Raw genomic sequence first — 56,638 nt, forward strand, 5'->3', positions numbered from 1 at the left:
CTGCCGCGATCGCCCGAAGCGACAACCCGGCGGCCAGACCACGCGAGATCTCTTCGCGCTCTTCGAGGCTCAATCGACCGACTGCTCGATGTCGTGGATCAGGTCTGATCCCACCGCACCGAATCAGGTAGGTCCGCACCGTGCTGGTCGGCAGACCCAGAGCCCGAGCAGTCGGCTTGACCGAGTGCCCGGACCGCAACCGCCTCCAGATCTCGTCGATGTCTGCAGGCGACAACCGCTGATAGCTCTGACGCGCCATCGCGACCTCCTTCAATCAGGAAGTGTTGCGATGACTCATTGAGAGCGCCCCGTCAACCGCACGTTGCCGGTTCCGTGACGTTGGTGAAGGCCCCCAGTCAGCTCGGCAGTGTCGCCGCGGGGGTGCGGGCCACCATGGCCGCGATCATGATGAGGTCGCGCCCGGGGGCGAACTGGTTGCGGCGGGGAAGGTCGTGGCGGTGCTCGTCGTAGAGGTCGACCAGGCGGAGCACCGACGCGGCCACCGGCTGGTCGGGGTCGTCGGCGGGCAGGTCACACGCGTGCCGGGCGACCTGGATCGGGGTGCCCGGGTCCTCGCCGCGCTGCATCGGCTCGAGGGCCGCGACCAGGCTCTCGACCAGCACCTCGAGCGCGGGTGTGATCGGGCGTGCCTCAACGGCAGGCGCCGGGCCGAGATCCAGCGGCTCCTCACCGTTGGCCAGCCGGGCCACCTGTCCGCCCGCCACCGAGCGCAGCTGCGCAGCGTCGAGCCCAGCCTGAAGGCCACACCGCACCGCCGCGATCGCTGCGGCCAGAGGGGTGCTGTACGGCAGATCGGAGGCCGCCAGGATGCGCCCGGGTGGCACCAGCCGCATCAGGGCCATCAGGTGAGCTGGGGACCACCACGACGTGTCGTAGAAGATCGACGGCGCCGAAGCAGCCTCGCGCCACAGCCAGGCGAGGTCGACCAGGGCGCAGTGCGCCAGGATCATCCGCACCTGCGGATAGCGCTCGCTCACGTCGAGAACCGTGCGCCCGATGGTCTCGAGCTCGGGGCCCGCGTGCACCACTACCGGCAGCCGCTGAGCGTCGGCGATCTCGAACACACCCTCCAGTCGAGGGTCACCCAGCTCGAACTGGTCACTGGACGGATGCAGCTTGATCCCACGGGCGCCGGCATCGAGTGCGTCGCTGAGCAGCCGTACCGGATCTCCACCCGGGGTGAGGCGTGCCAGCGCGGTGAGCCGACCGCGGCTGGCTGCTGCCTGCTCGATGCAGCGCCGGTTCGGCTCGCGGTAGCCATCGGGCTCGGTGAGGGGGAAGACGAGCGCCCGGCCGTCGCACAGGTCCAGCGAGTCGGTCAGCTCGGCGACCGTGGCCGAGAACCCGCTCGGGTCCTGCGCTCCGACATGGGTGTGGGCGTCGTAGACCTCGAGTGCGCCCACGTCCGCGCGCAGGGCTTCGAACCAGGGAACGAGCAGCTCGTCGGCGTACATGCGGTTCTCCGGGGTCGATCTGGTGGCCGGTAGGACCCACACTGACACGACGGCCGACGACGAGCACGGCCTGCCGCTCGAAAGGAAGGCGATGAGCCCACGCCGGTTCGGCATCGAGGAGGAGCTGCTCCTCGTCGACGACTGCGGCGCGCCCGCGGGGCGAGCACGCGACCTGCTTGCCCGCTGCGCCGCTGCCGACGACCTGCTCCCCGGCACCGTGCTGGTGCATGAGTTCTTCCAGGCGCAGGTGGAGACCGTGACCCCTCCGCTCCACAAGCTCGCCGACGCGGAAGATCATCTTCGCGCGGCACGGGCGTCGCTGGCCCGCAGCGGGGCAGTACTGGGCGTCAGCCCCCTGGCCGTCGCCGTCCCCGTCCTCGCCAAGCCACCGGGTCCGTATGTCGAGCACGAACGATTCGCTCGCATCACCCAGCACTACGCCGGGCTGGCGGCCGAGTCCCTCATGTGTGCGCTGCACGTGCACGTCGAGGTGGCGAGCCGGGAAGAGGGGGTCGCGGTGCTGGACGGCGTCCGCCCGTGGCTGCCGTTGCTGACAGCCGTGAGCGCGAACTCCCCGTTCTGGCACGGCCGTGACACAGGGTTTGCGAGCTGGCGCTCTCAGCTGTGGCAGCTGTGGCCGAGCAGCGGTCCGCACGAGGTCTTCGGCGACCTGGCCGCCTACGACGCCCTCATCGATCGACTGCTGCGCGACCAGACGATCCTCGACGTGGGGTTGCTCAATCTCCAGGTCAGGCTGTCGGCCCGATACCCCACGGTGGAGTTCCGGATTGCCGATGTGTGCACCTCGCTCGACGACACCCTGCTCGTAGCGGCCCTGGCTCGCGGACTGACCGAGACAGCTGCCCGCGAGGCCGGCCAGGGCATCGGCCCGGCACCGTGGCGCGTGGACAGTCTCCGCAGCGCCGGATGGCGCGCAGGTCGCTTCGGTGTCAACGACTCACTCGTCGACCCCCGAAGCGGCGCGCTGGTGCCGGCTGCGACCGCTCTCGAGACCTTGGTCGACCACGTGCGAGATGCGCTCGACGACGCAGGCGACCTCGAGCGGGTCACCGCGAGCTTGCCGCGAATAGCCCGCGAAGGCTGCGGCGCCGATCACCAACGCCGCGCCGCCGCCGGCGGTGACCTGATGGCAGTGATCGACGACCTACGGGTCCGCACCGTCGCGGGCTGATCAAGCACAGACTCGCGCTATGTACCTTGACGGTTACATACCCGACTCGGTACCTTCGGTTCATGGACGTCGTGCTGCACGCGCTGGCGGACGAGAGCCGCCGTACGGTTCTCGAGATCCTCCGCGACCACGCAGCGACCTCGGGAGAGCTGGCAGAGGCCCTTCCGATCGCTCGCCCGGGCGTGTCCCGGCACCTCCGCGTGCTGCGGGAGGCCGGGCTGGTCGACGTCCGCCAGGACGCGCAGCGTCGGATCTACACACTCCGCCCGGAGGCGCTCGTCGAGGTCGACGAGTGGCTAGGCAAGTACCGCCAGCTCTGGGAGAACCGGCTCGGCGCCCTCCACACCGAGATCGCACGAGGAAAGAAGGCACGACAGTGACCACGATCGCGACGATGCGAACACTCGACGAGACCCGCGGAGCAGTCCGCGTGGAGGACGTCTACGACACGGACATCGGCGACGTCTGGCAGGCGTGTACGACGCCTGAGCGGCTGGCCCGCTGGATCGCCCGGGTCGACGGCGACCTGCGGGTCGGCGGTACGGTCCTGTGCGTCTTCACGAGCAGCTGGACCGGCGCGGCACGCGTCGAGGTGTGCGAGGCGCCCCACCACCTGCTGCTGACGACGGAGCCGGGTACGGACGACGAGGGACAGATCGAGGCGTGGCTGACCGAGGAGGGCTCCAGGACCCGCTTGGTCGTGGAGGAGCGTGGCCTGCCGATCACGCACCTCCCGTTCCACGCCTCCGGTTGGCGGGTCCACCTCGAGGATCTCGGTCGGTCGCTGGAGATCGACGGGCCGGTCCATCCGGAGGGCTGGAGCTCCGAGGCCGGGGCGCCCGGCTGGAAGGACCGCTGGGAAGAGCTCACGCCAACGTACCAGCTGATGGAGATCGGCTGATGTCGACCTGATCGGCGGGGTCAGCCCTCCGTCCGCGACCATGAGAACGGACCGAAGGAGGTACCGGTCGTGGGCTGGTGGCCGCCGGGGGTGACCACGAGCCTCAGGTACTCCAGCGGCACCGTGCTCCCATGGACGACGATGCGGTGGAAGTTGGGCACGGCGTACGACGGGTGGCTTCGCCAGGCGTCGTAGGAACACACGTCCCCGTCGCCGGCGCAGGGTGCGCTCTGCTGGAGCGGGTTGTCCGAGCGGTAGACGTGCGAGTCACCCTCGAGGGCGAGCACCGGCCGGCCGAACGCCAGGGTGTGGTCGGCCAGGCTCTTCACGAGCGGCTCGTACTGGCTCAGGTGGGTCTGCGGCTTCCCGTCGAGGTCCCACATGTCCGCCTGCTGGACCACGACGAGACCCTGCGCGTCTCGGGCCGACGCGATCGCGAAGGCGCGGTCCAGCCAGCACAGGTCGGCGGCGGTGCGCTGCCGGGTCGCGGTGCCCTGCTCGTCGCTCATCGCCGGCGCGCCGTACCAGGGGTCGGTGTCGTTGTTCGAGCCGCCGGGGATGTCGAGCGTGACGAACACGAAGCCCTTGCGCTGCCAGATCACGTTCTCGACGTACTGGGCGTCGTCCGGGTGCGCCGGGTCGTACGCCGCGGCTTGCGAGATCGTCCGGAGCGCGCCGGGCCGAGCAGATCGGCTACCAGCCGTCGCGTGGTCGCCAGTCGATGAGCTGGTCGCCATCGCCAACTTCGAGGAAATGATCCATCTTCGCCGACCAGTGACTGCTTGCCGCGCCCATCGTGGACCCGGAAGCCAGGGCGCCATCATGCGGAGGAACGCCACGTGAGGAAGACAAAGTCGACGGTCGTCGCCCTGACGGCAGGGGCCGTGACCGGAGCGGTCTTCGTCGCCCCGATGTTGATCGGCTTGATACCCGACAGCACGCTCGACCCGCGGACGGAAGGACGGGTCTCCACGGCCGATCGACATCAGGCAGCCAATGTCGTGAGCGCATGGCGGCGCAACGGCGAGTACAGCGAGTGCATGGAGAGGCGTGGCTACGACGTGCCGTGGCAGGAAACCATCGCCCTCGCCCCGGAACTCGACGACGATCCAGCGTTGGTCAAGTTGTACAAGGAGACCCACATCACGGAGGGAGACGAAGAGGCGGTGTGGAGCACCCGAGGGTTCCTCCATGCGGCCCGTGACTGCCGCGTTCTGGGGCCTGAGAGACCGGGGATCTCCGACTACAACAGGGTCAAGGATTGGAAGCGCGTCCTGGCGGAAGCGAGACAGCACGGCTGGTCACCAGACGACCCGTTCGCCTTGGACTGACGGCTCGGCGAAGGGCGCACATCTACTCGCATTCCCGCGCGGTTCGCGGCGTTGGGTGCTCGCAGGCGGGACCGCGCCCGTCGGCCGGTCTGTGGTGGTGCTTCGTCGGGCAGGTCGGCCTAGGTTCGTCGGTGGAACCTGGTGTGGTGTTTCGGGCAGAGGAGCCGGCCGTGCTCGACGTCGGTGGGTCCGCCGCGGCTCCACGGGATGTCGTGATGGACGTGACACATCGCCGGCGGCCAATCGCAGCCCGGCTCGGTGCAGCCCTTGTCGCGGATCCCGATCGCGATGCGCTGGGCCTTGGTGTGGAACCGGCGGGTGCGGCCCAGGTCGAGGACCTCAGATCGTCCGCCGAGCACCGCGGGGATCAGGCCGGCCTCGCAGGCCAGCCGGCGGGCCGTCGAAGCTGAGATCCGCTCCCCGGTGTCCAGGAGTGCGGCCTGCTCGAGCTTCCCGAGCAGGCTGTCGAGGGTCATGGTCACCACGATGGTGGCCGAGACCCCGCCGGTCTGCGGGAGCTGGTCGGCCGGGTAGCGCTCGATGAGCTCGCAGAACGCCCGACCCCGGCGTTCGGGTCCGGGGCGCAGCGGGACGCCGAGTTCCTGCGGGTCCTGCCGTTTGGGGGCGGCGATCGCGAGCAGCATCTTCTTCAGCGCCGCGCCGTGGAAGGACGGGACCGTGAACCGGCCGTGGCACTTGCCGTGCCCGTCGTCGACCATCGTGAACGTGGTGGCCAACATGGCGTCGGCCTCTTCGCGGGCGAGCTGCTTCGCTTCGTAGGCGTCCGCCAGGTCGGGGGCGACCACGTCCATCAGCCGCTTGCCCAGGACCCGCAGGGTCGGGGCGGTGTGCTCGCGCCCGGCGGCGACCAGGTGCCGCTCGGCCCGGTCCACCAGGGCGGTGTCGAGGTCCCCGGGCAACTGGTCGAGCGCGGTGACGATGACCCGGGCCTGCTCGACCACCAGGTCACCGGCCGCGAGCGCGTCCCGGACATGGCCCCGGGTGACCAGGGCCTGGCCGAGCTTCACCTGGCCCAGCACCGCGGGCTTGGTCTGCCGGGTCCGGTGCGCCCACGCGTCCACGGCCTCGTCGTCGGCGTGCTCGGCGACCCGGGCCTCGAGCTCGGCGACCTGCGCCTTCAGCCGGGTCAGCTGGATCAGGGTCGCGGTGGTCTCGGTGTGGTCCATGGACCACACCGACGCGTCCGCGACCGCATCGATCTCCGCGTGCGCGTGCGCGACCGCCACCGAGACCCGGTGTCGGGGTGTGGCCATCGCTGTCATGGCTCCACTCAAGCACCGGCCACCGACACCGAGAGGCCCAGAACCCCTTGCTCCACAGGGCCCTGGGTCACGAACAGGTCACGATTCCCCGCCCCTTTCCACAGGCCCGGTAGCACGGCGGACCCGCAAGCCGGGAGGCGGCGACGACCACCCACCCACCGTCCCCGTAGCTGCCTTTCGGTCGCCACCACCCAGGGCCGGAAACCCACGGCCATCAACCCGCGAGCCCGGCGACAGCAGACCCCCACCCACCGGTCCGTAGCCGCCAGTCCACCCATCTGCCCGCAGTGTTCGTCCGCCAGACGCCTGGGTACCTCGGCGGAATGAAGCCGCTCGAAGTCGGCCTCGTCGCTGACCAGCCAAGCCCACCCAGATCGCCCGCCGGTTCGGCGGCTGCCGTTCGTCGGATGGTGAGAATCGGCGCGATTGGGACGTCGAAGTGGTCAGCGAGCCCTTCACCGTCGCCTGTGAGGACGTGGGTACGGTGCTGTCACGGCTCACGGATCGAGGCCAGGAGCGTCACTGGGACGTGGTCGTCGGGCTCACGGAGCTTCCCCTCCGGGACGGCGATGGCCGCTACCTGCTCGTCGAGACCGACCCGCAGCACCGGACAGCGGTGCTGTCCCTGCCCGCGCTCGGCGGCCTTCGCATGCAGAGACGCAGCCGTCACGCGTTGCGCGAACTGATCAGCGGCATGGCAGATCCCGGCGCGGACAGCGGCCTGAACCTGGTGTGGGCGATGTTCGTTCTCGACCCCGCCGTGATGGGCGGATACCTCGGCATGACGCTGAGCTACCGCGACCTGTTCGTCCTGAGCTGGTTCGTCGCATCGGCAGCCACCGTCGGCGGCGCGCTGGGCAGCGGACTGGAGTCGGACGAAGCGATCCGTGCAGCCGCGTACTCCAAGCGAGAGCAGGACCGCCGCAACCGGCTCGCGCGTGACGAGAAGCCGAACACGGAGACATCGACCCGGTCGTGAGCCCTCCTGTCAGGCGGCGACCGACGACGGGGAATGCGGGCTCGTCAGAGATCGCCGCCGAGGTACGCCGCTCGCACCGACTCGTCGCCCGCGAGCTGCGCGCCGGTGCCCGAGCGCACGATCTCGCCGGTCTCCAGCACGTACGCCTCGTCGGCGGCCTTGAGCGCCTGCGCGGCGTTCTGCTCCACGAGCAGCACGGTCGTGCCCTGAGCGTTGATCTCCTTGATGATCGAGAAGATCTGCTGGATCAGCTTGGGCGCCAGGCCCATCGACGGCTCGTCGAGCAGGACCACCCGCGGGCGCGCCATCAGCGCGCGCCCGATCGCCAGCATCTGCTGCTCACCGCCCGAGAGGGTGCCCGCGACCTGGGCGATCCGCTCCTGCAGTCGCGGGAAGAGCCCGAGCGCCCGGTCCAGGTCGGCGGCGACGCCGGCCTTGTCCTTGCGGGCGTAGGCGCCCATGTCGAGGTTCTCGCGCACCGTCATGCCGGGGAAGATCCCGCGGCCCTCGGGCGACTGGCTCAGCCCGAGCTTCACCCGCTCGTACGGCGGGAGGTGCGTGATGTCGTTGCCGTCGAAGACGACCCGGCCGGCACGCACCCGGCGCAGGCCGGACAGCGTCTTCATCGTGGTCGTCTTGCCGGCGCCGTTCGCCCCGATCAGCGTGACGACCGACCCCTCCTCGACCGTGAAGCTGATGTCGCGGATCGCCTCGATGTGGCCGTAGTTGACGCACAGGCCCTCTACCTCAAGAAGCATCTTCTTCGTCCACTCCCAGGTAGGCGGCGATGACGGCCGGGTTGTCGCGGATCTCGGCGGGCGAGCCCTCGGCGATCTTGCGACCGAACTCGAGGACGACGATCCGGTCGGTCACGCCCATCACGAGCCGCATGTCGTGCTCGATCAGCAGCACCGTGATGCCCTGGTCGCGCACCTTGCGGATCAGCTCCATCAGGCGCTGCTTCTCCGCAGGGTTGAAGCCCGCGGCCGGCTCGTCGAGGCACAGCAGCTTCGGGTGCGTCGCCATGGCGCGCGCGATCTCGAGGCGGCGCTGGTCGCCGTACGACAGGTTCTCGGCCAGCTCGTCGGCGCGCCCGCGCACCCCGACGAAGTCGAGGAGCTCGAGCGCCTCCTCGCGGGCCGCCGCCTCGGTGCGCCGGTGCAGCGGGGTGCGGAACAGCGCGTTCAGCAGCCCCACCTTGCTGCGGGCATCGGCGCCGACCATCACGTTCTCCACGGCCGTCATGGCCTTGAAGAGGCGGATGTTCTGGAAGGTGCGCGCGATCCCGAGCTTGGTGATCGCGTACCGCTTCATCTTGGCCAGCCGGGTCCCGTCGAAGCGGATCTGGCCGCTGGTCGCCTGGTAGACGCCGGTCATGACGTTGAAGCAGGTCGTCTTGCCGGCGCCGTTGGGGCCGATCAGGCCGAGGATCTCGCCCTCGCGGATGTCGAAGGACACCTGGTCGAGCGCGGTCACGCCGCCGAACCGGATGGTGACGTCGTCGACCTCGAGCAGGGCGCGACCGGGGTTCTCAGAGGACATCGACCGGCTCTCCTTCCAGTTCCTCGATCTTCTCCTGGGCAGCGAGCGCCCGCCTGGTCCGGCGTGGCGGCAGCAGCCCCTGTGGTCGCCAGATCGCCAGCAGCATCAGCGCCAGGCCGAAGAACAGCAGACGGTAGTCGGCGAAGTCCCGGAACCGCTCGGGCAGGTACGCCACGATCGCGCCGCCGAGGATCGCACCCCAGCGGTTGCCGGCCCCGCCGACGATCACCGCGGCCACGAAGAGCATGGACAGCAGCAGCGGGAAGCTCTGCGGGTTGATGTAGCCGCTCTGGCTGCTGGCGTAGAACGAGCCCGAGAGGCCGCCGATGGCCGCGCCCATCGCGAACGCGAGCAGCTTGTAGCGGAACGTCGGGACGCCCATGAGCTCGGCGGCCTCCTCGTCCTCGCGGGTCGCCTCCCACGCTCGTCCGACCCGGCTCGACAGCATCAGCTTGTCGGCGATGAAGACGAGGATCAGGACGGTGAGCACGAGCCAGTAGTACGGCACCGCGTCGAGCGCACCGAACACCAGCACGTGGGTCTCGTGCACCCGGTCGAGCGACGGCACGAAGCCGTCCCACTGCACGCGCGGGATCGCGAACCAGCCGCCCGGGTCGAACGGCGGCGTCGGCTCCGGCCCGAGGTTGTTCGGGTGCGGGATGTCCTTGATGCCGGCCGCCGCGCCGACCCACTCGACGTTGGTCACCGTGATCCGGATGATCTCTCCGAACCCGAGCGTGACGATCGCGAGGTAGTCACCCCGCACGCGCAGTGTCGGCGCACCCAGGAGCACACCGGTCAGCATCGTGACGCCGATCGCGACCGGGAGCGCCAGGAAGAACGGCCAGCTGAAGTGGTACACGGTCAGGACGGCCGTCGTGTAGGCGCCGACGCAGTAGAAGCCGACGTACCCGAGGTCGAGCAGGCCCGCGTAGCCGATGACGATGTTGAGCCCCAGCGCCACGAGCGCGAACGCGATGACGCGGAACATCACGCCGCCGAAGTCGATGCTGTTGGTCGTCAGGATCGGCGGCCGCAGCAGCGGCAGCGCGTAGGCGAACACCAGCAGCAGCGTGACGAAGAGGATCCTGAAGATCTTGGGCTGGGCGTTGTAGCGGTCGACCACGCGGTCCCAGCGCCTGGCGATTCCGAGCCCGGCCATCACGCACGCGCCTTTCCGAGGGACTCACCGAGGATGCCGGACGGACGGACCAGCAGGATCAGCACCAGGAGGACGAAGGAGACGACGTCGCGCCACTCGTTGCCGAAGACGGCCGCGCCCCAGTTCTCCATGACACCGAGCGTCAGACCGCCCAGGAGGGCTCCTCGCAGGTTGCCGATGCCGCCCATGACGGCGGCGGTGAACGCCTTGACACCGAGGAGGAAGCCGGCGCTCTGCTTCGTCGCGCCGATCTTCATCATGTACAGGGTCGCGGCGACACCCGCCGCGAGGCCACCGATGAGGAACGTGATCTGCACGACCCGGGTCGCGTTCACCCCCATCAGCGCCGCCGACTCCGGGTCCTGGGCCACCGACCGGATGCCGCGGCCGAACCGCGTCCGGCGCACGAGCTGGTCGAGGACGATCATCATGGCCAGGGCCGCGACGATGATCGTCAGGTCCACGTCGGTGACCGTGTAGCCGCCGATGTCGAACAGGCCGTGCGGCTCGATCGTGACCGGGTTCGTGTAGACGTCACGGGCCTTGGCCGGGGTGACGTAGTTGGCCAGCTTGTTGTCCACCCCGAACCAGCCGGCGAAGCGGTCCCGCAGGCCCATGGCCTCGGACAGGGCGAACGACGCGCCGATCGCCGAGATCAGGATGATCAGCTTCGGCGCGTTCTTCTTGATCAGGGGCCGGTACGCCACGCGCTCGAGCAGCAGCGCGATGGCCGCCGACATCGCCATGGCGGCCACGAGGGCCACCAGGAGTGTCGGTGCGGCCTGCTTGAGGTCCCACGTCGCCGAGCCGGTGCCGTGCAGGAACACGAACACCCAGGCCACCGCGAAGGTCCCGTACATGAAGACCTCGGAGTGGGCGAAGTTGATGAGCTGCAACACGCCGTACACCATGGTGTAGCCGAGTGCGATCAGCGCGTAGATCGCGCCGAAGACCAGCCCCCCGATGGTGAAGCTGAGGAAGCTGTCGAAGCTGCCGAAGAGCGCGCCCAAATCCAAGTGAAGACTCCTCAGTCGTTCTGATCAGCTGCGGCCGGAGGGGATCCCCCTCCGGCCGCAGCCTATGTCAGTTGTGTCAGTCGACCTGGATCAGGAGATCGCCTGCGGGTTGTCGACGTCGAGCTTGCCATCCTTGACGAAGTACGCGTAGATCTTCGACTCCTTGATGTCGCCGTTCTCGTCGAAGGCGATCGGGCCGCTGACGCCGTCACCGGTGTAGCTGCCGATGAAGGTGTTGATCTCCTCCGGCGTGGACGCACCGTCATCGAGCGCGGCGAGGAAGATGTTCGTCGCGTCGTAGGACTGGGTGGCGTACAGGCCGCTGGCACCGAAGTCGGCCGGCGGCGGGCCGGCGGGAGCCGAGAGGACGGCGCCTTCGGCGGCGTCCGCACCGGCGACCTTCACGAAGTTCGGGTCCTCCGAGCCGTCGCCCGACATGAACAGGCCGGTGAAGCCGCCCTGGCGCAGCGCCTTGGCCAGCAGGCCCGCCTCGGTGTAGTAGCCACCGTAGAAGACGGCGTCAGCACCGGAGGCCTTGACCTTGGTGACCGCAGCCGACATGTCGGTCTGGCCGACCGAGATCTGGTCGGAGTCGGCGAGGGCGTCGCCCAGCGCGTCCTTGACCGTGCCGGCGAGGCCCTTGCTGTAGTCCTGGCCGTCGTCGATGACGAAGACCTTGGTCGCGCCGCCGTCACCGGTCAGGTACGCCGCGTCGGCCTTGCCCTGGGCGTCGTCGTTGCCGATGACGCGGTGCCAGGTGGTCCAGCCCTGCTGGGTGATCGTGACGTTGGTCGCCGACGGGGAGATCGACGGCAGGCCGGCCTCGAAGAAGGTCTTGCCGGTCGCCAGCGACTCACCGGAGAAGCCGGGGCCGATCAGGCCGAAGATGGAGTCGTCGTTGACGATCTGGGTCGCGAGGCCCGGCGCGGTGTCGGGGCTGCCCTGGGAGTCGAACTTCTTCAGGTTGACCTGGCAGTCGGGGTTCTTGTCGTTGTACTGCTGGAGCGCCAGCTCGATACCACCGACCATGTTCTGGCCGAGCGCGCCGGCGTCGCCGGTCAGGGCGCCCATGAACGCGAGGTTCTTGCCGCAGAGGGCGCTGCTGGCGCTGCCGTCGGACGAGCCGCCGTCGCTGCCGCTACCGCCGCCGCTGTCGCTGCTGCCGCAAGCGCTGAGCATCAGACCGGTCGCGGCCACGGCGGCCAGGACCCGGGCTGACTTGGTGAAGCGAATCATGGAAGTCCTCCATCGAACTCTCGGACTCCGGGCAGGTGGGCACGGAGCATCTCTCGATGGCGGACAACCTAGCGTCACTCGACACCCGCGCAGGGGGTTTGGGGCATCGCGTCTTCGACGGTTGCTGAATCGTGACCAACCCGAGAGCACCGCACGGGGCGTCCGATATCCGGTCATCATGCTGCAGCGGAGTCTGAGGATCGGCCAGAGCCGGTCAGCCGGCGATGCCGGGGCCGTGCTCGATGACGCCGTCCGCGACCTGGCGCATCGACAGCCGCAGGTCCATGGCGGTCTTCTGGATCCAGCGGAAGGCCTCGGGCTCGGACAGGCTGAGCTGCTGCTGGAGCACGTTCTTGGCGCGCTCGACCGACTTGCGGGTCTCCAGCCGCTCGGTGAGGTCCGCGACCTCGGACTCGAGCACCGTGAGCTCGGCGAACCGGCTCACCGCCATCTCGATCGCCGGCACCAGGTCGGTCTGCGAGAACGGCTTCACGAGGTACGCCATCGCCCCGGCGTCCCGGGCCCGCTCGACCAGGTCGCGCTGGGAGAACGCGGTGAGGATGACCACCGGCGCGATCCGCTGGCCGGCGATCCGCTCGGCGGCGGCGATGCCGTCCAGGACGGGCATCTTCACGTCCAGGATGACGAGGTCCGGTCGCAGCTCCTCGGCCAGCTGGACGGCGGTGCCGCCGTCCCCGGCCTGGCCGACGACCTCGTAGCCCTCCTCGCCGAGCATCTCGGCGAGATCCATCCGGATCAGCACCTCGTCCTCGGCGATCACCACACGACGGGGCGCGGTGTCGGGGCTGGGCTCCGGGCCGGGCTGCTCGCTCACGGGCAGAAGGCTAACCGGCCCCCACGCGCCGTACCGTCTCGGACCGGAGCTCGAGCTCGTGCCCGGCCAGGAAGATCTCCACGTCCTCGCGCTCGACCCGCCGCCGGCTCAGCTCGGTCGCACCGTCCCGGGCGTTGGCGAGCGCCACGGCCTGGCTGACGCCGGCCCACTCCCACGGCTTCCACATGGCGACCTCCACGGCTCCGAGACTCGGTCGGTCGAAACTGTAGTAGATCACTCGACATCAGCCAAGGGGCGTTCGGTTAAGGTTTCTGGCGCCCGGCGGCCCCGGTATCCCAACGGCAGAGGAAGCGGTCTCAAACACCGTCCAGTGTGGGTTCGAATCCCACCCGGGGCACCCTCAGCGCGCGGAGCTGCGCCGGTACGCCGGGGCGACCTCGTTGATGGCGTCGCCCATCCGGTGGATGCGTAGCGCGTTGGTCGAGCCGGGGATGCCCGGCGGGCTGCCGGCGATGATGACGACCAGCTCCCCCTCCGAGACGCGGCCGATCTGGAGCAGCTGCTCGTCGACCTGCCGGACCATCTCGTCGGTGTGCTCGACCGACTGGGTCTTGAACGTCTCGACGCCCCACGTCAGGGCGAGCTGCGAGCGCACCTGGGCCAGCGGGGTGAAGGCGAGGATCGGGATCGGGCCGCGCAGGCGCGACATCCGCTTCGCGGAGTCACCGCTCTGCGTGAACGCGACGACGTACTTGGCCCCGACCCGCTCGGCCACCTCGGCGGCCGCCTTGGCGATCACGCCGCCGCGGGTGTGGGGGTCCCACTCGATCGCGGCCACGCGCGACCGGGAGTCCGCCTCCTCGAGCGCGTTCTGCTCGGTGGCGGTGATGATCCGCGCCATCGTCTCGACCGTGTGGACGGGGTACTCCCCCACGCTCGTCTCGCCCGACAGCATGACCGCGTCGGCCCCATCGAGGACGGCGTTGGCGACGTCGGAGGCCTCGGCACGCGTCGGCGCCGGGTTGCTGATCATCGACTCGAGCATCTGGGTCGCGACGATGACGGGCTTCGCGTTGAGGCGGGCCTTCTCGACGATCCGCTTCTGGAGGAACGGGACGTCCTCGAGCGGGCACTCCACGCCCAGGTCGCCGCGCGCGACCATGAACCCGTCGAACGCCGCGATGATCTCGTCGAGGTTCTCGATCGCCTGCGGCTTCTCGATCTTCGCGATGACCGGCACGTGCACGCCCATGTCGTCCATGACGCGCCGGACGTCATCGACGTCCTTGGCGTCGCGGACGAAGCTCAGCGCGATGAAGTCCACCGCGAGGCCCAGCGCGAACCGCAGGTCGCGCTCGTCCTTGTCCGACAGCGCCGGCACGGAGACCGCGACGCCGGGGAGGTTGATGCCCTTGTGGTTGCTGACCTTGCCGCCGACCAGCACCTCGGTCACCACGTCGGTGTCGTCGACCGACGTCACCCGCAGCCGGATCTTGCCGTCGTCGATGAGCAGCGGGTCGCCGGGCTTCACGTCGCCCGGGAGCCCCTTGTACGTCGTGCCGCACACCTGGTCGTCGCCCGGCACGTCGCGGGTGGTGATCGTCCACTCCTGGCCGCGGCGCAGCAGGGCGGAGCCCTCGGCGAAGGACTCGAGCCGGATCTTCGGTCCCTGGAGGTCCGCGAAGATGCCGACCCCGTGGCCGCTGGCGTCCGACGCCTCACGGACCAGGCGGTACGCCTCGGCGTGGTCCTCGTGGCTGCCGTGGCTCATGTTGAGCCGGGCGACATCCATCCCGGCGTACACCAGCTCCCGGATCCGCCGCGGGGACGAGGTAGCCGGGCCGAGGGTGCAGACGATCTTGGCTCTACGCACGTGCTTCACCCTACCGCGACTTTGATCCTTCAAAGACCTAACCCCCGACCCGATGTCGTCCGCCGGCCCGCCGCTCACACGACGAGCGGGCGCTCCGTCGGCAGGATCGGCGCCGGCAGCGTCGTCGAGCCGGTCAGGAACCGGTCCACCGCGGCCGCGGCGGCCCGCCCCTCGGCGATCGCCCACACGATCAACGACTGGCCGCGACCCGCGTCACCGGCCACGAACACGCCGTCGACCGAGGACCGGTACGACGCGTCGCGCGCGACGTTCCCGCGCTCGTCGAGGTCGACGCCGAGCTGCTCGACGAGGCCCGCCCGCTCCGGCCCGGTGAAGCCCATCGCGAACAGCACCAGCTCCGCCGGGATCTCGCGCTCGGAGCCCTCGACCTCGGCGAACGTGCCGTTCTCGAACCGCACGTCGACCAGCCGCAGTGCGCGGACGTTGCCGTCCTCGTCGCCGAGGAACTCCTTGGTCGAGACGCCGTAGACCCGGCTCCCCAGATCTGCCTCGGCCGCCTCCTCGTGCGCCGAGGAGACCCGGAAGACCATGGGGTAGGTCGGCCAGGGCTGGTTCGCCGGCCGGACCTCGGGCGGCTCGGCCATGATCTCGAGCTGCGTGATCGACGCGGCGCCCTGACGGGTCGACGTGCCGAGGCAGTCCGCGCCGGTGTCGCCGCCGCCGATGATCACGACGTTCTTGCCGGTCGCGGTGATCTGGCCCTCGACCTCCTGGCCGAGCGCGACGCGGTTCGCCTGCGGCAGGAACTCCATGGCCTGGTGGATGCCCCCGAGCTCACGACCGGGAGCCGGCAGGTCGCGGGCGGCGGTCGCGCCGATGGCGAGCACGACGGCGTCGTACCGCTCCCGGAGCTTCTCGCCGGTCAGCTGGTCCTCGCCGACCTGGACGCCGGCGCGGAAGACGGTGCCCTCGCGGCGCATCTGCTCGAGGCGCTTGTCGAGGTGCTGCTTCTCCATCTTGAACTCCGGGATGCCGTAGCGCAGCAGCCCGCCGATCTTGTCCGCGCGCTCGTAGACCGCGACCGTGTGGCCGGCGCGGGTGAGCTGCTGCGCGGCGGCGAGGCCGGCCGGGCCCGAGCCGACCACCGCGACGGTGCGGCCCGAGAGCCACTCCGGCGGCTGCGGCCGGACGAGGCCGGAGTCCCACGCCTTGTCGATGATCGTGACCTCGACGTTCTTGATCGTCACCGGGTCCTGGTTGATGCCGAGCACGCAGGCGGTCTCGCAGGGCGCCGGGCACAGGCGACCGGTGAACTCCGGGAAGTTGTTGGTCGCGTGCAGGCGCTCGATCGCGCCCTCCCAGTCGTCGCGCCAGACCAGGTCGTTCCACTCCGGGATGATGTTCCCGAGCGGGCAGCCCTGATGGCAGAACGGGATGCCGCAGTCCATGCAGCGGCCCGCCTGCTCGGTGATGATCGGGAGCAGCGCACGCCCGGCACTGCCGGGGTAGACCTCGTGCCAGTCCTGGATGCGCTCCTCCACCGGGCGCCGCTCCGCGACCTCCCGGCCGGTCTTGAGGAAGCCTCTGGGATCAGCCATGCCGAGCCACCCCCTCCATTCCTTCGCTTCGCTCATCCATGTTGACGGAGCCCTCCATCATCGAGCGGACCGCGTGGAGCGCGGACCGCGAGGTGGGAAGCAACGTCTCAGCCATGGAGTGCCTCCATCATCGCGTGGGCGGTCTCGTTCTCGTCGAGGCCGTCGGCCTCCGCCTTGGCCTTCGCCTCCAGCGACTTGCGGTAGTCGGTCGGCATGATCTCGGTGAACCTGGTCAGCGAGGTCTCCCAGTCGGCGAGCAGCTCCTCGGCGACCGTCGAGCCGGTCTCCTCGAGGTGCGTGCGCACCAGCTGCTCGAGCTCCGTGGCCGCGTCGCCGGTGACCGGGCCGAGCTCGACCAGCTCGCCGTTGACCCGCTGCGGGGCCAGGTCGAGGACCCACGCGACGCCGCCGGACATGCCGGCCGCGAAGTTGCGACCGGTCGGTCCGAGGACGACGACCCGCCCGCCGGTCATGTACTCGCAGCCGTGGTCGCCCACCCCCTCGGTCACGGCTCGGGCGCCGGAGTTGCGGACGCAGAACCGCTCGCCCACTCCACCGCGGATGAAGATCTCGCCCGCGGTCGCGCCGTACGCGATCACGTTGCCGGCGATGATCTGCTCGTTCGCGACGAAGGTCGCGGCCCGGTCCGGCCGGACCACGATCCGCCCGCCGGAGAGCCCCTTGCCGAGGTAGTCGTTCGCGTCGCCCTCGAGGCGCAGGGTCATCCCCCGGGGGACGAACGCCCCGAAGGACTGACCGGCGGACCCGGTGAACGTGAGGTCGATGGTGCCGTCGGGCAGTCCGGCGCCGCCGTACTTCTTGGTCACCTCGTGGCCGAGGATCGTCCCGACGGTGCGGTTCACGTTGCGGATCGCGACCTGGGCCCGCACCGGCTCGCCCTTCTCGAGCGCGTCGCGCGCCAGCGGCACCAGCTGCGTGACGTCGAGCGACTTCTCCAGCGCGTGGTCCTGCGACTTCGTCCGGCGCAGGTCCTGGTCGGGGAACGCCGCCCGGTCGGGCTGGTGGAGCACCGGCGACAGGTCGAGACCGGACGCCTTCCAGTGGTCCACGGCCTCCTCGACGTCCAGGCTGCCGACCTGGCCGATCGCCTCGTCGAGCGTGCGGAAGCCGAGGGCGGCCAGGTGTTCGCGCACCTCCTCCGCGATGTACTCGAAGAAGTTGACGACGAACTCCGGCTTGCCGGAGTAGCGCTCGCGCAGGACCGGGTTCTGCGTCGCGACGCCCACGGGGCAGGTGTCCAGGTGGCAGACCCGCATCATGATGCAGCCGGAGACCACCAACGGGGCCGACGCGAAGCCGAACTCCTCCGCGCCGAGCAGGGCCGCGATCACCACGTCCCGCCCGGTCTTCAGCTGGCCGTCGGTCTGCACGACGATCCGGTCCCGCAGCCCGTTGAGGAGCAGGGTCTGCTGGGTCTCGGCGAGGCCGAGCTCCCAAGGACCGCCGGCATGCTTGAGCGAGGTCAGCGGCGCCGCGCCGGTGCCGCCGTCGTGGCCCGAGATCAGCACGACGTCGGCGTGCGCCTTGGAGACGCCGGCCGCGACCGTGCCGACCCCGACCTCGGACACCAGCTTCACGTGCACGCGCGCCCGCGGGTTGGCGTTCTTGAGGTCGTGGATCAGCTGCGCCAGGTCCTCGATCGAGTAGATGTCGTGGTGCGGCGGCGGGCTGATCAGGCCCACGCCCGGCGTGGAATGCCGGGTCTTCGCGACCCAGGGGTACACCTTGTTGCCGGGCAGCTGGCCGCCCTCGCCCGGCTTCGCGCCCTGCGCCATCTTGATCTGGATGTCGTCGGAGTTCGTGAGGTACTCCGCCGTGACGCCGAAGCGGCCGGACGCGACCTGCTTGATCGAGCTGCGCCGCTCGGGGTCGTACAGCCGGTCCGGGTCCTCGCCGCCCTCACCGGTGTTGGACTTCGCGCCCAGCCGGTTCATCGCGATCGCGAGGGTCTCGTGCGCCTCCCGGGAGATCGAGCCGTACGACATCGCGCCCGTCGAGAACCGCTTGACGATCTCGGACACCGGCTCGACCTCGTCGATCGGGATCGGCTGCCGGCCGGCCTCGCCGGCGTCCCGCAGCCGGAACAGCCCGCGCAGCGTCATCAGCCGCTTCGACTGCTCGTCCACGCGGGACGTGTACTGCTTGAAGACGTCGTAGCGGCCGGACCGGGTGGCGTGCTGGAGCCGGAACACCGTCTCCGGGTCGAAGAGGTGCGGCTCGCCCTCGCGGCGCCACTGGTACTCGCCGCCGATCTCGAGCTCGCGGTGTGCGGGCAGGATGCCGCCGCGCGGGTACGCCGTGGCGTGCCGGCGCGCGACCTCCTCGGCGATCGTGTCGAGCTCGACGCCACCGAGCTTGGAGACCGTGCCGGTGAAGTAGCGGTCGACGAGCGCCTGCGAGAGGCCGACCGCCTCGAAGATCTGGGCACCGGTGTACGACGCGACCGTGGAGACGCCCATCTTCGACATCACCTTGAGCACGCCCTTGCCGAGCGCCTTGATCAGGTTCGCGACCGCCTTCTCGCCGTCGGTCTTGACGTAGTAGCCCTCACGCGCGAGGTCCTCGACGGACTCCATCGCGAGGTACGGGTTGACCGCGGCCGCGCCGTACCCGACGAGCAGCGCCACGTGGTGGACCTCGCGGACGTCGCCAGCCTCGACGAGCAGGCCGACCTGGGTGCGGGTCTTCTCGCGGACCAGGTGGTGGTGCACGGCTCCGGTCAGCAGCAGCGACGGGATCGGCGCCAGCTCCGCGGTGGAGTGCCGGTCCGAGAGCACGATGATGCGCGCGCCGTCGGCGATCGCCGCGGACACCTCCTCGCAGATCTCGTCGAGCCGCTGCGCCATCCCCGCTCCCCCGCCCTCGACCGGGTAGAGGCCGCGGGCGACGTGGGTGATGAAGCCGGGCATGTCGCCGTCGCGGTTGATGTGCCGGATCTTGGCCAGGTCGTCGTTGGAGATGACCGGGAACGGCAGCTCCACCATCCGGCAGGACGCCGGCGCCGGCTCGAGCAGGTTCGCCTCGGGGCCGATGGTGCCGGCCAGCGAGGTGACGAGCTCCTCGCGGATCGCGTCCAGCGGCGGGTTCGTGACCTGCGCGAACAGCTGGCTGAAGTAGTCGAACAACAGCCGGGGCTTCTCGCTGAGCGCCGCGATGGGGGTGTCGGTGCCCATCGAGCCGAGCGGCTCCCCGCCGGTGTTGGCCATCGGGGTGAGCAGGATGCGCAGCTCCTCCTCGGTGTAGCCGAAGACCTGCTGACGCCGGGTGACCGATGCGTGCGTGTGCACGATGTGCTCGCGTTCCGGGACGTCGCCGAGGTGGATCAGGCCCGCGTGCAGCCACTCGTCGTACGGGTGCTCGGCGGCGAGCTCGGACTTGATCTCCTCGTCCTCGATGATCCGGTGCTCGTCGGTGTCGACGAGGAACATCCGGCCCGGCTGGAGCCGGCCCTTGCGGACGACGGTCGCCGGGTCGATGTCGAGCACCCCGACCTCGGAGGCGAGGACCACGAGCCCGTCGTCGGTGACCCAGTAGCGCGAAGGGCGCAGCCCGTTGCGGTCGAGGACCGCGCCGATCTGCGAGCCGTCGGTGAACACCACGCAGGCCGGGCCGTCCCACGGCTCCATCAGCGCGGAGTGGAACTCGTAGAACGCGCGGCGCTTGGCGTCCATCTCGGCGTGGTTCTCCCACGCCTCGGGGATCATCATCAGCACCGAGTGCGGCAGTGACCGGCCGCCCATGTGCAGGAGCTCGAGCACCTCGTCGAACGACGCCGAGTCGGACGCGCCCGGGGTGCAGATCGGGTAGAGCCGGTCCAGGTCGCCCGGGATCAGGTCGGAGGCCAGCAGCGCCTCGCGGGCCCGCATCCAGTTGCGGTTGCCCATCACCGTGTTGATCTCGCCGTTGTGGGCGATGAACCGGAACGGGTGCGCCAGCGGCCAGCTCGGGAAGGTGTTCGTCGAGAAGCGCGAGTGCACGACCGCCAGCGCGGAGGCCATCCGCTCGTCGAGCAGGTCGGGGAAGAAGTGGTCGAGCTGGTCGGTCGTCAGCATGCCCTTGTAGACCAGGGTTCGCGACGACAGCGACGGGAAGTACGCATCGGTCTCGTGCTCGGCGCGCTTGCGCAGGCAGAACGCCAGCCGCTCCAGCGCCATCCCGGTCACCCGCGAGCCGGCACCGGCCACGAACAGCTGGCTGAACGCCGGCATCACGCCCCGGGCCATCCCACCGACCTCGGAGTCGTCGGTCGGGAGGTCCCGCCAGCCGAGGACCGTGAGGCCCTCCTCGGCCGCGATCTCCTCGATCCGGCTGCGGGTCTTCGCGACCTGCTCCTCGTCACCCGGCAGGAACGCCGTGCCCACGGCGTACGCGTGCTGCGGCGGCAGGTCGAACTCGACGACAGCGCGCAGGAACGCGTCGGGGACCTGGAGCAGGATCCCGGCGCCGTCGCCGGTGTTCTGCTCCGCGCCCGCGGCACCGCGGTGGTCCAGGTTCCGCAGGGCACGGATGCCCTGCTTCACGATGTCGTGGCTGGGGACGCCGGTCAGGGTCGCGACGAACGCCACGCCACAGGCGTCGTGCTCGTGGCGGGGGTCGTACAACCCTTGGGGCGGCGGGAATGCGTGCGAGTACGGCACCGGGCATTCTCCCGTCGTCTCAGCGCCGCGACGACCCCACGACGTTGTCGGGGCCGGCGCCGGCGGTTCGGCAGTGCAAGTGCTGTGCAGGGGACGACATTGGCCCTAGCGGGGAGGTGTCAGGCTATCACCAGGTCAGCCCGAGGACTCCCCGTCCGTCGCCGCGTGGACGCCGGGCTGGTCGCGCTCGACGTACACCGTCTCCTCTCGCCCGGGCCGCCTCTTGGCACTCGCCACGAACCACACCAGCCCCGCGACGAAGAGCACGATCGAGGTCCAGACGTTGAGCCGCAGCCCGAACACGTCGTGGAGCTCCACGTTGTCGATCCGCAGCATCTCGATCCAGCCGCGGCCGGCCGTGTAGACCATGATGTAGAGCGCCAGGACGCGGCCGTGCCCGAGCCGGAACCGGCGGTCCGCCCAGATCAGCACGGCGAACGCGGCGAGGCACCACAGGCTCTCGTAGAGGAACGTGGGGTGGAACGTCGTGCCGGGCGGGTAGCCGGCGTTGACGGCGGTCTCGTCGCTCACCGACAGCCCCCAGGGCAGGTCGGTGGGCTTCCCGAAGAGCTCCTGGTTGAACCAGTTCCCCCACCGGCCGAACGCCTGGGCCACGAGGACGCCGGGCGCGCACGCGTCGAGCACCGGCAGCAGCTTGATGCCCTTGCGGCGGGCGCCGAGCACCAGGCCGAGAGCGCCGAGCGCGACCGCGCCCCACACGCCGAGCCCGCCGCGCCAGATGTAGAGGGCGTCGATGGGGTGCTTGCCGGCACCGAAGTAGAGGTCGTGGTCGGTCAGCACGTGGTACAGCCGGCCACCGACGAGGCCGAACGGCACCGCCCAGATCGCCAGGTCCTGGACCTCGCCGGCCCTGCCCCCGCGGGCGATCCAGCGCCGCTCGCCGATCCAGATCGCGGCGACGATGCCGAGAATGATCGCCAGGGCGTAGCCCCGGATCGGGAGCGGGCCGAGGTACCAGACGCCCTCGGACGGGCTCGGGATCGAGAGCGCAGTCAGCATCGGCATCCCCGTCAGTCGTCGAGCAGCGTGTGGATGTCGGCGGCGAAGTCCGCCGACGAGGTCGTCTCGTTCCAGTACACCGAGCCCTCGTCGTCGGCGTCGACCCCGGTGATGGTGGTGCCGTGGGTGACGTCGTACCCGCCGGTCGGCAGCTTCTCGCCCTGGGTGATCCCGACGCCCATCGGCTTGGCGATGTCGATGATCGTGCGGAGGTCGCCGGTGAGGCCGATGAACTGCGGGTCGAAGTGCGCGAGGTACTGCTTCAGCGCGGACGCGGTGTCGCGGGCGGGGTCGGTGGTCACGAAGACCACGTCGACCCGGTCGCGGTCCTTCTCGTCGAGCCGGGTCATCGCGGAGCCGAGGTTGGACATCACCGTCTGGCAGATGTCCGGGCAGTGCGAGTAGCCGAAGAACACCAGCGTCAGGGGGCGGTCGGTGTCCTTGGTGAGCGAGTACGGCTGGCCGTCGGTGTCGGTCAGCGGCGTGGCCGAGACGTGGAACGGCGGGTCGAGGACGTGCCCGTGCAGCTCTCCGTCGCCCTGCGCGGATCCGCCGCAGGCGCTGAGCGCGAGGAGGGAGGCGATCAGCAGGGCGGCGGCGCTACGCACGCCGTACCCCCGCAGCCAGGTCCTCGGTGAGCGCGGTGAGGGCCCGCAGGCCCGCGTCCCCGTCGCCGGGGTGGTCGAGGAGCGCGCGGACGAACGCCGAGCCGACGATCACGCCGTCCGCGTACCTGGCGATCTCGGCGGCCTGGGCGCCGTTGCTGACGCCGAGGCCGACACCGACCGGGAGGTCGGTCGCGGCCTTGGTGCGGGCGACGAGCGGGCCGGCCAGGTCGCTGGTGGTGGTGCGGGCGCCGGTGACGCCCATGACCGCGGTGGCGTAGACGAAGCCGCGGCAGGCGGCCGTCGTCATCGTGATCCGCTCGTCGGTCGAGGACGGCGCCACCAGGAAGACCTTGTCCAGGTCGTGCTGGTCGGCGGCCGCGATCCACTCCGGACCGCTGTCCGGGGTCAGGTCCGGCGTGATGAGGCCGGCCCCGCCGGCGTTCGCGAGGTCCGCGGCGAAGCGCTCGACGCCGTACCTCACGACGGGGTTCCAGTAGGTCATCACGAGCGTGGGCGTGCCGGTCGCCGCGACCGCCTCGACCGTGCGGAGCACGTCGGAGGTGCGGACGCCGCCCTCGAGTGCCTGCTGCGCCGCGGCCTGGATCGTCGGACCGTCCATGACCGGGTCGCTGTACGGCAGCCCGATCTCGATCACGTCGCAGCCGGCGTCGACCATGGCCCGCAGCGCGTCGATGCCGCCCTGGACGTCGGGGAAGCCGGCGGGGAGGTAGCCCACCAGCGCGGCCCGGCCGTCGGCCGCGGCCTTCTCGAACGCGGTCCGGGCCGTCACCGCGGCGCCTCCGTCCGGTTCAGGCCGAAGTACTCCATCGCGGTCTCCATGTCCTTGTCGCCGCGGCCCGAGAGGTTGACCAGGATGGTCTGGCCCGGTCGCTCCTCCGCGAGCCTGACGGCGCCGGCGACGGCGTGCGCGGACTCGATCGCGGGGATGATCCCCTCGGTGCGCGCGAGCAGCGCCATCGCGTCCATCGCCTCGGCGTCGGTGGCGGGGAGGTACGTCGCCCGGCCGGTCGCGGCGAGGTGCGCGTGCTGGGGGCCGACCCCCGGGTAGTCGAGGCCGGCGGAGATCGAGTGCGACTCGACCGTCTGGCCGTCGTCGTCCTGGAGCACGTACGTGCGGGCACCGTGCAGCACCCCGGGGTCTCCGGCGTGGATCGTCGAGGCGTGTCGGCCGGTGTCGAAGCCCTCTCCCCCGGCCTCGAACCCGTAGATCGCCACGGCCTCGTCGTCGAGGAACGCCGTGAACAGGCCGATCGCGTTGGACCCGCCGCCCACGCAGGCCGCGATCACGTCCGGGAGTACGCCGTACTGCTCGAGGCACTGGGCGCGCGCCTCGTCGCCGATGCCGCGCGTGAAGTCGCGGACCATGCTCGGGAAGGGGTGCGGACCGGCCGCGGTGCCGAAGAGGTACGCCGTGTGGTCGACGCTGGCCACCCAGTCGCGCAGCGCCTCGTTGATCGCGTCCTTGAGCGTCGCGCTGCCGGAGTCGACCGGGACGACCGTCGCGCCGAGCAGGTTCATCCGCGCCACGTTGAGTGCCTGGCGCCTGGTGTCCACCGAGCCCATGTAGACCGTGCAGTCCAGGCCGAAGTACGCCGCCGCGGTGGCGCTCGCGACGCCGTGCTGGCCGGCGCCGGTCTCCGCGATCACGCGGGTCTTGCCCATCCGGCGGGTGAGCAGCGCCTGGCCGAGCACGTTGCGGATCTTGTGTGCGCCGGTGTGGTTGAGGTCCTCGCGCTTGAGCAGGATCCGGGCGCCGAGCCGCTGGCTGAGCCGCTCCGCGTGGTAGAGCGGGCTGGGCAGGCCGGCGTACTCGCGCAGGATCGCCTCGAACTCCGCGACGAACGCGGGATCGGCCATCGCCTCGTGCCAGGCGACGGTCAGCTCGTCCAGGGCGGCGACCAGGGCCTCCGGCATGAACCGGCCCCCGAACCCCGTGACCGGGTCGCCGAACCAGCCGCGCTCGTCGGCGTCGAAGCGGGTCGGTGCCGTGCTCATGCCACCACTCCTGTCATCGCGGCGACCGCGGCCTCCGGGTCGCCGTCCTTCACCAGCGCCTCACCGACCAGCACCGCGCGGGCGCCTTCGCCCATGAAGCGCCGCACGTCGGCAGGGCTGAAGATCCCGCTCTCCGCGACCTTGACGCGGTCATCGGGGACGAGCGGCGCGAGCCGCCCGAAGGTGTCGTCGTGGATCGTGAGGGTCCTGAGGTCGCGGGCGTTGACTCCCACCAGCTCGGCGCCGAGCGCGACCGCCCGCTCGGTCTCCGCCTCGTCGTGCACCTCCACGAGCACGGTGAGCCCCAGCTCGCTGGCCTCGTCGTGCAGGCGGCGGAGGGTGTCGTCGTCGAGGGCGGCGACGATCAGCAGCACCAGGTCGGCACCGGCCGCGCGGGCCTCGACGAGCTGGTAGCTCGTGACGATGAAGTCCTTGCGGAGGACCGGGATGTCCACGGCGGCGCGGACCGCACGCAGGTCGTCGAGGCTGCCGCCGAAGCGGCGCTGCTCGGTCAGCACGCTGATCGCGGCGGCCCCGCCCGCGGCGTACCGCTGCGCGAGCTCGGCCGGGTCGGGGATGTCGGCCAGGTCGCCCTTGCTGGGGCTGCGGCGCTTGACCTCCGCGATGACGCTGGAGCCCGGCGCGCGGAGGTGCGGCATCGGGTCACGCGGCGGGTCGGCGTCCGCGAGCGCGGCGCGGAGGTCGGCCAGGCTGGTCGCGGACTCCCGCTCGGCGAGGTCGACCCGCACGCCGGCGACGATCTCGTCGAGCACGGACATGACGCACAGTGTTTCACGCTGTCAGTGGCCCACGCGCATGGGTAGTGTCCCGCCCAACGGCCGGCAGACGGACGGCCTCGACGAAGGGTTCCACCTGTGAGCTACTCCGAACCGCCTCCCCCGCCGCCGCAGTACGGCGCACCCCAGCCGCCGTACGGTGGAGCGCCGGCGCCGAACCACCCGCGAGCCACGCTGACGCTGATCCTCGGCATCCTCAGCATCCCGTGCTGCGGCCTGTTCACCGGCATCCCGGCGATCATCCTGGGACGCGGCGCCCTCGCCGAGATCGACGCCAACCCCGGTCAGTACGGCGGTCGCGGCCAGGTCAACGCGGGTTACATCTGCGGCATCATCGGCACCGTGCTCTCGGTCGTCGGCATCATCGTCAACATCCTCGTCCGGGTCAGCTGACCCACCGACGCAGCGGGACCGGTCAGGGTGCCAGCCAGGCGCCGATCGCGAGGTTGCGGAGCACGGTGAACACCACCGCCGCGATGCCGAGCGAGACCAGGAAGGCCCGGGTCAGCCGCACGTTCGGCTCACGCACCCGGCCGGTCCACCGCTCGTAAGCCCAGCGTCCGAGCAGGAACACCAGCAGCGGCAGCAACGCCACGAACAGGATGTTGCTCGAGGCCGCGGCGCCGACCTGGCCCCGGGTCAGGTCGTTGACCGCGCGCAGGCCCCCGCATCCCGGGCAGTAGAAGCCCAGCGCCGCACTGGGGCAGTAGCCCCACGACCCGCTGTCGTGCGGGTCGCGGACGTGGAGGGCGGCGGTGAGGAGCGCGAGCCCGCCGATCGTCACCGCGGGTCCGACGACCCGGCGCCAGCGCTGTTCCGACCACGCCGCACCCACCGGGGGCGGCGGCACGGTCACGGTCATGGCTGGACCCTCAGCGGCTCAGTGGCCGGACTCGTGGAAGCCGAGCTTTGCCATGACGCCGAACACCACCAGCGACGCGGCGCCGAGTGCGACGCCGACCCAGAAGATGGTCATGTTGACCGGGTCCAGCAGCAGGCCCACGGCGCCGACCACGAAGCCGAGCATGGCGACCGTGACGGCCGTCCAGGCAGCGGGGGTGTTGCCGTGGTTGTCAGACATGCGGGGCTCCTCCAGGGGAAGTCATGGCGTTGCTGGGACAGTCTATTCAGGGTCGGCGGCCGTCGGATCGCGACCCTCGTCCATGGCCTTCCACAGGTCCAGGCTGGACTGCTCCTCCGGCTCTGCCGCGATCGGCTCGGCGGCTGCCCCGGGCGCGTCGTAGCGGGCGCCCATCTCCGGCCACGCCGGCGCGAGCACGAACGCAGCCACCGCGGCCACCATCGAGAGCACCGCACCGACCGCGGCGGCCCACCACCACGAGGTGTGGCTGATCGAGGAGCTGGTCACCCCGACCTGGGCCAGCTCGTCGCGCAGCTGGGCGGGCACCTGGCTCCAGGCGACGAGCGTGGCGACCAGCGCCCCCGTGGAGGCCAGCGCGGCGAGAACGGCCACGGCGCGGCGTACCCGGCCGCGGGTCACCAGCACCACGCCCCAGCAGGCCAGCACCACCAGGCCCAGCGCGGTGACGAGCGGCATGTGGGCGTCGAACGAGATCAGCAGGCTCGACATCGCCCCCGCGGCGGCACCGCTGCCCGACACGGCCGGATGGTTGCCGGCGACCGCGGTCACCGTGCCGGCGGCGAGGCCGAGCAGCACGACCGGCCCGAAGGTACGCCGGCGGTCAGGCATCGGCGAGCAGGAGGTCGGCGTCGAAGCAGGTCCGGTCGCCGGTGTGGCAGGCGGCACCGACCTGGTCGACCTTGACCAGCAGGGTGTCGCCGTCGCAGTCGAGCCGGACCTCCTTGACCCACTGCACGTGCCCGGACGTGTCGCCCTTGACCCAGTACTCCTGGCGGGAGCGGCTCCAGTACGTCGCCCGCCCGCTGCTCAGCGTGCGGGCCAACGCCTCGTCGTCCATCCAGCCGAGCATCAGCACCTCGCCGGTGTCGTGCTGCTGGACGACGGCGGGCACGAGTCGGTCGGCGGAGCGCTTGAGGCGGTCCGCGATCGCCGGGTCGAGGGAGGTCACGGCACCCATTGTCCCCGCCGTGGCTATCAGCTGGCCTGCTGGGCGACCCAGCTGGCGTACAGCCCGGCGTACACCGAGCCCTCCTGCTGGGCGAGGACGGCGTGCGGGCCGCGCTGCACGATCCGGCCCTTGTCGACCACGATCACCTCGTCGGCACCCTCGGCGGTCGTGAGCCGGTGCGCGATCGTGACCGACGTACGGCCGCGCATCAGCCGCTCGAGCGCCCGGCTGATCCGCATCTCCAGGGCGGGGTCGACGGCACTCGTCGCCTCGTCCAGGACCAGCAGGTCGGGGTCGGCGAGCTGTGCGCGCCACAGCGCCACCAGCTGGCGCTCGCCGGCCGACATCGACTCGCCGCGCTGGCCCACCTGGGTGGCGATGCCGCCGGGCAGCCCCGCCAGCCAGTCGCCGAGGCCGAGGTCGTCGGCGGCCGCGACGATCTCCTCGTCGGTGGCGTCGAGACGGCCGTAGCGCACGTTGGCGGCGATCGAGTCGTCGAACAGGAAGCCCTCCTGAGGCACCAGCACCACGCTGCGCCGCATCGAGGCCTGCGCGATGTCGCGCACGTCTATCCCGTCCAGCAGCACGGCACCCTCGGTCGGGTCCATCAGCCGGGTGAGCAGCTTCGCGATGGTGGACTTGCCGGAGCCGGTCTCGCCGACGACCGCGATGCGGGTGCCGGCCGCGATCTCCAGGTCGATGTCGCGGAGCACCGGCGGGCCGCCCGGGTAGGCGAACGTCACGTCGCGGAACGTCACGTCCACCGGCTCGTGCGGCAGGGTCGCGCCGTCGGGGCCGGGGTCCACGAGGTCGGCGGGCGTGTCGAGGATGCCGATCACCCGGCGCCACGACGCGATCGCGTTCTGCGCGTCGGTGAGGATCTGGGTGCCCATCTGCACCGGGCCGACGAACAGCGACACGAGGAACGCGAACGCCAGCACCGTGCCGGCCGTGATGTCGCCGGCGAAGCCGAGCCAGACCCCGACGATCAGCACGCCGGCGTTGGCCAGGCCCGCCGAGACGCCGCCGAGGGAGAACGAGATCACCGTGAAGCGCTGGGCGCTGGTGCTCGACGTCTTGTACTCGTCGATCGCGTGGTCGATCCGCGCCTGGGTGCGGTCCTCGACGGCGTAGGACCGCACGACCGCCGCGCCGACCACGGGCTCGGAGATCGCCGAGAGCATCGCGCCGACCTGCCGGCGCACCACGGAGTAGGCGTCCGAGAGCTTGCGCTGGAAGTAGCGGATCGACAGGAAGAGAGGAGCGAAGCAGACCCAGACGACGAGCGCGAGCTGCCAGCTGTAGATGACCATCACGATCGTCGCGACCAGCACCTGGCCGGTGCTGACGACGAAGAGCAGGCCGCCGTACACGAGGAACTGGCTGACCTGGTCGACGTCGCTGGTGACCCGCGAGACCAGGGCGCCACGGCGCTCGGTGTTCTGGGTGAGCAGCGGCAGGTCGTGGACGTGGCGGAACGCCTTGATCCGCAGTGTCGCGAGGCCGCGCTCGGAAGTGGTGAACAGGCGGGACGTCATCAGGTACGACGCGAAGCTCGTGACGGCGAGCGCGAGCGCCGCGGCGATGCCCATCTCGACGGTGAAGGCGACGTCCGGGCCGTCCGGGCCGTTGAGGCCGTGGTCGATGGTCCGCTGCACCGCCACCGGGACGATGACCTGGCCGATCGAGGCGATGAGCGCGAGCACCAGCGTCCAGCCGATGCCGTCCTTCAGCTCGGGTGAGAAGTGCACGCCGCGGCGGATCGTCGCGATCGCGCCGATCTCCTCGCCGGTGTCCATGCTCGTGCCGGCAGCCGTGCTCACTCCGCCTCCTGCATCTCGGCCGACGACTCGGCCGGCACGTCGGCGCGCATCTCGTAGGCGTTCACGAGGTGGGCGTACGCCGGGCTGCGCGCGAGCAGCTCCGCGTGCGTGCCCCGGTCGGCCACGCGGCCGTCCTCGAGGTGCACGACCTCGTCGGCCAGCGAGATCGTGGCCTTGCGGTAGGCGACGACGACCAGCGTGCTGTCGTGGCTGCCGGACCGGAGCGCCTCGAGGATCCGTGCCTCGACCTCCGGGTCGACGGCCGACGTCGCGTCGTCGAGGACGAGCAGCCGCGGCTTGCGGACCAAGGCGCGGGCCAGGGAGATGCGCTGCCGCTGCCCGCCCGAGAGCGAGGCGCCGCGCTCCCCCAGCTGGGTGTCCAGGCCGTGCGGCAGGGCGGCGACGAACCCGTCGGCCTGCGCCGCGCGCAGCGCCGCCCAGACCTCCTCGTCGGAGACGTCCGCCCCGAGGGTGACGTTGTCGCGCACCGTGTCGTCGAAGAGGAACGCCGTCTGGGCGACCACCGAGACCACCTGCGCGAGCTCGCCCCTGGCCAGGTCGCGCAGGTCGGTCCCGTCGAGCAGGATCCGGCCCTCGGCGGGGTCGACCAGCCGGGCCATCAGGTTGGTGAGCGTGCTCTTGCCGGACGCGGTCGCACCGACCAGCGCGACCGTGCGGCCGGGCTCGACGGTGAACGTCACGTCCTCGAGCAGGTGCTGCTCCGGGTCGTACCGGTACGCCAGGCCCTCGACCGCGAGCCGGGCGCCGGCCTGCGAGCGGACCGCCGGCGCGTCGCCGTACTGCATCTCGCCGGTGGCGCGCAGCACGCTGCGCACCCGGTTGAAGCCGACGACGCTGCGCGGGAACTCGCCGAGCAGCCAGCCGATCGAGCGGATCGGGAACGCGACGATGGTGAGGAGGTAGGCGACGGTCACGACGTCACCGGCGTCGGTGGCACCGCCGAGCACCCGCTCGACGCCGACGGCGAGGACGACGAGGACGCCGAGGCTGGGCAGCGCGGCCAGGGTCGGGTCGAACGCCGCGCGGATCCGGCCGGCCCGCATGTTGACGTCGCGCAGCCGGTGGGCGGTCTCGGCGAACCGCTCCGTCTCCTCGGACTCGCGGCCCAGGGTCTTGACGACCATCGCGCCGTCGAACGACTCGTGCGCGACCTCGCTGAGCTCGGCGCGCAGCTGCTGCGCCTTCGTCATGAGCGGCGAGGAGTAGCGCTGGTAGAAGAGGTTCGCGACGACCACGGCCGGGAACACCAGCAGGCCGACGACGGCCATCACGACGTCGGCGAGGAACATCTGCACGATCGCGATCACCATCATCGCGACGGTGCCGACCGCCATCGGCAGCGGCGCGATCGGGCCCCACGCGGCCTCGACGTCGGAGTTGGCGTTCGAGAGCAGCTGCCCGGTCGGGTGACGCTGGTGCCACTCCATCGGGAGGGAGAGGTACTGCCGGGTCACGGCACGACGGGTGTGCGCCTGCATGCGGTACTGCATGACGCCCGCTCCAAGGCGGCGCGCCACGATCCCGACCGCGCGCAGCAGCGCCACGCCGAGGAACAGCGCGAACACCGCCCACAGCAGCGAGCTGTCGATCTCGCCGTTCTCGAAGGCCGGCAGCACGACGTGGTCGGTGGCCCAGCCGAGGACCCACGCGTCGGCGACGGTGAGCGCGCCGAACAGCACGCTGCCGATCGTGGAGAGGGTGAAGATCAGCGGCTCGCGGCGGATCGCGACCCCGAGTACGGCGAAGCCCGCGCTCGTCGTACCCCGTCTCTTCGCCACCTGCCCACCTCTCTGTCCGCGGGCCAACCCGCGGACGGGTCAGCCTATTCCCACCCACTGACATCGGGACGGGTGCCGTCGCGACCGCCGTATCCTCCCGACATGACCGAGTACCTGGCGCTGCGCGAGCGGATCGCTCTGTGCGACCTCGCCCTCGCGCTCGGACCCGACGCGCCGACGCTCTGCGAGGGATGGGACGCCCAGGATCTGGTCGCGCACCTGCTCGTGCGCGAGCGCAACCCGATCTCGTCGCTCGGCAACATCGTGCCCCCGCTCGCGGGTCTCAATGCGCGGGCGATGGAGCGCCGGAAGGCGAAGTCCTTCGAGGTGCAGGTCGAGAAGCTCCGGACGCCGTCGCCGCTCCTGCGTGCCCTGCGGCCGGTCGACAAGATGATCAACACGTTCGAGATGGTCGTGCACCACGAGGACCTGCGTCGCGGCGAGGGCGGCTGGGAGCCGCGTGACCTCGCGCCCGCCGACGCCGAGGTGATCTGGTCGCAGCTGAGCCGGGGCGGTGCCTTCTTCGGCCGCAAGCTCCCGGTCCCGACCGTCCTGCGCCGCTCCGACACCGGCGCCTCGGCGACGATGCGCAAGGGCGACCACCCGGTCACCGTCAGCGGACCCGTGGTCGAGCTGGTGCTGTTCCTGTTCGGGCGGTCGGCGATCCGGGACGTCACGTTCGAGGGGCCCGAGGACCGCGTCGCCGCGCTCCGGGCCGCCGATCTGGGGGCATGACGCACCCAGAAGGGTGAGCAAGTGGCAACTGTTGCCAATTCGACGGCGAACGGTTCGTCCATACTTTTTCTGAGGTTCTCTTCAGGACGCCGGATCGCTGCTTAGGCTGAGCGCACTTTCCGGGGGTGCTCTCTCGGGATCGATCTCTCCGCAGCACGCTCTCCATCTCGGTTGCTCCGGCATGCCCGCAGCCGCCCCGCGAAAGGCCACCCGCGTGTCCACTGCCCCCTCCACGCCGCTCCGCCGCCTCGGGCTGCTCGCCCTGGTGCTGGCCGTCGTCCTCTCGCCGCTGGCCCTGCTGGCCGCACCGGCGCAGGCGGCCGGCAGCACCGGCCTGGTCATCAGCGAGGTCTTCGGCGCGAACGCCGCGGCCGCGGCGTACAACCAGGACTACGTCGAGGTCTACAACCCGACGGCGTCGGCGATCTCGCTGGCCGGCAAGTCGGTCCAGTACCGGTCGGCGACGGGCACCGCGGCGAGCAGCAAGGTCGACCTGCCGTCGATCCTGCTGCCGGCGGGCGGGCATTTCCTGGTCGGCGGCGCCTCCACCACGCCCACCACCGCGGCGACCATCACTCCGGACGCAGCCAACACGGGCATGAACCTGTCCGGCACTGCTGGTGTCGTCGTGCTGGCCAACTCCCAGACCCTGCTGTCCCTGCCGGCCGCGACCGATCCCTCGACCTTCCCGGCCGCGGTGATCGATCTCGTCGGGTACGGAACGACCGCCACGCTCTACGAGACCAGCAAGGCCCCGGCCCCGACCACGTCGGGCACTCCCCCGAAGCCGGTCCTGAACCGCGCGGGCAACGGCGCGACCGACACCGACAACAACGGCACCGACTTCTCCACCGCGGCGACCGGTACGCCGCAGGTCTGCGACTGCATCGCCCCGACCGCGCTCAAGATCACCGAGATCTACACCGAGGGCGGCAGGACCGGCGCGGCGTACGACCACGACTACGTCGAGATCCAGAACACCAGCGGTTCGACGCTCACCATGACCGGGCTCAGCCTGCAGTACCGCGCCCCGGGCGCCACCGGCACCGCCACGAAGCTCGTCGACCTGACCGGCAGCATGGCGGCCAACACCTACGACGTCGTCCAGCTCGGCACCGACGGCGCCGCGGGCGCGCCCGTCGCGGACGTCCAGTACGACCTCAGCAGCACCGGGCCGAACCTCGACAGCGCCGGCGGCACCCTCTTCGTGGCCAAGAGGACCAGCGACTACGACCCGGGCACGGGCGCGGTGACGGCGGACCAGTTCCGCGCCGACCTCGTGGGCTGGGGCAGCGGCAACACCTTCGAGACGGCAGCGGCCGACAGCAGCACCGTGACCCCGGCCAAGGCGATCACCCGCCTGGCCGGCGGCACCGACACCGACGACAACAGCGCCGACCTCAACGTCCTCGACCCGACGCCGAACGGCGCACCGGCGATCCCCGAGCTGACCATCGCAGAGATCCAGGGCACCGGCGCCACCACGCCGATGCCCAACGCCATCGTCGAGACGCAGGGCCTCGTCACCGCGTCGTACGGCACCGGCGCCACGGACTTCAAGGGCTTCTACCTGCAGACCGGTGGGCCCGAGACCACGCCCGACGCGTCCGATGCGATCTTCGTCTTCATGGGCAGCAAGACCTCGCCCGCGGTCGGCACCTCCGTCTCGGTCACCGGCCGGGTCTCGGAGTTCTCCGGGATGACCGAGCTGACACCCAGCACGGCCGGCGACGTCACCACGCTCGCCTCCGCGCTGCCCGCGGTCGTCCCCGGCACGCGCCTGCCCGGCACCGACTGCACCGCCGCGGCCGCCGACTGCCTCACCGGCGCGGCCCTGGCCGCCGAGCGCGAGAAGCACGAGGGCGAGCTCTACCAGCCGACCGACCCGTTCACGGTCACCGACGGGTACGACGGCAGCCCGTGGGCCGACTCGGGCTCGAGCAACTTCGGTGAGATCGGCCTGGCCGCGAACTCGACCAAGCCGCTCTACCTCAGCGTCGACCTGGTCAACCCCCGCGACGACCTGGCCGCGTTCAACGCCAACGAGGCGTTCAACGAGGCCCACGCGATCACGCTGTCCGACGCCCAGTCGGGCACGGCCTCGACGAGCGCGGCCTTCCCGTGGATGACCAAGGACCACACCGTCCGGGTCGGCGCCGCCGTCACGTTCCCCGAGCCCGTCGTCCTCGACTACCGCAACAGCGCGTGGAACCTCCAGCCGATCCACCCGGTGACCGCCGGCGACACCGGTGAGGGCAAGGTCTCGATCGAGCAGGACCGGCCGGCCGCCCCCGACGACGTCCTCGGCACCACCGGCAACGTCAAGATCGCCACGTTCAACATGCTCAACTACTTCGTGCACGACGCGCAGAGCTGGGCGAGCCTGCCCGACGACGCGGCCGGACACGACCGGCACTGCACGTACTACACGGAGCGCAGCGGGAGCACGGCTCCCGGCAACCGCGTCACCGCCAACACCTGCTCGTGGACCGACACCCGCGGCGTCGTCCCCCCGGCGAGCCCGGTCGTGGACGGCGGCCTCGGCCCCCGCGGTGCGGCGCAGAAGTGCAACTGCGCGGACCTGAGCGACCCCAACGCCGACTTCGAGCGCCAGCAGGCCAAGGAGATCCTCGCCATCAACACGATGGACGCGGACGTGATGAGCCTGGAGGAGGTCGAGAACCCGATCAAGCTCGGCTACGGCGGCGTCACGCCGACCGCTGCCGACCGCGACATCGCGGTCGCCCACCTGGTCGACGTGCTGAACCAGGCCTGGAGCGCCGGACACGGCGGCGAGGACACGGTGGCCAACCCGCGCTGGGCGTTCGTGCCCAGCCCGCGGCCGGAGGCCCAGCCGACGATCGCTGAGCAGGACGCCATCCGCTCGGCCTTCATCTACAACCCCCGCAAGATCGAGACGGTCGGCCGCTCGGAGATCCTGGTGAACTCCGCACCGTTCCGCAACGCCCGTGAGCCGCTGGCCCAGGCCTTCAAGCGGGTCGGCGGCAACCGCGACGACGGCTTCGTCGTCATCGTCAACCACCTCAAGTCCAAGAGTGCTCCGCAGGACCCGACGACCGTCGTCGGCACCGACAACGACGACGCCGGCAAGGGCGCCGGCTACTACAACGGCGACCGGGTGCGGCAGGCCAGGGCCCTCGCCGCGTTCGCCGACTCCGTCTCCCAGGACAAGGGCATCCCGGCGGTCTTCATGACCGGCGACTACAACGCCTACAGCCACGAGGACCCGGTGCAGACCCTCGAGGCCGCCGGCTGGCACAACCTCGAGCCGCAGAACGGCGAGGCGTCGTACTCCTTCGCCGGCCTGGCCGGGTCGCTGGACCACGTCTTCGCGAACGACGCCGCCGTCGGCATGGTGTCCGGTCAGACCGTCTGGCCGATCAACGCCAACGAGCCGGTCTACTACGAGTACAGCCGGTACAACTACGACCTCACCCAGTTCTACGACGGCACCGTCCCGTTCCGCGCTTCGGACCACAACCCGGAGATCATCGGCGTCGACGCTCCGGTGAACCCGCCGCTCGAGGACGTCGACACCGTCCAGGTGCTCGCCTCGAACGACTTCCACGGCCGGATCCTCGACGACCCGGCGAGCGCCGCTGCCGGTGCCGCCGCGATGGCCGGCGCGGTCAAGGGGCTGCGTGCCGACAACCCGAACACGCTCTTCGCGATGGCCGGCGACCTCATCGGCGGCTCGACGTTCGAGTCCTTCATCGCCAAGGACAAGCCGACCATCGACGCGATGAACGAGGCCGGCCTGGACGTCTCGTCAGCGGGCAACCACGAGTTCGACAAGGGCTACCGCGACCTGATCGACCGGGTCATGAAGCCCTACGACGCCACCGACAACAAGTACGGCGGCGCGAACTGGCCCTACCTCGCGGCCAACGTGCGGCTGAAGTCGGACGGCAGCTACGCGCTGAAGTCCGACCGCGCGGACCACGGCTACGACCACTCCGACGGCGCGACCTGGTGGAAGACGCTGGACGACGGCCACACGGTCGGGTTCATCGGCGCGGTCACCGAGGACCTGCCGTCCCTGGTGGCGCCGTCCGCGCTCGAGGAGGTCGACGTCACCCCGATCGTCGCCGAGGTCAACGCGGCCGCCGACCGGCTCAAGGGCCCCGGGGGCTGCGGCTCCGACGACGGCTGTGACCTCGTCATCGAGCTGGTCCACGAGGGTGCCGCGACGCCGGCGCTCTCCTCGCTGACCGATGGCTCCAAGTTCGCGCAGATCGTCAACGGCGCGAACGAGAACGTCGACGCGATCGTGTCCGGCCACACGCACCTGAAGTACAACCACAAGCTTCCCGTGGAGGCGTGGGCCACCGAGGATCGTGCGGTCACCGAGCGTCCTGTGGTGTCGGCCGGCCAGTACGGCTCGTACCTCAACCAGCTCGAGTTCGACTTCGAGCCGGGCACCGACAACCTGCTCGACGTCCGCCAGCACGTCCTGGCGATGAAGGACTACGACCCGGACAGCGCCACCCAGGACATCGTCGCCGACGCCGTCGACAACGCGAACGTCCAGGGCCAGGTCAGCCTCGGCTCGGAGGACGGCCCGTTCCAGCGGGCGCGTCGCCAGGACCCGGCCACCAGCACGGTGGTCGAGAACCGCGGTGGCGAGTCGACCCTGGGCAACCTGGTCGCGGAGATCCAGCGCTGGAAGACCGGCGCGGAGATCGGGTTCATGAACCCGGGCGGGCTGCGGGCCGACCTGATGGGCTCGGGCAGCTACCCCTCGGACATCACCTACCGGCAGGCGGCCGACGTGCAGCCGTTCGCCAACACGCTGATGACCGCCGACCTGACCGGCGCGCAGATCAAGACGGTGCTGGAGCAGCAGTGGCAGCGCGACCCCGACGGCAACGTGCCGTCGCGCCCGTTCCTGAGGCTCGGCACCTCGAAGGGCTTCCAGTTCTCCTACGACCCGACCCGCCCCGAGGGCGACCGGATCACCGGGATGTGGCTGGACGGCGACCCGCTCGACGCGGCCACGACGTACCGGGTCTCCGCGACGAACTTCCTGTTCGAGGGCGGTGACAACTTCCGCGGGCTGATCGCCGGCACGCACCAGCAGGACACCGGGTTCTCCGACCTGCAGGCGACGGTCGACTACCTCGCGGCGCACCCGACCGTGAGCCCCGACTTCGGCCAGCACGCGGTCGACGTCCAGGTCACCAGCGCCACCCCCGGCGGCGGCTACGGCACCGGCGACACGGTCACCCTCGACGTGGCGTCGCTGGCGATGACCGGCGACCAGGTGCAGTCCGACACCCAGGACACCGCCGTCCGGGTCTACGACGGCAGCGACCCGGTCGGCCCGGCGGCGGCCGTCGACAACACGCTGCGCAGCCTGCCGGACGACGAGGCCGGCACCGCCCACGTGACGTTCACGGTCCCCGCCGGCGTCACCGGCCCGACCACGACGTTCCTCCTCGAGGGCGACCGGACCGGTACGGCGTTCCCGATCTCGATCCCGACGCGCGACAACCGCACGGCGACCACGGTCTCCGCCGACGACGCCGCCGTCACGTACGGCGAGTCCGGGGACCTCGCGATCACCGTGGCCCCGGCCGCGGCGACCGGGACGGTCACCGTCAAGGACGGCTCGACGGTCCTCGGGACGGCCACGCTGGCCGGCGGTGAGGCGACCTACACCCTGGCGGCCGGGTCTCTCGAGCCCGGCGACCACACGCTGAGCCTGGCGTACGGCGGCGACGCGACCTACGCGCCGTCGACCTCCCCGGTGGACGTCACGGTGTCGAAGGCCACGCCCACCGTCGACGCGGCGGCCTCCCCCGCCACCGTCGCCCCCGGCGAGACCTCGACCGTCCAGGTGCAGGTCTCGGCGACGGGGTCCACCCCGACCGGCACCGTCACCTGCTCGGCGCCCGGCATGACCGACGTCGACGCCACGCTCAGCGGCGGCGAGGCCAGCTGCGAGGTCGGGCCGTGGACCACGGCCGGCGACCGGACCGTCACGGTCGACTACAGCGGCGACGGCCACACGGCGTCCGGCCGGACGACCGAGACCGTCTCGGTTGCCCGGGTCGCGCCGACGGTCAGCGCTCTGGCCAACCCGACCACGGTCACGCAGGGCACCGGCACCTCGGACGTGTCGGTCACCGTGTCGTCCGCGGGAGCCACGCCGACCGGCACGATCACGTGCGACGACGGCACACCGGCCGACGTCGTCCTGGCGTCCGGCGCGACTACCTGCACCGTGGGCCCGTTCGCCACGAGCGGCACCAAGACGGTCACGCTCACCTACTCCGGTGACGCCAACACCGAGGCCGGCAGCACCACCGTCGCCATCGCGGTGACCGCGCCCGGAGGGGGCGGCTCGACCCCGGTCGACACCACGGTGTCCGGCCAGGCCGACCCGATCACCTGGGGCAACGCCGGCAGCGTCCACGTGACGGTGACCTCGACCAAGGCGACCACCGGCACGGTGACGCTGTCCGAGGGCGACAGTGTCCTCGGTAGCGCAGGCGTGGCCACTGACGGCACCGCCGACGTGGTCGTCCCGGCGAAGTCGCTCGCGGCCGGCAGCCACGTGCTGACGCTCCGGTACAGCGGCGACGCGAAGAACAACGCGTCCACGGGTCCGGTCACGGTCGAGGTGATCAAGACCTCGTCCACGACCACGGTCACCGTCGACCCGGCCTCGGTCACGGTCCACCAGGGCAAGGTCACCGTGACCGCCCAGGTGAGCTCGCCGGCCGGCGTACCCGGTGGCTCGGTGGAGTTCGCCGCCGACGGCCTGGTCGTGGCGACCGTCCCGGTGGGTACCGACGGCACCGCGACCGCGCAGATCGGCCCGTTCGACACGGTCCGCACGCACGACGTCACCGCCCGCTACACCGGGGACGACTCGACCACCGGCTCACAGGCCAGTGGGTCGGTCACCGTCACCCGGGCGACGCCGAAGCTGACCGTGGACCGCAGCCCCGACACGGTCGTGCAGAAGGAGACCCGGGTGGTCCTGGACGTGGCCGTGGCCGCGCCCGGCCAGGTGGTCACGGGCGACGTCAAGGTCACCGGTGCCCCGGGCGGCACGATCCTGGCGACGCTCTCGGGCGGCTCCGTGAGGATCAAGCTGCCGGTCTTCACCAAGAACGGCAAGGTGACCCTCGAGGTGACCTACCTGGGCAGCGCGGACAACCAGAAGGTCTCGAAGGAGATCAGCTTCGTGGTGCTGAAGAAGGGCTGACCGGCGGTCGGTTACGCCACCGGCCCGTCGTCCTCGAGACGGCGGGCCGGTGGCGTTCTGGTGGGCGTGCGCCCTCCGCCCACCAAGACACGCCCCACCCAGCCAACATCGACGCCTCAGCGCCACGGCCTCAGTGCGGTCCGGACTGCCAGTCCCGTCCGGTGACCATGCCTCCCTCGACCCGTGTCCGGATCGTGTCGGGTGAGAGCCACGCCTTCCGGCGACTGGGTCGGATGCTGCGATAGGCGCCCCAGCCGACGACCCCCGTGACGATCAGTCCCAACACCCATGCCCACATGGCGTCCTCCTCAGCTCGGCAGAGTTCTTGGTACCCGCAGACTGACGCTGAGCGGGGCACTGCGACATAGGGCGATCGCCCTATTCGAGACACTCAGGCTCGGTGGCGCTCACACCAAGCCGGCTCGGTGGGCGATGGCCGCGGCCTCTCCACGGTTGGCGACGCCGAGCTTGGCGAGGATGTTCGAGACGTGCACCGACGCGGTCTTCGGGGAGATCACCAGCGTGGTCGCGATCACCGGATTCGATGCGCCTTCGGCCACCAGTCGGAGCACGTCGAGCTCCCGCGGGGTCAGCCCCAGACCCGTGCCCGAGTGGGACGCGCTGGCGTGCATCCGGAGGTGGGCCGCGCGAGCCACGGTCGCCGCCTCCTCGGAGAGCGGTCGAGCGCCGAGCTGCTCGGCGATGTCGTGCGCCTCGCGGAGCAGAACACCTGCTTCGTCCGTCCGACCAGCAGCTGCGAACGCTGCGCCGGTCCGGACCAGAGCGGTTGCCAGCGGGAACGGGCGGTTGACCTTGCGCCAGGCGTCGACGACGCCCGCCCACAGCTCGGGGGTGTCGACACGGCCGCGTCGTTCGAGGTCCGCGAGCGCGTGCGCCGCGTAGGCGTGGTCCTGACGGTTCCGAGGCGGCACGAGGGACAGGAGGTGCTGGATGCGTTGGATCACCCAGTCCCCGTCGGAGGTGGCGGGGTCCGTCCCTGAGGCGGCGAGCTCTGCCTCGACCCGGGCGGCCACCCACAGCAGCAGGTGAACGAACCCGGGATAGGTGGCGAGCCGGTCGTCTCCGAGCACCGCGGCCAGGTGCACGCGGGCGGAGGCAAGGTGGCCCAGGCGGGCCTCGATGTCGGCGTCGGTGAGACATACGGCGAGCAGGTCGTTGAGGTCCGGGTCGACGAGCGATTCCCCTGTGGGTCGTGGCGGCTCACCGTCTGCCCGGTTCAGGTGGCCGTCGCGCCATACCGAGAGGTGGTCCGCGAGCCGCCTCGCTTCCCCGAGCACCCACTCCGGCAGGTCCTCGCCGAGCACCAGTGCCAGGGCCGCCTGGGCTTCGTCCCACCGGCCGAGCTCGATCAGAGTGTCCGCATGGTTCAGGTGGGCGATCCCCCACCACCCCGACAGCGGGCCGGGACGGTCACCGCCGAGGATTGTCAGAAGCCGGTGGATGATGTCGAGCGAGTCTTCCCCGCACAGCTTCTGAACGTCCACCAGGCACTGGAGTACCTCCGCGTGGACGAAGAGGTCATCAGCGAGCTCGCCGGCCGCCACCGCCTGCTGCGCCTCTCTCGCGGCGGCCGCGGTCTCACCCAAGCGGGCGTCGCTGTGCGCGGCGCCGGCGAGGGCCCGAGCGAGGAGCTCGGGGCGACCCAGGGCGTCGGCGACCGCGACCGCCTGCTGCGCGGCCGACGCGGCCAGCTCCATCTGTCCGAGCCTGCGGTGCGCGTCGGTTGCCTCCAGGCACGCCAGCATCGCGTCCTCGCTCGGCGGGTCCATCGAGACGTCGGCGACGCATGCGAGCAGCTCGTCGGGCGAGAGGCGTTCGGGGCTGGAGGCGCGGGTCCGGTGCCAGAGCAGCCGATGCATGGCCTTGCGGTGCGGTGAGGCGTCCGCTGGCATCGCCCTGGCGGAGACGTCGATGAGCCGCTGAGCTTCCTCAACCGGCCCCAACGTCAGGTACGTCGCCCACCCCGCGTCGCCGTACACGTCGACAAGGTTGGTGCCGGTCAGCGCCTCCGCGTCCTGGACAGCGGGCCAGATCTCGGTGGCCTGCACGAGCAGCTGCTTCTGTTCCGCGTACGCCGAGAGTCGCTGGGCAGCGTCGGCCGCGCGCACGTAGGCCACCAGCGTTCCGGCGGCGTCGCCGGCCCCCTTCCGGTGCCGCGCGGCGGCAATGAGCGGACCCAGGCCGGCGGGGTTGTCCCCGAGCACACCACTCCACCGCCGGTGCAGCGCCCTCTCGGCCTGCGGAAGGATCCGTGCCAGGGCCGCCTCGCGGAGCAGCTCATGTCGGAACCTGACGATGTCGCCCCGGCGGACCAGGACGCCGGCGGAGACCGTCGCGGCGAACGCCGCATCGAAATCTTGGACCTCTGGGACGGCTGAGGCGAGCTCGTCAGCTGACGCCGCGAATGCGGCGACCGCTGCCGCGTCGACGACAGCGCGGCCGTCAGGCGAGAGTCGGGCGAGTCGATGGCCGAGGAGCCGGTCCGCGAGTCCGCCGACGTCGGCGAGGTCGGCGTCGACGACCTCCTCGACCAGGAGGGGGATGCCACCGGTGATCTCGGTCATCCGTGCCAGCTCGGTCTCCGATGGGCGGGCGCCCTGGCGTAGCGCGGCCACCTGGGTCGCGATCTCCTCGGCCGAGAGGCGGAGGAGCTCGAGGCGTAGCCCGTGGCGGAGGCTGGTCAGCTCGGCGACGAGGGGTTGGCAGTTGGTGAAGGCCGGGTCGTCGGTGCGGGCACTGAGGAGGAGCAGGATGCGTTCATCGCGCAGCGAGCGGGCCAGGAAGTCGAGGAGGTCGCGGCTGGTCTCGTCGGCCCAGTGCACGTCCTCGACGACGATCACCAGCAACCGGGCGCGGCCGGCGTCTCGCAGGAGCCGGGCGACGACGTCGAAGAGCTGGGCTTGTGACGGGACCGGTGCGTCGGGGTTGCTGGCATCCCCTGCGACGGCGAACCTGGGCACAAGGGCGCCGATGGCGAGCTGTCCGCTGGCTCCGGCGAGGCGCCCCATTCGCGGCCCCAGGATCCGGTGGAGGTCTTCGAGTACTTCGCGGATAGGGGCAAGCGGCAAGGTGCCGGCGGCGCCGACCGAGCAGCTGCCCCAGCCGACTTGCGCGCGGTTTCGCTGGAGCCTGGCCGACACTTCGTCCAGGAGGCGGGTCTTCCCGATCCCGGCCTCGCCGAGCACCACCGCAACCCGGGGTCTGCCGGCCGCCGCGTCAGCCGCCAACCTCAGCAGGTCCGCGAGTGGCGCGTCGCGGCCCACCATCGGAACGGAACGCAGCCCCGCCATCCGTCCATGCTGGCACCGGCAGACTGATCCCACCACACCGCTGCGCGCGTCCTGGGCGAGTCACTGCAACGTGCCCGGTCAGGTGGGTCCTTCCGCCGCCTAGTGGGGTGACCAATCCGGCGCGAACGAATGACCGCGGCATGTCTTGAGTGCAACCGTCGTCTGGCCTCGCCGCGCGCCGCTGGCGCACTCAGGGTCGCAGTTGCTGAGTTCTGTCGTCGAGGGTCGTGTGGATCTCGCTGGCGGCCCAGCTGGCCAGCAGGGCGAGCGCGTCGTGGGACGGGGTGCCCGGCTCGGGCAGGTAGGTGACCAGATTGGTGCTGGCGCCGGCCTCGAGGGGCAGTGACTCGAAGGGCAGGTCGAGGTCGCCGACGACCGGGTGGCGCAGCTTCTTGACGCCGGTGTTGTGGATGCGGACGTCGTGGGCGGCCCACCGGTGCCGGAAGTCCTCGCTGCGCGTGGACAGCTCACCGACGAGGTCGGAGAGCTGACGGCCGTAGGGGTCGCGGCCTGCTTCGGCACGGAGCAGGGCGACGGTGTCGTTGGCGACGGTCTCCCAGTCGCGGAAGATCAAGGTCGCGCGCGGGTCGAGGAAGACGAGACGGGCGTTGTTCACCGGCGCGTCGGAGTCGTAGAACGGTGTGAAGAGTGCGCGCCCGAGCGAATTGTGGGCGAGCACGTCGAGGCGTCCGTTGAGCACGACGGCCGGCACAGTGGGCATCGCGTCGAGGAGGCGCTGGACCGTCGGTCGCACCCGGTCCGGGGACGGGCGCCGCTGCTTCCTGGTCCCTGCGGGTGCGCCCGCGGTGCGAAGCAGGTCGAGCAGGTGTGCTCGCTCGGCGTCGTCGAGGCGGAGCGCGTGGGCGATCCCGTCGATGACGCCGTCGGAGACTCCGGCGGCGTCGCCACGCTCCAGGCGGATGTAGTACTGGGGCGAGACCCCGACCAGGAGCGCGGCCTCCTCTCGGCGTAGCCCTGGCACCCGACGACGCTCTCCGCCGTACGACGGGAGCCCAGCCTGCTCCGGGGTGATCCGCGCCCGGCGGGTGCTGAGGAACTCCCGGATCTCGGCCCGGACGGCGTCGCGGGGGTTCGGCTCCGAGGCGGTCATGCAACCACTGTACGAACGCCGGACCCGGCGTGGGAGTCACTGCTGGTGGCCCCCACGCCAGGGACTCCCGCAGGCTGTCGCGTGCTGCTTCTGTGGTCACGGGCAGCAGCTCGCCCAGACCGCCGCCCCAAGATCCACCATCCATCCACCATCCAAGGAAGCAGTCTGATGAAGAACGCACGCCTCGGCGACCTCGTGGCGTCCCGCATCGGCCTGGGGGCCATGACGATGGCCGGCACCTACACGACCGGCGGACCGCTGGACGACACCGAGTCGGTCCGCGCCATCCACCGGGCACTCGATCTCGGCGTCACCCACATCGACACCGCCGAGGTCTACGGGCCCTTCCACAGCGAGGAAGTCGTCGGACGCGCCGTGAAGGGCCGCCGCGACAAGGTTCAGATCGCTACCAAGTTCGGCCTCGTCCAGCATCACGGAAACGGGCACTCGTTCGGCACCGACAGCAGTCCGGCGAACATCCGGGCGGCAGTCGAGGGATCACTGCGACGACTCGACACCGACTACATCGACCTCTACTACCAGCACCGCGTCGACCCGGACACGCCCATCGAGGAGACCGCGGGAGCCGTCGCCGAGCTCATCGCCGAGGGCAAGGTCCGGCACTTCGGGCTCTCCGAGGCAGCTCCCGCCACGATCCGCCGTGCCCACGCCGTCCACCCGGTCGCCGCGCTCCAGACCGAGTACTCCCTGTGGACGCGAGACGTGGAGGACGAGATCCTTCCCCTGCTGCGCGAGCTCGGCATCGGCCTGGTGCCGTACTCCCCGCTCGGCCACGGCCTGCTCACCGGGCAGATCCGCTCGGTCGACGACTTCGGCGACGACGACTGGCGCAGGACGAACCCGCGCTTCACCGGCGACAACTTCCACCGCAACCTCGCCATCGTCGACGAGGTCACCGCGATCGGCGCCGAAAACGGCGCCACCCCCGCCCAGACCGCACTGGCCTGGCTACTCACCCGCGGCGACGACATCGCCCCCATCCCCGGCACCCGGCGCATCGCACGCGTCGAGGAGAACACCTCAGCCGAGGGCATCCAGCTGACCGCCGACCAGCTCCACCGACTCGACTCGCTCCAGCCCGCCGCGGGCGAGCGGCACGACGAAGCCAACATGGCCACCATCGACCGCTGATGCACCCGTCGTTCGCCGAGATCCGGTGCGTGGCCGCTTGCCGGGAGTAGCGTCGAGCCATGGAGCTGTTCCGGACGGCCGATGGCCGCGACCTGGAGTACGTCGAGGTCGGCGATCCGGGCGGCCAGCTTGTCGTGCACCTGCACGGCACGCCGGGCACCGCTGGGTCGGTGAGACTCCTGGCGGATGCCGCCCACCGCAAGGGCGTACGGCTGGTGGCGGTCTCGCGGCCCGGATACGGCCGGTCGACCACGACGCCGCCGGGACTGCTGTCGGTGGCACGCGACGTCGGCGAGCTTGCCGGCTGGCTGGGGGTCGATGAGTTCGCGGTGCTCGGCACCTCGGGCGGTGGACCGTTCGCGTTGGCCACCGCCGCCGCGCTGCCGGCTCGGGTGCACCGCGTCCTGGTGGCCGCCGGCCCGGGCCCGGTCCACCTGCTCGCCCCGCAGCACCTCGAACCGGACGACGTGCTGGCCCTCGAACGGCTGGCCGCCGGCGACGTCGATGGCGCCGTCGCCCTGGTCACTGCCGCGGCCCAGCGAGACTTCGACCCCTGGCGCCAGCTTCCCGATGGTGGGTTCGAGGAGGCGCTGGACCAGATGGCACCCCCCAGCGAGCACTACTTCGACACACGTCCCGAACGACGCGCTGAGTTCGTGGCCGACTTCCGCCGCAGCCTGGAACGCTACGACGGGTTCGTACGCGACAACCTCAGCTGGCTCGGGTCCTGGGACTTCGACCTCGCCGACGTGGTCTCCCCCGTCCTCCTCTGCTACGGCGACGCGGACGCCATGGTCCCAGCGACCAACGGCGAGTGGCTCGCCGGACAACTCCCCACCGCGACCCTCGCCGTTCAGCCCGACGCCGATCACGGAGAGATCACCTTCGGCTCGGGCGACTACCTGTTCGCGGCCCTCCAGAACTGACCTGGAACCACCGACTGGCGGGGCCGACCTCTCGTCAGCACCTCCAGCTCCGAGGCCATCGCGCGTCGTCAGGATCGCGACGCGAGCTGGCCGATCTCGGTGGCGTCGAGCGCGCGGTCGTAGACGCGGACCTCGTCCAGACGCCCGTCCCAGAACGCCTCGAGCAACCCCTTGGTCGGGTTGTTCTTCGCGCCGACCGCCAACGGCTCACCACTGATGCACGTGCGGCCCGAGACCCGCTTCGCCCCGGCGGCGCGGCCGTCGATGTAGATCCTCAACCACGTGCCGTCGTACGTCGTCGCCACGTGCTTCCAGCGATCGACGGGAAGCGCGCGGGTGCTGTCGAAGTACGTCCAGCTGGCGCTCGCGCAGCCGCCGTAGAAGCCACCGACCCGCACGAGGCCATTGGTCCTGACGTTCATCCAGTACGCGCCGGCCTTCTCGAGGACCTCCCAGCGCCCGAGCGTCTGATCGTTCGGGATCCCGGTGTAGCGCACCCACGCGGACAACGTGTAGGTGTCCAGATCCAGGACCGTCGAGGAAGGGACGTCGACGAACTGGTGCTGGGTGCCCGCGAGCTGCAGCGCCCGTCCGTAGCCCGCAAGGCCGGTCACCAGCCGCACCGTGCCCGAGCCCGCCACGACCTGTCCGTCCAGCGAGCTCGGGGACGTGTCGGTGATCGTGCCCTGCGACAGCGTCTCCATCGAGTAGTGGAGTACGAGGCCGTTCTCCGGCGCGGCGACCGCTGCTGAGACAGCGGGACTCGCACCGGCGATCGGCACCGCCGCGATCAACGCGGTGACCACGAGCAGCGAGTGGAGTCGTCGCATCAGCACCCCTGTCCACACGTCGAACCGGCAGGTCCCACGTACCGTGGACGGTATCCGTCGGACGAACGTCCCGGCATCACCAATTGTGGCCTCCGATGACCGTGGCGCACCCCCCTCATGTCCAGGTATGGAACCGGTGCGAAGCGTGGTCGTGTTCGACGCGGCCGACCTACCAGCTGAGAGCGGGTTCTGGTCGGGCATGCTCGACGGGCACGTCTTTGCCGACGAGACGTTCCACAGCGTGATCGACGCGGCCGGGGAGTGGCGGATCGGTGTCCAGCTCGCCCCGGAGCACGTCTCCCCTGAGTGGCCCGACGGTGCGCCGCAGCAGGTACACCTGGATCTCCACGTCGAGGACCCGAAGCCGGCGCACGAGCAGGCGACAAGGCTCGGTGCGCGCCTCCTCCGTGCCGGTGACCTGGACAGCGACGAGGGGCACCAGGTGTACGCCGACCCAGCCGGCCACCCGTTCTGTATCGGCTGGGGGCATCCCTCCCGAGAGGCCCTGGCGGCGTTTGTTCGCGAGAGGTGGGGTCAGGCGGGAGCGCGACCCGACCGGCCGTGAGAACAGGGGTGTTCCGAGAAGGAAGGCCTTGTCTTCGAACAGCTGTTCGATTATCATGGAGGGATGGAGCTCTCGATCAGCTATCTCGCACCGGCCGGCGTGCTGGCCGAGGCCGAGGCTGCCCTGGTCGAGCGTCGTGCGGCGCAGGTGAAGGACCTGCTGCTCGTGCTCCAGTGGGCGGACCTGCACGGCGGTGACCCGCAGCTGGTGCCGGGTGCGGTGCCGGCCCGGTTCGGAGGTGATCGGCTGGTCGGGCTCGGCGGCGACGGGACCCCGCTGGTCCAGGACCTCTGCATCCACGAGCTGGCGATCGCCCGGCACACTCACCCGGCCTCGACCCGCTCGACCATGGCGGACGCGCTCGACCTCCGGCACCGGCTCCCCCACGTCTGGGCGCAGGTCCTCGAGCTCACCTGCGAGCCGTGGGTGGCCTGCAAGGTCGCGCGGATGTCGCGGCGGCTCGACCGGCAGCAGGTGCAGCTCGTCGACCTGGCTGTCGCCGAGGCGATCGGCGGACAGTCACCCGGCCGGGTGCTCGCGGTCGCCGAGGCCAAGGTGATCGAGGCCGACGCCGCGGGGCACGCCACGCGACTGGAGGAGGAGCGCCGGCGGCGCGGAGTGTGGCTGGGCCGCACCGACCTCGAGACCGGCACGCGAACCGTGGTCGCCCGGGTGGAGCCCGGCGACGCCGTCTGGGTCGACGCGACCGTCGAGCGCGTTGTCGACGCGCTCCTCGCCCGGCCCGACATCGTGAGAGCGCACCACCCCGACCTGCCCGCGGCCCTCGACGACCTCACCCACGACGAGCTGCGCGCGATCGCGTTCGGCTGGCTCGCGCGGCCCGACGACGTCCACGACCTCCTGGCCGGCGACACCGAGGTCCGGCGCAGGCCGCACCACCGCGCGGTCGTCTACCTGCACCTGCACGAGAGTGCGCTCTCCGCCACCTCCGACGGCGTCGCCCGCGTCGAGCGCCTCGGCCCGATGCTGCTCGAGCAGGTGACCCGGCTGCTCGGCCACGCCCAGGTGACCCTCAAGCCGGTCATCGACCTCGGCGAGCGCACGAGCGTCAACGCCTACGAGTTCCCGGCGCGGGTCTCCGAGCGCACCCGGCTGCGCTGCGTCGGCGACGTGTTCCCGTACGCCGTCGGCACGGCGACGATGTCCGGCCGGTACGACGACGACCACGCCGTTCCGTACGATCCGGGCGGTCCACCGGGCCAGACCGGGGACCACAACGACGCCCCGCTCTCCCGTTCCCACCACCGGGCCAAGACCCATCGCCGCGGCTACCGGGTCAGGCAGGTCGATGCCGGCACCTACGTGTGGACCACGCCCCACGGCCTGCGTCGTCTCGTCGACCCCACCGGCACCCACGACCTCTGCGAGCTCGAGGCGTGGCGGCTCGAGCACGCCGACGAGCTCGACGCGGTCATCGAGCACCTTCACGACGAGCTGGTCGCGCCCGTCGCCTGATCAGTCCCGGACGCGGCACGCTCGGCGGTCGCGGCGTCCAGCGATCCGAAGACCCGCAGCACGTGCACGAGCCCGGTCAGGGCCAGCACCCGCCGCACGGGTCCCTCGGGGCAGACGACGGCGAACGAGCCGCGCAACCCGCGGGCCTGCCGCTGCGCACGCACCAGCGTGCCCAGCCCGGACGAGTCCATGAACGTCAGGCCCGTCAGGTCCACGACCAGGTGCACCTGACCGGCATCGACCAGCAGCTCGCTCAGCGCGGCCCGCAGCTTCGCGGTCGTGAGCACGTCGAGCTCGCCCTCGAGGCGGAGCAGGCAGTACGAGCCGAGGTCCTCCACCGACAGCGAGAACAGCTCGTCTCCGGCCAGCGCTGACGCCACACTCACCCCCGTGCAAACCGCGGCCGCTCGGCCTCGGATGGTCGGCGTCGACGTACCCCGTCCGGCGCCGCGCCACACCTGCCCGGCAACGAAGCGGTCACGACTCGCCGCTCACCCACCCGGTCCGGCGCCGTCTCCCCCACACTCTGCTCATGAGACGCCTCCTCCCCTGGGCCGTGGTGCTGGCGTTCACTCTCGCCGGCTGCGGCGGCTCTGACACCGGTCTGGTGCCGGCGGCGCCGCCCAGCCCGGACGCGACCGAGCTGGACTCCGGCCCGGTCGGCGTGGCCGACGTGGACGGCGAGGCCTGGACGGTGCTGACGGACGCCGGGGAGGTGCGGACGGCGGACGACCGGCGGGTGGCGGTCGGCGACGCTCCGCTGCGGATCGTCAGCACGCCCGGCGGTGTGTGGGTCAGCGTGATCCGGGACGGCACGGTCGTCCGCATCGACCCGGAGACGCTCCAGGTCGACGCCACCGTCGCGCTGAGGCCGGCCGGCAGCGAACCGGAGGGCCTGGCATGGGACGGCACCCACCTGTGGGTGGTCGACCAGGCCGGCGGCCGCGTGGTCGAGCTGGACCCCTCCGGCAAGGTCGTCGGCTCCTACACCACTGACGACGAGCCCCGGCTGGTCGCCGCGGGCGACTCCGGGATCTGGGTCGCGAACTACGGCGGTACGTCGGTCTCGCGCGTCGCCGACGGCCGCGTGAGGACCGTGCCCCTCGCCTCGTGCGTCGGGCCGCAGGGCATCGCCGAGGTCGCCGGACGGGTGTGGGTCTCCTGCACGCTGAGCGGCAAGGCCGTCTCCCTCGATGCCCGGACCATGAAGCAGGTGGCCGAGGTTCCGAACCTCCCCGACGCGGACGCCGTCGTGGCGAACGGCTCGACGGTCTACGTGGTCGGCCAGTCCGGCCCGACCGTCTACGTCCTCGACGCGGCCAGCGGGAGGTTGCGGGACACCGTGCGGCTCGGCGACGCCATGCCGACGAGTGAGAACGTGGGTGCCGCCCTCGTCGACGACGAGCTGGTCGTCACCCACCCGGACGAGCAGAAGATCTACTCGCTGCCGCTGCCATGACTCCGGGTGTCAGAAGCCGCCGCCACCACCACCGTCCCCGCCACCCATCCCGCCGCATCAGCCGCCGGATCTGTACCTGTCGAAGAAGCGGGTCTCGGGACCGTGTGCTCGGTCGGTGCCGGCTCCACCGGCGTGCTTCCTCTTGCGGTCGACCCACAGCCCCAGGCCCGCAAGGGCCAGGACGACGAGCACGAGCACGATCCACACCATGGCTGTCTCCCTCCGGGAGTGTCTTCCGATGCTCCTCCTCGGATCGGCGGCTGTCGAGAGCGGCGTCAGCGCACCGGGTGACCCGCCTGCGCGAGCGAGCTCTTCACGTCCGCGATCCGCAGCGTGCCGAAGTGGAAGACCGTGGCGGCCAGCACCGCGTCGGCGCCCGCGTCGACGGCCGGCGGGAAGTGCTCGAGCGCGCCCGCACCCCCGGACGCGATGACCGGGATCGTGACCTCGCGGCGTACGGCGCGGATCAGCTCCAGGTCGAAGCCGTCCCGGGTGCCGTCGGCGTCCATCGCGTTGAGCAGGATCTCGCCCGCGCCGAGCTCGGCGGCGCGGACCGCCCAGCCGATCGCGTCCAGGCCCGCCGACTTCCGGCCGCCGTGCGTGGTCACCTCGAAGCCCGAGGCCGTCCCCGCGGCACGGCGAGCGTCGACCGAGAGGACCAGGACCTGGCTGCCGAACCGGTCCGCAACCTCGGCGACCAGCTCCGGCCGGTGGATGGCGGCGGTGTTGACCGCCACCTTGTCCGCGCCCGCGCGGAGCAGCCGGTCGACGTCCTCGACCGACGACACTCCCCCGCCCACGGTCAGCGGGATGAAGACCTCCTCGGCGCACCGCGACACGACCTCCATCGTCGTGGTGCGGCCCTCGTGCGCGGCCGAGATGTCCAGGAAGGTCAGCTCGTCGGCGCCCTCGGCGTCGTAGGTGCGCGCCAGCTCGACGGGGTCACCGGCGTCGCGGAGCTCCTGGAACCTGATGCCCTTGACCACCCGGCCGGCGTCGACGTCCAGGCACGGGATGACGCGTACGGCGAGGGTCATGGCGCGCCCCTGGTCAGGGCGAGCGCGTCCTCGAGGGTGAACCGGCCCTCGTACAGCGCGGTCCCGGCGATCGCGCCCTCGACGCCTCCCGGAGATCCCGCAGGACGCACGAGGTCCATCAGCGCGCGGATGTCGTCGAGCGTGGTGACCCCTCCCGATGCGACGACCGGCGCGGACGTGGCCGCGCAGACGTCACGGAGCAGCTGGAGGTTCGGACCCTGCAGCATGCCGTCCTTGTTGACGTCGGTGACGACGTACCGCGCGCACCCCTCGGAGTCCAGGCGAGCAAGCGTCTCGTAGAGGTCGCCACCGTCCTCGGTCCAGCCGCGCGCAGCGAGGGTGCGGCCGCGGACGTCGAGGCCGATCGCGACCCGGTCTCCGTGCTCGGCGATGATCCGCGCGCACCACTCGGGCTGCTCGAGCGCGGCGGTGCCGATGTTCACGCGCCGGCAGCCGGTGGCCAGCGCGGCGGCCAGCGACTCGTCGTCCCGGATCCCGCCGCTCATCTCGACCTTGATGTCCAGGGCGCCGACGATGTCGGCCTGGAGCTCCCGGTTGCTGCCGCGGCCGAACGCCGCGTCCAGGTCGACCAGGTGGATCCACTCCGCGCCGGCGTCCTGCCAGCGCATCGCCGCCGCCACCGGGTCGCCGTACGCGCGCTCGGAGCCGGCGACGCCCTGGGCGAGCTGGACGGCGCGCCCCTCGGTGATGTCGACGGCGGGGAGCAGCTCGAGGTAGTCAGCCATGGTGTCCTTCAGCTTCGGCGGAACAGGAGGGTGTGGATCACGGGTGCGGCGAGCACGCTCACCACGAGTGCGGCGAGGCGCAGCGCCCAGTCGTCGCTGAAGATCCAGACCAGCACGTTGATCGCGAGGAGGACGGCGAACAGGGCGCCGTTCTGCTTGCGGCGGCGCTCGGCCAGGATGCCGGCGGGACCGCGGCGCCGCCGGGGCAGCTTGGAGGTGACCGCGCGGACCCGCGCGTCGCGGCGCTCCTTGCGTTCGGCCTCCGCGGCGCGGGCGGCGGCGAGGACCGCCGCCTCCCGCTCTCGCTCGGCGCGACGCTGGGCGCGCTCCTTGCTCATGCCAGCGACTCCACCCAGTTGCGCAGCAGGGCGGCGCCGGCGTCACCGGACTTCTCGGGGTGGAACTGGGTCGCGCTGAGCGGCCCGTTCTCGACCGCCGCGACGAACCGGTCACCACCGTGCTCGGCCCAGGTCACCAGCGGCGCCCGGGTGCGGTCGTTGGTGACCAGCGTCCAGTCGCGCACCCCGTACGAGTGCACGAAATAGAACCGCTCGTCCTCGATGCCGTCGAACAGCGTCGTGCCCGGGGGGACCTCGACGGAGTTCCAGCCCATGTGCGGCACGATCGGCGCCCGGAGCCGCTCGACGACGCCGGGCCACTCATCGCAGCCGTCGGTCTCGACGCCGTGCTCGACCCCGCGCTCGAAGAGGATCTGCATGCCGACGCAGATGCCGAGCACCGGCCGCCCGCCGGCGAGCCGCCGGCCGATGATCCGCTCGCCCCTGATCGCCCGCAGCCCCGCCATGCACGCGGCGAACGCCCCGACGCCCGGTACGACGAGCCCGTCGGCCTCGAGTGCCGCGTCGAAGTCGCCCGTCAGGGTCACCTCGGCACCCGCCCGCTCGACGGCGCGCACGGCGGAGCGGAGGTTCCCCGACCCGTAGTCGAGGACCACGACGTTCCGAGCGGTCATGCGGGGTCCCCGCGGCGTTGTTCGGTGGAGGAGCGAAGCGGGGGAACCGAAGAACGTCGGGGGGTGCTCACAGACTTCCCTTGGTGCTGGGCACCCCGGTCTCGCGCGGGTCGAGCGCGACGGCGTCGCGGAACGCGCGGGCGAACGCCTTGAACTGCGCCTCCACGATGTGGTGCGGCTCGCGGCCGGCCAGCACCCGCACGTGCAGCGCGAGGTGGGCGTGGAACGCCACCGTCTCGAAGACGTGGCGGGTCAGCGAGCCGAGGTAGTCGCCGCCGAGGACGACGTACTGCTGCCCCTCGGGCTCGCCGGTGTGCACGCAGTAGGGCCTGCCCGACACGTCGACCACGGCCTGCACCAGCGCCTCGTCGAGCGGCACGGTGGCGTCGCCGAAGCGGCGGATGCCCTGCTTGTCGCCGAGCGCCTCGCGCAGCGCCTGGCCGAGCACGATCGCGGTGTCCTCGACGGTGTGGTGCGCGTCGATGTGGGTGTCGCCCTCGGTCTGCACGGTCAGGTCGACCAGGGCGTGCCGGCCGAACGCGTCGAGCATGTGGTCGTAGAAGCCGACACCCGTGGAGACGTCGGTGCGGCCGGTCCCGTCGAGGTCGACCTCGACGAGGACCTTCGACTCCTTGGTCTGCCGCTCGAGGCGGGCAGTCCTGCTCATAGCTCCTCCATCAGTGCATTCTTGAACGCGTCCATCTCCTCGGCGGTGCCGATCGAGACCCGCAGCCACCCGTCGGGGCCCGTCTCCCGGATCAGCACGCCCCGGTCGAGCAGCCCCTGCCACACAGCATGGCGGTCCGGAAACGTCCCGAACAACGCGAAGTTCGCATCGCTGTCCGCGACGGTCAGTCCCCGGGCGCGCAGCCAGTCGACCGTGCTGTCCCGCTCGGCGCGCAGCTCCTCGACCCTCCCGAGCAGCTCGGGGGCGTGCCGCAGCGCCGCCAGGGCGGTCGCCTGGGTGACCGACGAGAGGTGGTACGGCAGCCGTACGACGCGGATCGCGTCGCAGATCGCCGGGTCCGCGGCGAGGTAGCCGAGCCGCAGGCCGGCCGCGGCGAACGCCTTGCTCATCGTGCGGGTCACGACCAGGTTGCGGTGCCGCGGCAGCAGCTCGACCGCGCTCGGGACACCGGTCCGGCGGAACTCGCCGTACGCCTCGTCGACGACGACGATCCCGTCGCCGGCGGCTTCGCACAGCGCGGTGACCGCCTCCGGCGGCAGGGCGGTGCCGGTCGGGTTGTTCGGGCTCGGCAGCAGCACGACGCTCGGCTGCTTCTCCTTCACCAGGTCGCGCGCGTGGTCGAGGTCGAGCGCGAAGTCGGTCTCGCGGTGGCCGACGACCCACTCGGTGACCGTGTCGCGGGCGTACTCCGGGTACATCGAGTACGTCGGCGCGAAGCTCAGCGCCACCCGCCCCGGGCCGCCGAAGGCCTGGAGCAGCTGGAGCATCACCTCGTTGGAGCCGTTCGCGGCCCAGACCTGCTCGGGTGTGACGCCGTGCACCGTGTCCTTGGCGAGGTACGCCGCCAGCGCGGTCCGGAGCTCGGTGAACTCGCGGTCCGGATAGCGGTTGAGCGTCGCCGCGGCCTCGGCGACGGAGCGCGCGATGTCGGCGGCGCACTCGGGCGAGGGACCGTAGGGGTTCTCGTTGACGTTGAGCTGGACCGGGACGTCCAGCTGGGGCGCGCCGTAGGGCTCGATGCCCCGCAGCTCCTCGCGGAGCGGTGGCCAGGACACGGCGATCAGTCCCGGAACCGGACGGAGACCGCGGCGCCGTGGCCGGGCAGGTTCTCGGCGTCGGCGAGCGTCACGACGTGGCCGGCGACCTCCTCGAGCGCATCGCGGGAGTAGTCGACGACGTGCACCGACTTGGTGAACGCACGCACGGACAGCCCCGAGGAGTGGCAGGCGCACCCGGCGGTGGGGAGCACATGGTTGGAGCCGGCGCAGTAGTCGCCCAGGCTGACCGGGGCGTAGGGACCCACGAAGATCGCGCCGGCGTTGCGGACCCGGGCGGCCCACGCGGACGCGTCCGCGGTCTGGACCTCGAGGTGCTCGGCGGCGTACGCGTTGACGACATCGAGTCCCTGCTCGAGGTCGTCGACGAGCACGATCCCCGACTGGTTGCCCGACAGGCTGGTGCGGATCCGCTCGACGTGCTTGGTCACGGCGACCTGGTCCTCCAGCGCGGCCTCGACCGCGGCGGCGAGGGTCGTCGACGGCGTCACCAGCACCGACGCCGCGAGCGGGTCGTGCTCCGCCTGGCTGATCAGGTCCGCTGCGACGTACGCCGGGTCGGCGGTGTCGTCGGCGAGGATCGCGATCTCGGTGGGGCCGGCCTCGGAGTCGATGCCGACCTGGCCCTTCAGCAGTCGCTTGGCCGTGACCGTGTAGATGTTGCCCGGCCCGGTGACCAGGTCGACCCTGGCGCACGGGCCGGTGCCGTAGGCGAACATCGCGATGGCCTGGGCGCCGCCGACGGCGTACACCTCGTCGACGCCCAGCAGCGCGCACGCCGCCAGGATCGTCGGGTGCACCGAGCCCCCGAACTCCTTCTGGGGCGGGCTGGCGAGCGCGATGGACCCGACGCCGGCCGTCTGCGCAGGGACGACGTTCATCAGCACGCTGGAGACCAGCGGGGCGATGCCGCCGGGGACGTAGAGCCCCACCCGGTCGATCGCCACCTTGCGGTGGGTGACGCGGGCGCCGGGCCCGAGGTCGGTGACGGCGTCCTGCTCGAGCTCGTTCGCGCAGGTCGCCCGCAGGCGGCGGACCGACTCCTCGAGACCGGCCCGGATGTCGGGGTCGAGCTCGTCGAGCGCGCGGGTGATCGCCGCGGGCGCGATCCGCAGGTCGTCGACCACGATGCCGTCGAAGCGCTCGGAGTACTCGCGGATCGCGTCCACCCCACGGGTGCGCACCGCCTCGCAGATCGCGTGCACCGCCGGCACCGCCGCCTCGACGTCGAAGTCGGCACGGGGCACGGCTGCGCGGTAGTCGACCGTCGACCGGTCGGCTCCTCGCAGGTCGATGCGCTGGATCATGGCTCGATTCTACGGACGGGCGCCGGTCTCGCCGGATCCGCGACAGCGGCTGGACTGACCGCAGACCGGGAAACGCCGCGGGGGCGGGCGTCCGGGGCGGGTGTCGTGGCCTAGGTTGGGCTCGTGGCCGACCCACTGCCGATGTTCCCGCTGAACGCGGTGCTCTTTCCCGGCGTGACCGTGCCGCTGACCGTGTTCGAGGACCGGTACCGCGCGCTGGTCCACCACCTCAAGCGCATCCCCGACCCCGCCCACCGGGTCTTCGGGACCGTCGGCATCCGCGAGGGCTACGAGGTCGGCGAGCACGGGGCCCAGTCGCTCTACCGGGTCGGCGTCCGGATGCAGCTCACGGAGATCGAGGAGAACGCCGACGGCACGTTCGAGGTGGTCGCCGTCGGCCTGGAACGGATCCAGCTGGACAGCCTCGACCCGGGCGATCTCTTCCCGGTGGGTCACGTCACCGATCGTCCCGACCCCGAGGCGCAGGTCGCCGAGGCCGTCCTGGAGAAGGCGCGGATCGCGTTCACCGCGTACCGCGCCGCGCTCGCCGACATCCGGGCGGACCCGTACTCCGGGTCGCTCCCCCGCGACCCGACGTACCTCTCGTGGACGCTGGCCGCCGTCGCGCCGCTGCCGATGCCCGAACGTCAGGCACTGCTGGAGGCCGAGGACGCCGGGGTCCGGCTGGTCATGGTCACCGACCTGCTGCGTGCGGAGCTCCGCGCGATGAACGTGATCCCGTCGCTGCCGGCGACCGAGGTCGCGCGCACCCGCTGGTCACCGAACTGATGGCAGGCACGCCCGCCACGGTCGCGCTGACGCGCGCCGGCATCGACTTCAGCGTGCACGAGTACGAGCACGACCCGCGTGCGGAGTCCTTCGGCCTCGAGGCCGCGGCGGCGCTCGGGCTCGA

The 56,638-nt window shown here is 71.3% G+C and carries 52 protein-coding genes and 1 tRNA gene (1 of these 53 cut by a window edge); 16 read left to right on the plus strand and 37 right to left on the minus strand.

What is annotated here, in order from left to right; all coding sequences use genetic code 11:
• Together N538_RS29600 and N538_RS0101945 are read right to left on the minus strand one after the other, a co-directional pair.
• Window positions 1-259, minus strand: a 259-nt coding sequence (locus N538_RS29600) for a helix-turn-helix domain-containing protein (RefSeq protein ID WP_155991932.1), incomplete at its 3' end; no start/stop codon positions are given.
• Window positions 260-356: 97 nt separating this feature from the next.
• Window positions 357-1,475: an amidohydrolase family protein gene (locus N538_RS0101945; protein WP_028635886.1), complete on the minus strand. Its 1,119-nt coding sequence runs from the start codon at window positions 1,473-1,475 to the stop codon at window positions 357-359.
• On the opposite strand from N538_RS0101945, the gene N538_RS0101950 reads away from it, so the two are divergent.
• The 3 genes from N538_RS0101950 (at window position 1,474) to N538_RS0101960 (ending at window position 3,568) form a co-directional block, all read left to right on the plus strand.
• Window positions 1,474-2,667, plus strand: coding sequence for a carboxylate-amine ligase (locus tag N538_RS0101950; protein ID WP_081790269.1), 1,194 nt, complete (start codon window positions 1,474-1,476; stop codon window positions 2,665-2,667). The genes N538_RS0101945 and N538_RS0101950 overlap by 2 nt on opposite strands.
• 62 nt (window positions 2,668-2,729) lie before the next feature.
• Window positions 2,730-3,047, plus strand: a complete 318-nt coding sequence (locus N538_RS0101955) for an ArsR/SmtB family transcription factor (RefSeq protein WP_028635888.1) — start codon at window positions 2,730-2,732, stop codon at window positions 3,045-3,047.
• 14 nt (window positions 3,048-3,061) lie between these two features.
• Window positions 3,062-3,568 carry an SRPBCC domain-containing protein gene (locus N538_RS0101960; RefSeq protein WP_036569337.1) on the plus strand — a complete coding sequence of 169 codons (507 nt, stop codon included), beginning with the start codon at window positions 3,062-3,064 and terminating at the stop codon, window positions 3,566-3,568.
• Between the two features lie 20 nt (window positions 3,569-3,588).
• Here N538_RS0101960 and N538_RS23445 read toward each other — a convergent pair whose 3' ends face one another.
• Window positions 3,589-4,305 (minus strand): hypothetical protein, encoded by a 717-nt coding sequence (locus N538_RS23445; RefSeq protein WP_051548617.1) that lies wholly within the window; start codon window positions 4,303-4,305, stop codon window positions 3,589-3,591.
• A gap of 102 nt (window positions 4,306-4,407) precedes the next feature.
• Between N538_RS23445 and N538_RS0101970 the strand changes: the two genes are divergently transcribed.
• The gene (locus N538_RS0101970; RefSeq protein WP_028635890.1) at window positions 4,408-4,899 is read left to right on the plus strand and encodes a hypothetical protein; all 492 of its coding nucleotides are present in this window, start codon (window positions 4,408-4,410) and stop codon (window positions 4,897-4,899) included.
• A 119-nt stretch (window positions 4,900-5,018) separates the two neighbouring features.
• Here the strand turns inward: N538_RS0101970 and N538_RS27090 are convergent, their stop codons facing one another.
• A complete protein-coding gene (locus tag N538_RS27090; protein WP_081790227.1) occupies window positions 5,019-6,182 on the minus strand; it encodes an HNH endonuclease signature motif containing protein in 1,164 nt (387 codons plus the stop codon).
• 439 nt (window positions 6,183-6,621) lie between these two features.
• On the opposite strand from N538_RS27090, the gene N538_RS23455 reads away from it, so the two are divergent.
• Window positions 6,622-7,161 (plus strand): hypothetical protein, encoded by a 540-nt coding sequence (locus tag N538_RS23455; RefSeq protein WP_051548620.1) that lies wholly within the window; start codon window positions 6,622-6,624, stop codon window positions 7,159-7,161.
• Window positions 7,162-7,205: 44 nt separating this feature from the next.
• Here the strand turns inward: N538_RS23455 and N538_RS0101985 are convergent, their stop codons facing one another.
• From N538_RS0101985 to N538_RS0102015, 7 genes are all read right to left on the minus strand, one after another.
• Window positions 7,206-7,919 carry an ABC transporter ATP-binding protein gene (locus N538_RS0101985; RefSeq protein ID WP_028635891.1) on the minus strand — a complete coding sequence of 238 codons (714 nt, stop codon included), beginning with the start codon at window positions 7,917-7,919 and terminating at the stop codon, window positions 7,206-7,208.
• Window positions 7,909-8,703 carry an ABC transporter ATP-binding protein gene (locus tag N538_RS0101990; protein ID WP_028635892.1) on the minus strand — a complete coding sequence of 265 codons (795 nt, stop codon included), beginning with the start codon at window positions 8,701-8,703 and terminating at the stop codon, window positions 7,909-7,911. The genes N538_RS0101985 and N538_RS0101990 overlap by 11 nt, the downstream gene beginning before the upstream one ends.
• Window positions 8,693-9,865, minus strand: coding sequence for a branched-chain amino acid ABC transporter permease (locus tag N538_RS23460; protein ID WP_051548622.1), 1,173 nt, complete (start codon window positions 9,863-9,865; stop codon window positions 8,693-8,695). The genes N538_RS0101990 and N538_RS23460 overlap by 11 nt, the downstream gene beginning before the upstream one ends.
• Window positions 9,865-10,881, minus strand: a complete 1,017-nt coding sequence (locus tag N538_RS0102000; protein WP_231496110.1) for a branched-chain amino acid ABC transporter permease — start codon at window positions 10,879-10,881, stop codon at window positions 9,865-9,867. Before N538_RS0102000 ends, N538_RS23460 begins: the two co-directional genes overlap by 1 nt.
• Window positions 10,882-10,971: 90 nt before the next feature.
• Window positions 10,972-12,117 carry a branched-chain amino acid ABC transporter substrate-binding protein gene (locus N538_RS0102005; protein ID WP_051548624.1) on the minus strand — a complete coding sequence of 382 codons (1,146 nt, stop codon included), beginning with the start codon at window positions 12,115-12,117 and terminating at the stop codon, window positions 10,972-10,974.
• A gap of 214 nt (window positions 12,118-12,331) precedes the next feature.
• Window positions 12,332-12,958 carry an ANTAR domain-containing response regulator gene (locus N538_RS0102010; RefSeq protein WP_028635895.1) on the minus strand — a complete coding sequence of 209 codons (627 nt, stop codon included), beginning with the start codon at window positions 12,956-12,958 and terminating at the stop codon, window positions 12,332-12,334.
• 4 nt (window positions 12,959-12,962) lie between these two features.
• Complete coding sequence (locus tag N538_RS0102015; protein WP_155991933.1) at window positions 12,963-13,151, minus strand: hypothetical protein; 189 nt, start codon at window positions 13,149-13,151, stop codon at window positions 12,963-12,965.
• Between the two features lie 86 nt (window positions 13,152-13,237).
• On the opposite strand from N538_RS0102015, the gene N538_RS0102020 reads away from it, so the two are divergent.
• Window positions 13,238-13,310 (plus strand) — tRNA-Leu (locus N538_RS0102020).
• Window positions 13,311-13,313: 3 nt separating this feature from the next.
• On the opposite strand, the gene pyk is transcribed toward N538_RS0102020, so the two are convergent.
• From pyk to trpC, 8 genes are all read right to left on the minus strand, one after another.
• On the minus strand, window positions 13,314-14,786 hold the full coding sequence (gene pyk / locus N538_RS0102025) for a pyruvate kinase (protein ID WP_028635897.1): 1,473 nt from the start codon (window positions 14,784-14,786) through the stop codon (window positions 13,314-13,316).
• Between the two features lie 74 nt (window positions 14,787-14,860).
• Window positions 14,861-16,345 carry a glutamate synthase subunit beta gene (locus tag N538_RS0102030; RefSeq protein ID WP_028635898.1) on the minus strand — a complete coding sequence of 495 codons (1,485 nt, stop codon included), beginning with the start codon at window positions 16,343-16,345 and terminating at the stop codon, window positions 14,861-14,863.
• Between the two features lie 107 nt (window positions 16,346-16,452).
• Window positions 16,453-21,003: a glutamate synthase large subunit gene (gene gltB / locus N538_RS0102040; RefSeq protein ID WP_028635899.1), complete on the minus strand. Its 4,551-nt coding sequence runs from the start codon at window positions 21,001-21,003 to the stop codon at window positions 16,453-16,455.
• A 135-nt stretch (window positions 21,004-21,138) separates the two neighbouring features.
• Window positions 21,139-22,029, minus strand: a complete 891-nt coding sequence (gene lgt, locus N538_RS23465) for a prolipoprotein diacylglyceryl transferase (RefSeq protein ID WP_231496111.1) — start codon at window positions 22,027-22,029, stop codon at window positions 21,139-21,141.
• Window positions 22,030-22,034: 5 nt separating this feature from the next.
• Window positions 22,035-22,631 (minus strand): SCO family protein, encoded by a 597-nt coding sequence (locus N538_RS0102050; RefSeq protein WP_051548626.1) that lies wholly within the window; start codon window positions 22,629-22,631, stop codon window positions 22,035-22,037.
• Window positions 22,624-23,421, minus strand: coding sequence for a tryptophan synthase subunit alpha (gene trpA / locus N538_RS0102055; RefSeq protein WP_028635901.1), 798 nt, complete (start codon window positions 23,419-23,421; stop codon window positions 22,624-22,626). The genes N538_RS0102050 and trpA overlap by 8 nt, the downstream gene beginning before the upstream one ends.
• Window positions 23,418-24,647: a tryptophan synthase subunit beta gene (gene trpB, locus N538_RS0102060; RefSeq protein ID WP_028635902.1), complete on the minus strand. Its 1,230-nt coding sequence runs from the start codon at window positions 24,645-24,647 to the stop codon at window positions 23,418-23,420. The genes trpA and trpB overlap by 4 nt, the downstream gene beginning before the upstream one ends.
• Entirely contained in the window at window positions 24,644-25,426 is a 783-nt protein-coding gene (gene trpC / locus N538_RS0102065; RefSeq protein ID WP_028635903.1) for an indole-3-glycerol phosphate synthase TrpC, read from the minus strand. Before trpC ends, trpB begins: the two co-directional genes overlap by 4 nt.
• A gap of 96 nt (window positions 25,427-25,522) precedes the next feature.
• Here trpC and N538_RS0102070 point away from each other — a divergent pair, with 96 nt between their 5' ends.
• Window positions 25,523-25,837 carry a DUF4190 domain-containing protein gene (locus N538_RS0102070; protein ID WP_028635904.1) on the plus strand — a complete coding sequence of 105 codons (315 nt, stop codon included), beginning with the start codon at window positions 25,523-25,525 and terminating at the stop codon, window positions 25,835-25,837.
• Window positions 25,838-25,859: 22 nt separating this feature from the next.
• Here the strand turns inward: N538_RS0102070 and N538_RS0102075 are convergent, their stop codons facing one another.
• Genes N538_RS0102075 through N538_RS0102100 form a run of 6 tightly spaced genes read right to left on the minus strand, consistent with a single transcriptional unit; the run spans window position 25,860 to window position 31,117 of the window.
• Window positions 25,860-26,306, minus strand: a complete 447-nt coding sequence (locus N538_RS0102075; protein ID WP_081790230.1) for a DUF2752 domain-containing protein — start codon at window positions 26,304-26,306, stop codon at window positions 25,860-25,862.
• Window positions 26,307-26,324: 18 nt separating this feature from the next.
• Complete coding sequence (locus N538_RS0102080) at window positions 26,325-26,525, minus strand: HGxxPAAW family protein (protein WP_028635906.1); 201 nt, start codon at window positions 26,523-26,525, stop codon at window positions 26,325-26,327.
• 42 nt (window positions 26,526-26,567) lie between these two features.
• Complete coding sequence (locus N538_RS27095; RefSeq protein WP_051548628.1) at window positions 26,568-27,155, minus strand: Trp biosynthesis-associated membrane protein; 588 nt, start codon at window positions 27,153-27,155, stop codon at window positions 26,568-26,570.
• Window positions 27,148-27,495 (minus strand): phosphoribosyl-AMP cyclohydrolase, encoded by a 348-nt coding sequence (gene hisI / locus N538_RS0102090; RefSeq protein ID WP_028635907.1) that lies wholly within the window; start codon window positions 27,493-27,495, stop codon window positions 27,148-27,150. The genes N538_RS27095 and hisI overlap by 8 nt, the downstream gene beginning before the upstream one ends.
• A 26-nt stretch (window positions 27,496-27,521) precedes the next feature.
• Window positions 27,522-29,318 carry an ABC transporter ATP-binding protein gene (locus tag N538_RS0102095; protein WP_028635908.1) on the minus strand — a complete coding sequence of 599 codons (1,797 nt, stop codon included), beginning with the start codon at window positions 29,316-29,318 and terminating at the stop codon, window positions 27,522-27,524.
• The gene (locus N538_RS0102100) at window positions 29,315-31,117 is read right to left on the minus strand and encodes an ABC transporter ATP-binding protein (protein WP_028635909.1); all 1,803 of its coding nucleotides are present in this window, start codon (window positions 31,115-31,117) and stop codon (window positions 29,315-29,317) included. Before N538_RS0102100 ends, N538_RS0102095 begins: the two co-directional genes overlap by 4 nt.
• Window positions 31,118-31,219: 102 nt before the next feature.
• Between N538_RS0102100 and N538_RS0102105 the strand changes: the two genes are divergently transcribed.
• Both N538_RS0102105 and N538_RS0102110 read left to right on the plus strand, forming a co-directional pair.
• The gene (locus N538_RS0102105; protein ID WP_028635910.1) at window positions 31,220-31,852 is read left to right on the plus strand and encodes a TIGR03085 family metal-binding protein; all 633 of its coding nucleotides are present in this window, start codon (window positions 31,220-31,222) and stop codon (window positions 31,850-31,852) included.
• Window positions 31,853-32,066: 214 nt separating this feature from the next.
• Complete coding sequence (locus N538_RS0102110; protein WP_028635911.1) at window positions 32,067-39,089, plus strand: ExeM/NucH family extracellular endonuclease; 7,023 nt, start codon at window positions 32,067-32,069, stop codon at window positions 39,087-39,089.
• Window positions 39,090-39,496: 407 nt separating this feature from the next.
• Here N538_RS0102110 and N538_RS0102120 read toward each other — a convergent pair whose 3' ends face one another.
• Both N538_RS0102120 and N538_RS0102125 read right to left on the minus strand, forming a co-directional pair.
• Window positions 39,497-42,400 (minus strand): helix-turn-helix transcriptional regulator, encoded by a 2,904-nt coding sequence (locus N538_RS0102120; RefSeq protein ID WP_028635912.1) that lies wholly within the window; start codon window positions 42,398-42,400, stop codon window positions 39,497-39,499.
• Between the two features lie 190 nt (window positions 42,401-42,590).
• Window positions 42,591-43,511 carry a helix-turn-helix transcriptional regulator gene (locus N538_RS0102125; RefSeq protein ID WP_028635913.1) on the minus strand — a complete coding sequence of 307 codons (921 nt, stop codon included), beginning with the start codon at window positions 43,509-43,511 and terminating at the stop codon, window positions 42,591-42,593.
• Window positions 43,512-43,679: 168 nt separating this feature from the next.
• Between N538_RS0102125 and N538_RS0102130 the strand changes: the two genes are divergently transcribed.
• Together N538_RS0102130 and N538_RS23475 are read left to right on the plus strand one after the other, a co-directional pair.
• Window positions 43,680-44,663 carry an aldo/keto reductase gene (locus N538_RS0102130; RefSeq protein ID WP_028635914.1) on the plus strand — a complete coding sequence of 328 codons (984 nt, stop codon included), beginning with the start codon at window positions 43,680-43,682 and terminating at the stop codon, window positions 44,661-44,663.
• Window positions 44,664-44,722: 59 nt separating this feature from the next.
• Complete coding sequence (locus N538_RS23475; RefSeq protein WP_051548630.1) at window positions 44,723-45,589, plus strand: alpha/beta fold hydrolase; 867 nt, start codon at window positions 44,723-44,725, stop codon at window positions 45,587-45,589.
• Window positions 45,590-45,657: 68 nt separating this feature from the next.
• On the opposite strand, the gene N538_RS0102140 is transcribed toward N538_RS23475, so the two are convergent.
• Window positions 45,658-46,419, minus strand: a complete 762-nt coding sequence (locus tag N538_RS0102140; RefSeq protein ID WP_197025215.1) for a LamG domain-containing protein — start codon at window positions 46,417-46,419, stop codon at window positions 45,658-45,660.
• Window positions 46,420-46,555: 136 nt separating this feature from the next.
• Here N538_RS0102140 and N538_RS23480 point away from each other — a divergent pair, with 136 nt between their 5' ends.
• Both N538_RS23480 and N538_RS0102150 read left to right on the plus strand, forming a co-directional pair.
• The gene (locus N538_RS23480) at window positions 46,556-46,984 is read left to right on the plus strand and encodes a VOC family protein (protein ID WP_231496112.1); all 429 of its coding nucleotides are present in this window, start codon (window positions 46,556-46,558) and stop codon (window positions 46,982-46,984) included.
• A gap of 63 nt (window positions 46,985-47,047) precedes the next feature.
• Entirely contained in the window at window positions 47,048-48,460 is a 1,413-nt protein-coding gene (locus N538_RS0102150; RefSeq protein ID WP_028635916.1) for a hypothetical protein, read from the plus strand.
• Here the strand turns inward: N538_RS0102150 and N538_RS0102155 are convergent.
• Window positions 48,430-48,846 (minus strand): STAS domain-containing protein, encoded by a 417-nt coding sequence (locus N538_RS0102155; protein WP_231496113.1) that lies wholly within the window; start codon window positions 48,844-48,846, stop codon window positions 48,430-48,432. The two genes, N538_RS0102150 and N538_RS0102155, sit on opposite strands and share 31 nt — an antisense overlap.
• A gap of 146 nt (window positions 48,847-48,992) precedes the next feature.
• Between N538_RS0102155 and N538_RS0102160 the strand changes: the two genes are divergently transcribed.
• Window positions 48,993-49,919 (plus strand): Vgb family protein, encoded by a 927-nt coding sequence (locus tag N538_RS0102160; RefSeq protein ID WP_155991934.1) that lies wholly within the window; start codon window positions 48,993-48,995, stop codon window positions 49,917-49,919.
• Between the two features lie 57 nt (window positions 49,920-49,976).
• On the opposite strand, the gene N538_RS28260 is transcribed toward N538_RS0102160, so the two are convergent.
• The 8 genes from N538_RS28260 to hisD all read right to left on the minus strand — a co-directional run bounded on the left by N538_RS28260 (window position 49,977) and on the right by hisD (window position 55,725).
• Window positions 49,977-50,129, minus strand: a complete 153-nt coding sequence (locus N538_RS28260) for a hypothetical protein (protein WP_155991935.1) — start codon at window positions 50,127-50,129, stop codon at window positions 49,977-49,979.
• 65 nt (window positions 50,130-50,194) lie between these two features.
• A complete protein-coding gene (gene hisF / locus N538_RS0102170; RefSeq protein WP_028635919.1) occupies window positions 50,195-50,956 on the minus strand; it encodes an imidazole glycerol phosphate synthase subunit HisF in 762 nt (253 codons plus the stop codon).
• The gene (gene priA / locus N538_RS0102175; protein ID WP_028635920.1) at window positions 50,953-51,702 is read right to left on the minus strand and encodes a bifunctional 1-(5-phosphoribosyl)-5-((5-phosphoribosylamino)methylideneamino)imidazole-4-carboxamide isomerase/phosphoribosylanthranilate isomerase PriA; all 750 of its coding nucleotides are present in this window, start codon (window positions 51,700-51,702) and stop codon (window positions 50,953-50,955) included. Before priA ends, hisF begins: the two co-directional genes overlap by 4 nt.
• A gap of 8 nt (window positions 51,703-51,710) precedes the next feature.
• Window positions 51,711-52,040: a hypothetical protein gene (locus N538_RS0102180; protein ID WP_028635921.1), complete on the minus strand. Its 330-nt coding sequence runs from the start codon at window positions 52,038-52,040 to the stop codon at window positions 51,711-51,713.
• Window positions 52,037-52,675: an imidazole glycerol phosphate synthase subunit HisH gene (gene hisH, locus N538_RS0102185; RefSeq protein WP_028635922.1), complete on the minus strand. Its 639-nt coding sequence runs from the start codon at window positions 52,673-52,675 to the stop codon at window positions 52,037-52,039. The genes N538_RS0102180 and hisH overlap by 4 nt, the downstream gene beginning before the upstream one ends.
• A gap of 67 nt (window positions 52,676-52,742) precedes the next feature.
• The gene (gene hisB / locus N538_RS0102190; protein ID WP_028635923.1) at window positions 52,743-53,342 is read right to left on the minus strand and encodes an imidazoleglycerol-phosphate dehydratase HisB; all 600 of its coding nucleotides are present in this window, start codon (window positions 53,340-53,342) and stop codon (window positions 52,743-52,745) included.
• Window positions 53,339-54,424 (minus strand): histidinol-phosphate transaminase, encoded by a 1,086-nt coding sequence (locus N538_RS0102195; protein WP_231496130.1) that lies wholly within the window; start codon window positions 54,422-54,424, stop codon window positions 53,339-53,341. Before N538_RS0102195 ends, hisB begins: the two co-directional genes overlap by 4 nt.
• Window positions 54,424-55,725, minus strand: a complete 1,302-nt coding sequence (hisD, locus tag N538_RS0102200; protein ID WP_028635925.1) for a histidinol dehydrogenase — start codon at window positions 55,723-55,725, stop codon at window positions 54,424-54,426. The genes N538_RS0102195 and hisD overlap by 1 nt, the downstream gene beginning before the upstream one ends.
• 123 nt (window positions 55,726-55,848) lie before the next feature.
• Here hisD and N538_RS0102205 point away from each other — a divergent pair, with 123 nt between their 5' ends.
• Window positions 55,849-56,514, plus strand: coding sequence for an LON peptidase substrate-binding domain-containing protein (locus N538_RS0102205; protein ID WP_028635926.1), 666 nt, complete (start codon window positions 55,849-55,851; stop codon window positions 56,512-56,514).
• On the plus strand, window positions 56,514-56,638 hold the 5' end (the start) of the coding sequence (gene ybaK, locus N538_RS0102210) for a Cys-tRNA(Pro) deacylase (RefSeq protein ID WP_028635927.1). 349 nt of this gene lie beyond the right edge of the window; 125 of the gene's 474 nt are visible here — the first part of the coding sequence; its start codon is at window positions 56,514-56,516; its stop codon lies beyond the right edge, outside the window. Before N538_RS0102205 ends, ybaK begins: the two co-directional genes overlap by 1 nt.

Origin of the sequence: Nocardioides sp. URHA0032, assembly GCF_000620645.1 — a bacterium.
Taxonomy (GTDB): domain Bacteria; phylum Actinomycetota; class Actinomycetes; order Propionibacteriales; family Nocardioidaceae; genus Nocardioides.

Excerpts from the sequence above, each read along its gene's own strand:
- hisD (WP_028635925.1), bottom strand. The coding sequence starts at position 55,725 with ATGATCCAGCGCATCGACCTGCGAGGAGCCGACCGGTCGACGGTCGAC.
- N538_RS0101945 (WP_028635886.1), bottom strand. The coding sequence starts at position 1,475 with ATGTACGCCGACGAGCTGCTCGTTCCCTGGTTCGAAGCCCTGCGCGCG.
- N538_RS0102130 (WP_028635914.1), top strand. The coding sequence starts at position 43,680 with ATGAAGAACGCACGCCTCGGCGACCTCGTGGCGTCCCGCATCGGCCTG.
- N538_RS0101950 (WP_081790269.1), top strand. The coding sequence starts at position 1,474 with ATGCGGTTCTCCGGGGTCGATCTGGTGGCCGGTAGGACCCACACTGAC.
- N538_RS23475 (WP_051548630.1), top strand. The coding sequence starts at position 44,723 with ATGGAGCTGTTCCGGACGGCCGATGGCCGCGACCTGGAGTACGTCGAG.
- N538_RS0102180 (WP_028635921.1), bottom strand. The coding sequence starts at position 52,040 with ATGAGCAAGGAGCGCGCCCAGCGTCGCGCCGAGCGAGAGCGGGAGGCG.
- N538_RS23460 (WP_051548622.1), bottom strand. The coding sequence starts at position 9,865 with ATGGCCGGGCTCGGAATCGCCAGGCGCTGGGACCGCGTGGTCGACCGC.
- N538_RS0102125 (WP_028635913.1), bottom strand. The coding sequence starts at position 43,511 with ATGACCGCCTCGGAGCCGAACCCCCGCGACGCCGTCCGGGCCGAGATC.
- priA (WP_028635920.1), bottom strand. The coding sequence starts at position 51,702 with ATGGCTGACTACCTCGAGCTGCTCCCCGCCGTCGACATCACCGAGGGG.
- N538_RS0102030 (WP_028635898.1), bottom strand. The coding sequence starts at position 16,345 with ATGGCTGATCCCAGAGGCTTCCTCAAGACCGGCCGGGAGGTCGCGGAG.
- N538_RS0102140 (WP_197025215.1), bottom strand. The coding sequence starts at position 46,419 with ATGCGACGACTCCACTCGCTGCTCGTGGTCACCGCGTTGATCGCGGCG.
- hisF (WP_028635919.1), bottom strand. The coding sequence starts at position 50,956 with ATGACCCTCGCCGTACGCGTCATCCCGTGCCTGGACGTCGACGCCGGC.
- hisB (WP_028635923.1), bottom strand. The coding sequence starts at position 53,342 with ATGAGCAGGACTGCCCGCCTCGAGCGGCAGACCAAGGAGTCGAAGGTC.
- N538_RS0102150 (WP_028635916.1), top strand. The coding sequence starts at position 47,048 with ATGGAGCTCTCGATCAGCTATCTCGCACCGGCCGGCGTGCTGGCCGAG.
- N538_RS0102005 (WP_051548624.1), bottom strand. The coding sequence starts at position 12,117 with ATGATTCGCTTCACCAAGTCAGCCCGGGTCCTGGCCGCCGTGGCCGCG.
- N538_RS0102080 (WP_028635906.1), bottom strand. The coding sequence starts at position 26,525 with ATGTCTGACAACCACGGCAACACCCCCGCTGCCTGGACGGCCGTCACG.
- N538_RS27090 (WP_081790227.1), bottom strand. The coding sequence starts at position 6,182 with ATGACAGCGATGGCCACACCCCGACACCGGGTCTCGGTGGCGGTCGCG.
- N538_RS0101990 (WP_028635892.1), bottom strand. The coding sequence starts at position 8,703 with ATGTCCTCTGAGAACCCCGGTCGCGCCCTGCTCGAGGTCGACGACGTC.
- N538_RS0101960 (WP_036569337.1), top strand. The coding sequence starts at position 3,062 with ATGCGAACACTCGACGAGACCCGCGGAGCAGTCCGCGTGGAGGACGTC.
- N538_RS27095 (WP_051548628.1), bottom strand. The coding sequence starts at position 27,155 with ATGCCTGACCGCCGGCGTACCTTCGGGCCGGTCGTGCTGCTCGGCCTC.
- hisH (WP_028635922.1), bottom strand. The coding sequence starts at position 52,675 with ATGACCGCTCGGAACGTCGTGGTCCTCGACTACGGGTCGGGGAACCTC.
- lgt (WP_231496111.1), bottom strand. The coding sequence starts at position 22,029 with ATGCCGATGCTGACTGCGCTCTCGATCCCGAGCCCGTCCGAGGGCGTC.
- N538_RS23445 (WP_051548617.1), bottom strand. The coding sequence starts at position 4,305 with ATGGCGACCAGCTCATCGACTGGCGACCACGCGACGGCTGGTAGCCGA.
- trpC (WP_028635903.1), bottom strand. The coding sequence starts at position 25,426 with ATGTCCGTGCTCGACGAGATCGTCGCCGGCGTGCGGGTCGACCTCGCC.
- N538_RS28260 (WP_155991935.1), bottom strand. The coding sequence starts at position 50,129 with ATGGTGTGGATCGTGCTCGTGCTCGTCGTCCTGGCCCTTGCGGGCCTG.
- N538_RS0102120 (WP_028635912.1), bottom strand. The coding sequence starts at position 42,400 with ATGGCGGGGCTGCGTTCCGTTCCGATGGTGGGCCGCGACGCGCCACTC.
- N538_RS0102075 (WP_081790230.1), bottom strand. The coding sequence starts at position 26,306 with ATGACCGTGACCGTGCCGCCGCCCCCGGTGGGTGCGGCGTGGTCGGAA.
- N538_RS0101985 (WP_028635891.1), bottom strand. The coding sequence starts at position 7,919 with ATGCTTCTTGAGGTAGAGGGCCTGTGCGTCAACTACGGCCACATCGAG.
- N538_RS0101955 (WP_028635888.1), top strand. The coding sequence starts at position 2,730 with ATGGACGTCGTGCTGCACGCGCTGGCGGACGAGAGCCGCCGTACGGTT.
- N538_RS0102105 (WP_028635910.1), top strand. The coding sequence starts at position 31,220 with ATGACCGAGTACCTGGCGCTGCGCGAGCGGATCGCTCTGTGCGACCTC.
- N538_RS0102160 (WP_155991934.1), top strand. The coding sequence starts at position 48,993 with ATGAGACGCCTCCTCCCCTGGGCCGTGGTGCTGGCGTTCACTCTCGCC.
- trpB (WP_028635902.1), bottom strand. The coding sequence starts at position 24,647 with ATGAGCACGGCACCGACCCGCTTCGACGCCGACGAGCGCGGCTGGTTC.